This is a genomic window from Citrobacter sp. Awk 4 (assembly GCF_028069725.1).
In the GTDB taxonomy this organism is placed as follows: Bacteria; Pseudomonadota; Gammaproteobacteria; order Enterobacterales; family Enterobacteriaceae; genus Citrobacter_D.
This window is the reverse complement of record NZ_JANEWG010000010.1, coordinates 57,672-114,839: the sequence shown is the minus strand read 5'-3', so window position 1 is coordinate 114,839 and position 57,168 is coordinate 57,672. Positions and strand designations below refer to the sequence as shown.

General features: G+C 50.9%; 37 protein-coding genes and 1 tRNA gene (1 of these 38 cut by a window edge). 16 read left to right on the top strand and 22 right to left on the bottom strand.

Features of this window, described 5'->3' with window-relative positions; all coding sequences use genetic code 11:
• Both NNO04_RS06390 and NNO04_RS06385 read left to right on the top strand, forming a co-directional pair.
• Positions 1-567 (top strand): hypothetical protein (locus NNO04_RS06390; protein WP_271443961.1); only part of this gene is annotated, 567 nt, incomplete at its 5' end.
• A gap of 242 nt (positions 568-809) precedes the next feature.
• Positions 810-1,220 (top strand): hypothetical protein, encoded by a 411-nt coding sequence (locus NNO04_RS06385; protein WP_271443960.1) that lies wholly within the window; start codon positions 810-812, stop codon positions 1,218-1,220.
• Positions 1,221-1,503: 283 nt separating this feature from the next.
• Here the strand turns inward: NNO04_RS06385 and NNO04_RS06380 are convergent, their stop codons facing one another.
• Together NNO04_RS06380 and NNO04_RS06375 are read right to left on the bottom strand one after the other, a co-directional pair.
• Positions 1,504-2,682 (bottom strand): HlyD family type I secretion periplasmic adaptor subunit, encoded by a 1,179-nt coding sequence (locus NNO04_RS06380; protein WP_271443959.1) that lies wholly within the window; start codon positions 2,680-2,682, stop codon positions 1,504-1,506.
• Entirely contained in the window at positions 2,682-4,838 is a 2,157-nt protein-coding gene (locus tag NNO04_RS06375) for a type I secretion system permease/ATPase (RefSeq protein ID WP_271443958.1), read from the bottom strand. The genes NNO04_RS06380 and NNO04_RS06375 overlap by 1 nt, the downstream gene beginning before the upstream one ends.
• A 397-nt stretch (positions 4,839-5,235) precedes the next feature.
• On the opposite strand from NNO04_RS06375, the gene NNO04_RS06370 reads away from it, so the two are divergent.
• Entirely contained in the window at positions 5,236-6,600 is a 1,365-nt protein-coding gene (locus NNO04_RS06370; protein ID WP_271443957.1) for a TolC family outer membrane protein, read from the top strand.
• 44 nt (positions 6,601-6,644) lie between these two features.
• Positions 6,645-28,337 carry an Ig-like domain-containing protein gene (locus tag NNO04_RS06365; protein ID WP_271443956.1) on the top strand — a complete coding sequence of 7,231 codons (21,693 nt, stop codon included), beginning with the start codon at positions 6,645-6,647 and terminating at the stop codon, positions 28,335-28,337.
• Positions 28,338-28,576: 239 nt separating this feature from the next.
• Here the strand turns inward: NNO04_RS06365 and NNO04_RS06360 are convergent.
• Both NNO04_RS06360 and NNO04_RS06355 read right to left on the bottom strand, forming a co-directional pair.
• A tRNA-Phe gene (locus tag NNO04_RS06360) sits at positions 28,577-28,652 on the bottom strand.
• 105 nt (positions 28,653-28,757) lie between these two features.
• Positions 28,758-29,465, bottom strand: a complete 708-nt coding sequence (locus NNO04_RS06355) for a DUF554 domain-containing protein (RefSeq protein WP_271443955.1) — start codon at positions 29,463-29,465, stop codon at positions 28,758-28,760.
• A gap of 427 nt (positions 29,466-29,892) precedes the next feature.
• Here NNO04_RS06355 and NNO04_RS06350 point away from each other — a divergent pair, with 427 nt between their 5' ends.
• A complete protein-coding gene (locus NNO04_RS06350; RefSeq protein WP_271443954.1) occupies positions 29,893-32,028 on the top strand; it encodes an ornithine decarboxylase in 2,136 nt (711 codons plus the stop codon).
• 52 nt (positions 32,029-32,080) lie between these two features.
• Here the strand turns inward: NNO04_RS06350 and NNO04_RS06345 are convergent, their stop codons facing one another.
• From NNO04_RS06345 to mutY, 4 genes are all read right to left on the bottom strand, one after another.
• Positions 32,081-33,337, bottom strand: coding sequence for a nucleoside permease (locus NNO04_RS06345; RefSeq protein WP_271443953.1), 1,257 nt, complete (start codon positions 33,335-33,337; stop codon positions 32,081-32,083).
• Positions 33,338-33,554: 217 nt separating this feature from the next.
• Entirely contained in the window at positions 33,555-34,640 is a 1,086-nt protein-coding gene (mltC, locus tag NNO04_RS06340) for a membrane-bound lytic murein transglycosylase MltC (protein WP_271443952.1), read from the bottom strand.
• 53 nt (positions 34,641-34,693) lie between these two features.
• On the bottom strand, positions 34,694-34,969 hold the full coding sequence (locus tag NNO04_RS06335; RefSeq protein WP_192613456.1) for an oxidative damage protection protein: 276 nt from the start codon (positions 34,967-34,969) through the stop codon (positions 34,694-34,696).
• Positions 34,970-34,996: 27 nt separating this feature from the next.
• Positions 34,997-36,049 carry an A/G-specific adenine glycosylase gene (mutY, locus tag NNO04_RS06330; RefSeq protein ID WP_271443951.1) on the bottom strand — a complete coding sequence of 351 codons (1,053 nt, stop codon included), beginning with the start codon at positions 36,047-36,049 and terminating at the stop codon, positions 34,997-34,999.
• 162 nt (positions 36,050-36,211) lie between these two features.
• On the opposite strand from mutY, the gene trmB reads away from it, so the two are divergent.
• The 5 genes from trmB (at position 36,212) to NNO04_RS06305 (ending at position 40,406) form a co-directional block, all read left to right on the top strand.
• Complete coding sequence (gene trmB / locus NNO04_RS06325; RefSeq protein ID WP_271443950.1) at positions 36,212-36,931, top strand: tRNA (guanosine(46)-N7)-methyltransferase TrmB; 720 nt, start codon at positions 36,212-36,214, stop codon at positions 36,929-36,931.
• On the top strand, positions 36,931-37,257 hold the full coding sequence (locus tag NNO04_RS06320; RefSeq protein WP_061076322.1) for a YggL family protein: 327 nt from the start codon (positions 36,931-36,933) through the stop codon (positions 37,255-37,257). Before trmB ends, NNO04_RS06320 begins: the two co-directional genes overlap by 1 nt.
• Positions 37,258-37,309: 52 nt before the next feature.
• Positions 37,310-38,029, top strand: coding sequence for a DUF2884 domain-containing protein (locus NNO04_RS06315; RefSeq protein WP_271443949.1), 720 nt, complete (start codon positions 37,310-37,312; stop codon positions 38,027-38,029).
• A gap of 190 nt (positions 38,030-38,219) precedes the next feature.
• The gene (gene ansB / locus NNO04_RS06310) at positions 38,220-39,266 is read left to right on the top strand and encodes an L-asparaginase 2 (RefSeq protein WP_271443948.1); all 1,047 of its coding nucleotides are present in this window, start codon (positions 38,220-38,222) and stop codon (positions 39,264-39,266) included.
• Positions 39,267-39,398: 132 nt separating this feature from the next.
• Positions 39,399-40,406, top strand: a complete 1,008-nt coding sequence (locus NNO04_RS06305; protein ID WP_271443947.1) for a DUF1202 family protein — start codon at positions 39,399-39,401, stop codon at positions 40,404-40,406.
• A 32-nt stretch (positions 40,407-40,438) separates the two neighbouring features.
• Here NNO04_RS06305 and hemW read toward each other — a convergent pair whose 3' ends face one another.
• Genes hemW through NNO04_RS06280 form a run of 5 tightly spaced genes read right to left on the bottom strand, consistent with a single transcriptional unit; the run spans position 40,439 to position 43,746 of the window.
• The gene (hemW, locus tag NNO04_RS06300; RefSeq protein WP_271443946.1) at positions 40,439-41,575 is read right to left on the bottom strand and encodes a radical SAM family heme chaperone HemW; all 1,137 of its coding nucleotides are present in this window, start codon (positions 41,573-41,575) and stop codon (positions 40,439-40,441) included.
• Positions 41,568-42,161 carry an XTP/dITP diphosphatase gene (locus tag NNO04_RS06295; RefSeq protein WP_271443945.1) on the bottom strand — a complete coding sequence of 198 codons (594 nt, stop codon included), beginning with the start codon at positions 42,159-42,161 and terminating at the stop codon, positions 41,568-41,570. Before NNO04_RS06295 ends, hemW begins: the two co-directional genes overlap by 8 nt.
• 8 nt (positions 42,162-42,169) lie before the next feature.
• The gene (gene yggU / locus NNO04_RS06290; RefSeq protein ID WP_271443944.1) at positions 42,170-42,460 is read right to left on the bottom strand and encodes a DUF167 family protein YggU; all 291 of its coding nucleotides are present in this window, start codon (positions 42,458-42,460) and stop codon (positions 42,170-42,172) included.
• A complete protein-coding gene (locus NNO04_RS06285; RefSeq protein ID WP_271443943.1) occupies positions 42,457-43,023 on the bottom strand; it encodes a YggT family protein in 567 nt (188 codons plus the stop codon). The genes yggU and NNO04_RS06285 overlap by 4 nt, the downstream gene beginning before the upstream one ends.
• An 18-nt stretch (positions 43,024-43,041) precedes the next feature.
• Positions 43,042-43,746, bottom strand: coding sequence for a YggS family pyridoxal phosphate-dependent enzyme (locus NNO04_RS06280; protein WP_271443942.1), 705 nt, complete (start codon positions 43,744-43,746; stop codon positions 43,042-43,044).
• A 17-nt stretch (positions 43,747-43,763) separates the two neighbouring features.
• Here NNO04_RS06280 and NNO04_RS06275 point away from each other — a divergent pair, with 17 nt between their 5' ends.
• Positions 43,764-44,744, top strand: coding sequence for a type IV pilus twitching motility protein PilT (locus NNO04_RS06275; RefSeq protein ID WP_271443941.1), 981 nt, complete (start codon positions 43,764-43,766; stop codon positions 44,742-44,744).
• Positions 44,745-44,799: 55 nt separating this feature from the next.
• Here the strand turns inward: NNO04_RS06275 and ruvX are convergent, their stop codons facing one another.
• The 8 genes from ruvX to metK all read right to left on the bottom strand — a co-directional run bounded on the left by ruvX (position 44,800) and on the right by metK (position 52,099).
• On the bottom strand, positions 44,800-45,216 hold the full coding sequence (gene ruvX, locus NNO04_RS06270; RefSeq protein ID WP_271443940.1) for a Holliday junction resolvase RuvX: 417 nt from the start codon (positions 45,214-45,216) through the stop codon (positions 44,800-44,802).
• Positions 45,216-45,779, bottom strand: a complete 564-nt coding sequence (locus NNO04_RS06265) for a YqgE/AlgH family protein (protein WP_271443939.1) — start codon at positions 45,777-45,779, stop codon at positions 45,216-45,218. Before NNO04_RS06265 ends, ruvX begins: the two co-directional genes overlap by 1 nt.
• Positions 45,780-45,967: 188 nt before the next feature.
• Entirely contained in the window at positions 45,968-46,915 is a 948-nt protein-coding gene (gene gshB, locus NNO04_RS06260; RefSeq protein ID WP_271443938.1) for a glutathione synthase, read from the bottom strand.
• Between the two features lie 43 nt (positions 46,916-46,958).
• Positions 46,959-47,690, bottom strand: a complete 732-nt coding sequence (gene rsmE, locus NNO04_RS06255) for a 16S rRNA (uracil(1498)-N(3))-methyltransferase (protein ID WP_271443937.1) — start codon at positions 47,688-47,690, stop codon at positions 46,959-46,961.
• 77 nt (positions 47,691-47,767) lie between these two features.
• Complete coding sequence (endA, locus tag NNO04_RS06250; protein WP_271443936.1) at positions 47,768-48,475, bottom strand: deoxyribonuclease I; 708 nt, start codon at positions 48,473-48,475, stop codon at positions 47,768-47,770.
• A 94-nt stretch (positions 48,476-48,569) separates the two neighbouring features.
• Entirely contained in the window at positions 48,570-49,067 is a 498-nt protein-coding gene (locus tag NNO04_RS06245; RefSeq protein ID WP_271443935.1) for a SprT family zinc-dependent metalloprotease, read from the bottom strand.
• An 80-nt stretch (positions 49,068-49,147) separates the two neighbouring features.
• Positions 49,148-50,542 (bottom strand): galactose/proton symporter, encoded by a 1,395-nt coding sequence (galP, locus tag NNO04_RS06240; protein WP_271443934.1) that lies wholly within the window; start codon positions 50,540-50,542, stop codon positions 49,148-49,150.
• Between the two features lie 402 nt (positions 50,543-50,944).
• Positions 50,945-52,099, bottom strand: a complete 1,155-nt coding sequence (gene metK, locus NNO04_RS06235) for a methionine adenosyltransferase (protein WP_162380201.1) — start codon at positions 52,097-52,099, stop codon at positions 50,945-50,947.
• A gap of 478 nt (positions 52,100-52,577) precedes the next feature.
• Between metK and NNO04_RS06230 the strand changes: the two genes are divergently transcribed.
• The 4 genes from NNO04_RS06230 (at position 52,578) to speB (ending at position 55,996) form a co-directional block, all read left to right on the top strand.
• Positions 52,578-52,721 (top strand): hypothetical protein, encoded by a 144-nt coding sequence (locus NNO04_RS06230; RefSeq protein WP_271443933.1) that lies wholly within the window; start codon positions 52,578-52,580, stop codon positions 52,719-52,721.
• Positions 52,722-52,814: 93 nt separating this feature from the next.
• Positions 52,815-52,946: an acid stress response protein YqgB gene (gene yqgB / locus NNO04_RS06225; protein WP_162380248.1), complete on the top strand. Its 132-nt coding sequence runs from the start codon at positions 52,815-52,817 to the stop codon at positions 52,944-52,946.
• An 8-nt stretch (positions 52,947-52,954) separates the two neighbouring features.
• Entirely contained in the window at positions 52,955-54,931 is a 1,977-nt protein-coding gene (gene speA, locus NNO04_RS06220; RefSeq protein ID WP_271443932.1) for a biosynthetic arginine decarboxylase, read from the top strand.
• Positions 54,932-55,075: 144 nt separating this feature from the next.
• Entirely contained in the window at positions 55,076-55,996 is a 921-nt protein-coding gene (gene speB / locus NNO04_RS06215) for an agmatinase (protein ID WP_162380198.1), read from the top strand.
• A gap of 105 nt (positions 55,997-56,101) precedes the next feature.
• On the opposite strand, the gene NNO04_RS06210 is transcribed toward speB, so the two are convergent.
• Positions 56,102-56,860 carry a M48 family metallopeptidase gene (locus tag NNO04_RS06210; RefSeq protein ID WP_271443931.1) on the bottom strand — a complete coding sequence of 253 codons (759 nt, stop codon included), beginning with the start codon at positions 56,858-56,860 and terminating at the stop codon, positions 56,102-56,104.
• 281 nt (positions 56,861-57,141) lie between these two features.
• On the opposite strand from NNO04_RS06210, the gene tkt reads away from it, so the two are divergent.
• Positions 57,142-57,168, top strand: the 5' portion of a protein-coding gene (tkt, locus tag NNO04_RS06205) for a transketolase (protein WP_271443930.1). The gene runs 1,965 nt beyond the window's last position; 27 of the gene's 1,992 nt are visible here — the first part of the coding sequence; its start codon is at positions 57,142-57,144; its stop codon lies off the right edge, out of view.

The window sequence follows — 57,168 nt, the reverse complement described above, 5'->3', positions numbered from 1 at the left end:
AAACAATGTCACACACGAATAAATATCACTCTCTATTTATTAACAGTCAACAGACAGGTATTAGCAATGCATTTCATTAAACTGGTTGCAGCTTTTTTATTTGTTATTTCTGGCAGTGTTTTTGCAGCAGACTTTACGGTGGCGCCAGCAGTGGTTAAAACAACTAAAATTTATCAGAGTGGACCTGCTACCCATATGCAAAGCGCTTCTCGCCATATGGCGACTGTCGAGCAGGGGGGCATAAATAACCGTGTTTCGATTACTCAGGCAAATGCAGGGAATACGGCAGATATAAAGCAAAATGGTAATAATAATAGCCTGTCGATCTCCCAAAATGGTGGATATGATATGGCTGATGTGCAACAGGATATCGCAACCTCAAACAGTGATATTACCATTAATCAGGGGTCTATGGATTTAGGTACGGATTCTCGTGACGCAAGAACGGTTCACGTTCAGCAACTCGGCGCGACAGGCAGTTCTGTGAATATTACTCAAAATGCAGCGGCTTCAGCGTATGTGAGTCAAAGCGGTTCACAAAATAACGTCACTATTGTGCAACGCTGATTAGAGCTTTTCGAGTTTGCTGTTTAGCATACTGTGAGCAGCGATGGTGTGGTGGGGTTAAAAAATTATGATTTTTTTGAGAAACGGCGACTGTTAGTGTCTTTATGGCTGTGCGCTATACATCATGGCAATCCGATGTTTCACATACAGGTAGGGCATGCACTGGTTTATCTTGCTTGCCCTATTTTTCTTTTTAACTTACGATCAGACTAGTGTGGAGAAAAATATTTAAAAGGATTGCTATGAAAATTATAACTATCGCTTTTTTGCTGCTTTCATTTCCTGCCATAGCTAAAGATCAAATACTCACACAGTCAGAACTGCAAACTATATACGATAAATTAAATATCTCGACTTTTCGAAGTTCTCTGATGCCAAAGAGAACGAAAGATATAGTCTATTTAAGTCAAGTTGACCTTCCTGCTCCTGAGTATTTTAGCAATGGATTCTCGATAGAAAATAAAGACTGGGTCTATACCTTTAGCGTCATAGAGAAAAAAGACAAAAACAGAGACGGTGTTGTTGATTACACAATCTGTTTCTCGGATAAATCGAAAACAGGAACATATCATTCAGTCCAGCCAATGTTGATTTCGCCATTAGGTATCGACGGTCAATTCATCGCTCTGTCATACACCGTGGATGGATGTTGACCTCAGGAAGTGAACTGTTCGCATGAAAAGACCCGTCTGAATCGGTAACTGACGGAGCAGGTCAGGAATGCCTTCACGATAAACATGTTAGCTGTCGGCCAATAATGCGTACGACAATGTTTAATTATATTGAACGCGATTACCATCGGCTGAGACCGTCACAGTGTCAGTGGAGGTCTCAGCCGGAACAGTTTGAAAACGCAAGCCTTGCTTAGGATTGTGTCCACATTGCGTGGATGGGATCTCTCACCCAAACTTCTCCAGTGTGGACAGCAGTGTAATTTTAACGTTCCCTGAGAGCTTCTCCGACTTTATTCAGTGGCTTGATGAGATAATCCAGAACCGTTCTGTTGCCTGTCTTGATATCGACGGTTGCCACCATACCCGGGAATATAGGGAAATGTTCTTTATTGCGATTCTCAAGGTAATTCGCTTTCGTGCGGATATAGACACGATAATAATAAACATCGCGTCTAACGTCGTCCTGAATCGTATCGGGAGAAATCATCGTCACCTCCCCCGGTAATCCCCCATAAATTGAATAATCGTATGCGCTAATTTTCACGGTGGCCTGTTGTCCTGGATGAATAAATGCCACATCCCGTGGTGATATGCGGGCTTCAATCAGCATCTGGTCATTAATAGGGACTAATGTCAGTAACTTGCCGTTAGGTGGGAGGACGCCACCGACGGTGGTGACTTCTATATTTTTCACCACACCCCGAACCGGAGAGTATAACTTCAGCCGGGTCAGCGAGTCTTCACGACCTCGCATTACGGGCCTCAGTGCTTCCACTTCTTCATTCGCACGGGTTAGCTCTTCGCGGGCACGGACATAGAACTGGGATTTAAGATCTAAGGCTTTATTTTGCATATCGTTTAGCTGACTCTTAAGGCGCAGAACTTCAACACTGCTCGCGGCCCCCTGCCTGACTAATGGTTCCGTCATGTTCAGCTGTTGCCTGACCAGACTGATGCCTTCTTTTAATCCGCTAACCCCCTCTTCAAGCGCCGCTTTTCGCGTGCTATACAGGTCGGTCTCTGTCTTAATCAGCACGGCATCGTCAGCCACTTCAGGTGGAAAATGTAATGCGTGACCGTCTACTTCAGCCTCAAGACGCGCAGCGCGTGCGATAGCCGCCTTCAGGCGAGAAGCGCTCTCTTTAACACTGGACTCTGTTTTGGTTCTGTCCAGTTCAGCCAATAATTGCCCGCGTTCAACAATATCGCCTTCACGAATGTTCAGTTGATAAATAATCCCCCCTTCTAAAGATTGCACGACTTGTTCACGTGAAGAAGGGACAACTTTGCCACTTCCCGTGCTGACCTCATCCAGAGTGAAAAATTTTGCCCACAAAAGAAAACCGGCCAGCATGATGAAAATTGTCCATACCAGCAATGTTGAGCGTCCCAGCTTCGGCTGAGTCATCAAATCCTGAGAGACGGCAGAAGATTGCGCCATTATTTTTGTCCTCCCCGCAGGGCAACATTGTTGGCTGTCGCGGTAGACAACTGCGATTGATTCAGTACTTTTTCTTTACTGTCATTAATGATGACACGGCCATTATCGATGACAATAATGCGGTCAACCATGCGTAGAAGTGCCAGTCGATGTGTTGCGACAATGAGTGTGCGATGTCCTAGCCAATGTGTCAGTTGATCAATAACATGCTGCTCGCATACCTCATCCATGGCTGCCGTCGGTTCATCCAGTAGTAAGACTTCGGGCTGACAAAGCAGCGTTCTGGCCAGCAACAATGCCTGACGCTGGCCGCCGGATAATCCGTAACCGCCTTCCATAATCATGTAGTTCAAACCATTCTTTTGGCGTTGAACAAAAGGCAGAGCGCCACTTATCTGCAAAGCATGGTGAATTTCTTCATCTGTTGCTTGTGGACGTCCCATCGTCAGGTTTTCGTAAATCGACCCAAAAAAGAGATGGGCATTTTGGTTCAGGAAGCCAACGTCACGACGAACATCGGCGGGATCAAGGTGACGCATGGAAATACTGTCCATAAGCAGTTCACCCTGCTGAATCGTCTGCATACCCGATAGTATCTGCAGTAATGTGGATTTTCCCGCACCGTTTTTCCCAAGAATGGCGATACGTTCTCCCGCATTAATATTCAGCTTCGAAATGGCAATGTCAGGAATTTTGGTCTCTTCATCGTAATAAAATACGGCGTCCTGCAATTGATAGTGTCCCTGAAGCAGAGGCTTATGAACAAACTTATTACTTTCTTCCTGATCGACGGGTCGGCGCATCAACTCGTCCAGCCCTTTGCGCGCGACTTTTGCCTGCTGCCAGCGTGCAAGCACTCCCGAAATTTGCGCCAGGGGGGCAATCGTCCTTGAGGCCAGCATCGATGTGCCTACCAGCGCCCCTGTCGTCATGTCACCTTTCATGACCAGAAAGCTGCCGACCAGCAACACAACCGCATAGACAATGGACTGAACTTCCTGGGTCCAGGTCATCAAAAGACTGGTCAGAAAGCGTTGCCGCATCCCGATGGATGAAGAGACATTATTGGAGTGATTCCACTGGTTCTGAAAACGTTGTTCGGCGCGCAGAAGTTTAATATCTTCAATACATTGAACGGACTCAACAAGAACCGCGTTGCGAATAGCCGATTCACGCATCCCTTCACTGGATAACTTAGAAAGCGGAAACTGAATAATAATTCCAGGGATGATTAATAACGGAAGGGCAGTTAACACAACATAAGCAAGTGGACCGCCAATATTCCATATAATTGCAAAAAATAAAAAGAAGAAGGGGAGATCGGTAACGGTACTGATCGTTGTTGAAGTAATTAAATCACGTACGGATTCCAGTTCGCGGATTTGTGAAATAAATGATCCTGTTGATTTTGAACGTGCGCTATTTTTAATCCGTAATGCATGACCAAAAACCTGATCGGATATTCTTAAGTCTGCTCTCTTACCGATAATATCGGCAATATGAACGCGAATAATTCGCATCGTAAATTCGAAAGTCAGGGCTAATAAAACCCCGAAAAAGAGAACCCAGAGTGTCGGTTCCGATTGTGCAGGTACAACCCGATCATACACTTGCATGGAGAACAGCGTTCCAGCCAGTGCCAGGACGTTTGCTACCAGCGCTGCAACAACAATATCAAAATAGCGTGACCAGTCCTGCAATGCCAGTTTCCAGAACCAGTTACGGCGATAAGGCTTAATATAGTTATCAACGCGTGCATCAGGGATGGACGTCTGTGGGCGGAGAATGGCGACTCTTTTAATTCTGGACGAGATTTCCTCTGCGCTAAAAATACTTTCCAGACTATTGTCGTCATCAAAAACGATACTAACGTTTCCCTGATTATCCATTTTGGTCAGAACACCAACTTGCCCCTCTGAAAACTCAACCACAAGCGGCATACGCCAGGGATCAAGCATTTTGGGTTTGAAGGCTGTCAGATGGATAGCCAGACTTAACTGGCGCGCCATATTTTCCAGCGTGGAACCGATAGAGTGACTCTTATCCCACTGCATTGCCACTCTGGCATTTTCTTCTGAATAGTCCAGACGGTAATGTCTCGCGACAAAAACCATCGCGGCGAGCCAGGACTCGACCAGGCTTGTATTTTGTTTCATTGATGGAACCTTTTACTGTTTGAGGCAATTGGTGTTTCCTGTCCGGGACACTTTTTAAATCGGGGTGACGGTTTTTTAGAGATTGACAATATATATTGACACATATTAACTATGTGTGGTGGTGTTATATCCAAAAGCGCAATGTTATTTTATGTAAAAACTGAAAGGTATTTTTTTACGGTCTATTTTTGGACTCTGAAAGATGGTGTATTTTTGGACCCTCCATTGTTTGAGATTCGTCAACAGAGAATGTCTAATTAACGTTAATTAAAGTCGTGTTCAGTACGCCGACATTACATGCCATTTGCCCAGTGAAGTATTCAATAATGGCATCCATTTTTGGACGGTTGCATTAAAGGATTAATGTCGACAATAAATTTACTCTGGGAATTTTTTAGTGAAGAACATTAATGAACGAAATGAAGAAAACATCTTTAATTTTTTTAAAGATGTTTTCACATTTGCAACATTTTCATTTTGTCTGGCGCTGACAGGTAACGTACATGCAGCTTTAGTTTCCTTTGACGAATGTCCGTCTGACTGTCCTGCCTCAGCAAATCATCAGCCCAAATCCTCCGTTCTCTCCCTGCAGGACAGTATTCTTTCTGCCATCAGCATAAGCCCTGAAATGGCGGAAATCAGGGCAACCATGAATGTTGATAAGGCAAAGATAAGCGAGAGTAAAGGCGCATGGCTGCCGCAGGTGTTTGTGAATGGCGCCAGTCGCGATCTCGTGTCCAGCGACAACCAGGACGCTGAAAGTTATGGCATTAGTGTTTCTCAGCTACTTTATGATTTTGGCCGAACCACAAATACCATTAAACAAGCTGAAACGACTGCGGCCGCGGATGCCTTCAGATTACAGGCATCATTAAATACGATCGCCGAAAAAGTGACTCTGCTCTATGTAAGAGCAAACCGCTATCAGACGCTTATTCAGGTAGCGGAAGAAAATATTGCTTCATTACGAAGTGTTGAAAAACTGGCTACATTGCGTGCTGGCGCTGGTTTGAGTTCATCTTCCGATGTCCTTCAGGCCCAGACTCGAGCCATTGCCATGCAGACCTCGCTGGAAGAGTTTCGTTATCAACATGTGCTGGCTATGCGTCAGCTTGCCATCCTTACTGGCATCGATGCTGCAAGTCTTTCAACGATACCCGAGGCATTTAATGCCCCTCTTGCCCCTTTTAATACTGACGACTACGACACGTTACCGGCGGTAAAAGCGGCCCTGACAGATAAAAAATCTGCGGAATATAGCGTCAGCCGGGCCAAAGCGGGGCACATGCCCTCCATCTCACTTCGTGCCGATCACTCCTATGGTCAGAACGGTTCTTCTGCCGAGTCTTCCTGGGATGATCACATGACGGTCAACGTGAGCGTTCCTCTTTATCAAGGGGGGATTGTTTCTTCTCAGGTCGAGCAGGCGCAAGGTGATGTGTTGGGCGCACAAGCCCGGGTTAATCAGGAAAAAATGGATGCGCAACAACGCATTGACAGTTTTCATGATGACTGGGTTGGCGCCATCGCACGTAAAGCGAATGGCGAACATCAGTTAAAGGCTGCTCTGAAAACACGGGAAGTCTACCGTAACGAATACACCCTGAACGCACGCAGTCTGAACGATCTGCTTAGCGTAGAGCAGGACGTATTTCAGGCCGAACAGGCGGTGACATCAGCCACATTCGACGTGGAACAGGCGGCTGTTTCCTACTCAATCAGCACGAATACCCTACTCAAACAGCTTCGCATTGAGCCTTAAGGGCTCGCTCCGTTTGAACCCAGCACAGAATCCGGGAAATGAATATGATGAAGACCACACCTGCAATGGCTAAACACATCGTTGATGTTGTGCCGCGTAATGGCGAGAAAGTGACGCATTTCGAAGGGGCCACAGGCATTACGCTTGCCGTATCGCCTAATAGCATTGTGCTGGTTCATGCTTCATCCGGGGCAGTGCTGCGTTATGAGCGCCACGGCAACGATCTGCTTATCTATCTTGAGGATGGTTCCGTCATTGAGTGTCGTGACTACTTTGCATCTGAAGATAACCGGCTGGCTTTTGAATCACAGACGGCCGAGTTTGAGCAAATTATTTTCACGACGGATGCCCCTGACTCCACCGCAGAGATCCTCACTTTGCAGCCTGAAAAGGAGACCATTCGCGGATTAGCGCCCCTGATGGAAACAGAGCATAACGGTATTGATCCCATGTGGCTGTGGACTGGATTGGGCCTTCTGGCAGGCGGCGCGATCGGGGCGGTGGCTGGTGGCGGTAGTAGCGGCGGAAGCGGTCACAGCAGCGATGATCACCATGAAGAACCGGACAATGGCGGCGGTAGCACTCAAGCTGCGTTGATTACGATTAACCCGATTGAGCACGGCGGGATTATCAACGCTGAGCTTTCACTACAGCCGATGACGCTCAACGGCACCAGCGACCTGGCTGCGGGTACGTCGATTGTCGTGACGGTCAACGGTAAAGACTATCGTTGTGTGGCAGGTGCGGATGGATCGTGGTGTGTCACGCTTTCCGCTGCGGATGTCAGTGCGATCTCTGATGGTCTTTGTACCGTCAGCGTACATGCATTCGACGCGCAGAATTCCAGTACAGTGGTCGCACAAACGGGAACCTCTTTTGTGGTCGATACCTGTCTGCCTGTGATTACGTTCAAGGGAATTGGCGACAATATCTTAAACGCGCAAGAGCTCCACCAGGAGCAGACGCTTTCGGGCACCGTAGCTGGCGCGCGGCCAGGCGATACTCTGGTGCTTAAGCTAAATGGGCATACCTATCAAGCGGTGATTCAGGGCGACCTGAGTTGGAAGATTACGCTTCCCGCAGCGGACCTTGTTGCACTGACGGATGGTAGCCAGTCCTATACCGCCAGCGTAGTCAACTACTGCGGAAACTGTGGCGAAGGCGCAGGTTCCTTTATGATTGACACGTTGGCACCTTCCGTGGCGATTGACAGTATCACTGCGGATAACATCATCAACAAAAATGAACATCAGCAGGCGCAAGTCATCAGCGGTACAACTTCTGGTGCAATGGCTGGCGACAGTATTCGTGTCACGATTGGCGATAAAGTTTACACAACCACGGTAGAGGCCAGCGGCAAGTGGCAAGTGGGGGTCCCGGCTGAGGATATGCAGGCGTTAGCTGAGGGGAAAATCACCCTCAGCGCCACCGTGACGGATGCCGCAGGTAACACCCGAACGGCGACCCATGATGTACAGGTCGATTTGATGGGACCCATCATCACCATCGATCCCATGGCCACAGATGACATCATTGATGCTATTGAAAAACAGGAACCCTTGACCATCAGTGGTTCCTGCGGGACTGACGTCACTGGTGTTACGCTTCTGATCGGGGGGGCAGTCTATACCGCCACGGTAAGCGGAAATTCCTGGTCGGTTACCTTGAGCGCAGCCCAAACCGCCGCGCTGCCTTCCGGCGATCTGATCGTTGTTGCCACGGCAACCGACAGTACAGAGAACAGTACTGTCTCCTCCCGTTTGCTACATGTTGATAGTTTCATGACTCCAGCCATCAGTATTGATACCTTCGCTGGCGACAATATTTTGAACGCCTTCGAGGCCGGAGAGAGTCAGGTGCTGTCCGGTCAAGTATTCAACGCTAAGGCTGGCGATGTAGTGACGGTGAAAATCGGCGCGCGTGAGTACACCACTACAGTTACGGAAAGCGCGCAAGGTATGCTGGTCTGGAATATTTCCATTCCTTCCGTTGACCTGTCGGCGCTGGCCCAGGGTACTCAGATTATTCAGGCCACCATCACCAACAGCAGTTATGTTACTGCACAGAGTTCCCTCACGGTAACAGTAGACACCACGCGACCAACGGTCACCCTTAACACGGTAGCCAGCGATGACATCATCAACGCTACGGAACACGCAACTGCCCAGATTATCAGTGGTTCGTCGACGAATGCGCCAGCCGGTTCATTGGTGACAGTTAACCTGAACGGTAAAGATTACACCACCACCACCAAAGCCGACGGCACATGGAGCGTGGGTGTTCCTGCGAAAGACATTACCGCACTGGCGGATGGCATGCAGGCTATCACGGTGGATATCGTCAACCCTGTGGGTAATATTGGGCATGGTTCACATGACATCACCGTTGATTTGACCGGGCCGGCCATCACTATCAGCACGGTTTCCGGCGATGACGTGATTGATGCGGTGGAAAAAGAACAGGCACTGACGATTAATGGCACCTGCGAAGCGGGTACGGTCACCGTCAGGGTGATTATTGCGGGTATTTCACATGATGCTGTAGTGGATGGAACGACCTGGTCATTGGCGCTTAATTCGGGCGAAATCAGTTCATTACCGGCCGGGGATATCACAATTTTTGCAGTGGCGACTGATGCTGTTGGCAACAGCACAAATGCCATACCACATCCTGTGCGGGTGGATAATGACACCGCGCCGGCGATTGTTATCCACCCTGTTGCGACAGATAACTGTATTAATGCGACGGAAGTGGCCAGTGATTTGATTATCACGGGTCAGGTGCTTAATGCATCGCCGGGCAATACCGTTGAAGTCACTTTCAATGGCACGAAATATACCACGACGGTGAACGCTGATTTTACCTGGTCGGTTACGGTTCCGAAGGCTGATTTGTCCTCACTGACAGAGGGCAGTACCGTCAGTGTCAGTGCTAAGGTTACGGCCAGTAATGGTACGACCGGACAAAGCCAGCCGTGTGATGTTACGGTGGATATCAGTTCCCCGGTCATTACGATTGATAAATTTGCCAGCGATGATGTGATTAACAGCGCTGAACACGGTGTAGCGCAGATCATCAGCGGAAGTGCGACAGGCGCGACGACCGGTGCGATTGTTACGGTCACGCTGAATGGCAAGACATATACCACGACGCTGGATGCCAACGGGAACTGGCGTGTGGGCGTACCGGTTACGGATATAGCGCTGCTGACCGAAGGGGCGGCGACAATCACGGCGCGTGTCAGCGATGTGGCGGGGAACAGCGGCAGCGCAACCCACAACATCTCGTCAGACCTGACCGGCCCTTTGCTGACAGTCAGTACAGTCGCGCTGGATGATATCGTCAACGCGGCTGAGAAAGGTGCTGACCTGACGCTGAGCGGTACCTGCGGTACTGACGTCGCCAGCATCAGCGTGATGCTTAATGGCAAAGACTATACCGCGACCGTCAGCAACGGCAGCTGGTCCGTCACGGTTCCGGCGGCGGATGTGGCGAAACTGCCGGAAGGCAGCCTGGCGCTGACGGCTACGGCGACCGATGCGGCGGGTAACAGCACGACGGCAACGCATGCGTTCAGCGTGGACAGCCGGAGTCCGGCCATCACCATTGATGCGCTGGGCGATAACATTCTCAACGCGGCCGACGTGACAGCAGACCAGACCCTGAGCGGTCACGTGACCGGTGCCGTGGAAAGCGACAGCGTTACTGTGACGCTCAACGGCAAAACCTACACCACCACGGTGGCGGCAGACCTGAGCTGGGCGATAACAGTCCCTGCGGCAGACCTGGCTGCGCTGGGCAACGGCACGGCCACAATCTCGGCGGAAGTGACCACGGCCAGCGGCAACCAGGGTTCGGCGAGCCACAATATCACGGTGGATGTCAGTGCCCCGGCGGTGACCATCGATAACGTCACGACCGACGACATCCTGAACAGCAGTGAACATGACGTGGCGCAGATTATCAGCGGCACGGCGACCGGGGTGAGTGCGGGCACCCCCGTGACGGTGACCCTGAATGGTAAGACCTATACCACCACCACGGGAGCGGACGGCAGGTGGAGTGTGGGGGTGCCGGCTGCGGATGTCACTGCCCTGGCCGAAGGGGCGGCGACAATCACGGCGCGCGTCAGCGATGTGGCGGGGAACAGCGGCAGCGCAACCCACAACATCTCGTCAGACCTGACCGGCCCGGCGCTGACAGTCAGTACAGTCGCGCTGGATGATATCGTCAACGCGGCTGAGAAAGGTGCTGACCTGACGCTCAGCGGTACCTGCGGTACTGACGTCGCCAGCATCAGCGTGATGCTTAATGGTAAAGACTATACCGCGACCGTCAGCAACGGCAGCTGGTCCGTCACGGTTCCGGCGGCGGATGTGGCGAAACTGCCGGAAGGCAGCCTGGCGCTGACGGCCACGGCGACCGATGCGGCGGGTAACAGCACGACGGCAACGCATGCGTTCAGCGTGGACAGCCGGAGTCCGGCTATTACCATTGATGCGCTGGGCGATGACATGCTCAACGCGGCCGACGTGACAGCAGACCAGACCCTGAGCGGTCACGTGACCGGTGCGGCGGAAGGCGACAGTGTCACTGTGACGCTCAACGGCAAAACCTACACCACCACGGTGGCGGCAGACCTGAGCTGGGCGATAACAGTCCCTGCGGCAGACCTGGCGGCGCTGGGCAACGGCACGGCCACAATCTCGGCGGAAGTGACCACCGCCAGCGGCAACCAGGGTTCGGCGAGCCACAATATTACGGTGGACGTCAGTGCCCCGGCGGTGACCATCGATAACGTCACGACCGACGACATCCTGAACAGCAGTGAACATGGCGTGGCGCAGATTATCAGCGGCACGGCGACCGGGGTGAGTGCGGGCACCCCCGTGACGGTGACCCTGAACGGTAAGACCTATACCACCACAACCGGAGCGGACGGCAGGTGGAGTGTGGGGGTGCCGGCTGCGGATATAGCGCTGCTGACCGAAGGGGCGGCGACAATCACGGCGCGCGTCAGCGATGTGGCGGGGAACAGCGGCAGCGCAACCCACAACATCTCGTCAGACCTGACCGGCCCGGCGCTGACAGTCAGTACAGTCGCGCTGGATGATATCGTCAACGCGGCTGAGAAAGGTGCTGACCTGACGCTCAGCGGTACCTGCGGTACTGACGTCGCCAGCATCAGCGTGATGCTTAATGGTAAAGAATATACCGCAACGGCAGTTGATGGGGGGTGGATTATCTCCATTCCCAGGGTCGACGTAACGAAACTGCCGGAAGGAGATCTGACGGTTAGCGTGGTGGCGACGGATGCGGCGGGTAACAGCACGACTGCAACGCATGCGTTCAGCGTGGACAGCCGGAGTCCGGCTATTACCATTGATGCGCTGGGCGATGACATGCTCAACGCGGTCGATGTGACAGCAGACCAGACCCTCAGCGGTCACGTGACCGGTGCCGTGGAAGGCGACAGTGTCACTGTGACGCTCAACGGCAAAACCTACACCACCACGGTGGCGGCAGACCTGAGCTGGGCGATAACAGTCCCTGCGGCAGACCTGGCGGCACTGGGCAACGGCACGGCCACGGTGTCGGCAGAAGTGACCACCGCCAGCGGCAACCAGGGCACCTCGACTCACAGTATTACTGTCGATACAACTGCTCCGGTAGTGACCATTGAGGCAGTAACAGCAGATAACATCATTAACGACGCAGAGCATGGTGCGGCACAGATCATCAGCGGTACCGCCAGCGGGGTGAATACTGGAGCAACCGTCACTGTATCGCTGAACGGACACACATACAGCGCCACGGTGGAAGCGGGGGGGACATGGAGTATCGGTGTTCCAGAGGCGGATATCGCGGGTCTGACAGACGGTTCGGTCACGATCAAGGCAGACGTTTTTGACTCTGCAGGCAACAAGGGCTCCACCACACATGATTTCACTGTCGAGCTGACGGGGCCCGCCCTGACGATTAATGCCGTCGCAGTGGATGATATTGTCAATGCCGTAGAAAAAGGTGCTGATTTGGTGCTGAGTGGCACCTGTGGTAGCGACGTCGCCAGCGTGAAGGTGACATTAAACGGTAAAGTGTATACCGCGACGGCAATTAGCGGCGCCTGGGTTCTCACGGTGCCTGCGGAAGATGTGGCGAAACTGCCAGAAGGTGGTGTAAATGTCACGGTAACGGCCATTGATACGATTGGGAATATCACGACGGTCAGTCATGCTTTCAGCGTGGACAGTCACATACCTTCCATCTCCTTCAATGCTCTGGGCGATGACATGCTTAACGCCGTCGAGGTGGCGGCAGACCAGACCCTGAGCGGTCACGTGACCGGTGCGGCGGAAGGCGACAGCGTCACTGTGACGCTCAACGGCAAAACCTACACCGCCACGGTGGCGGCAGACCTGAGCTGGACAGTTACGGTGCCGGCAGCTGACCTGGCGGTGCTGGGCAATGGCACCGCCACGATTTCGGCGGAAGTGACCACTGCCAGCGGCAACAAAGGCTCGGCGACCCACGATATCACGGTGGATGTCAGCGTCCCGGTCGTGACCATCGATCCGATCACGGCGGATAATGTCATTAATGGCGCGGAACATAGTAACGCTCAGATTATCAGTGGTACTGCAAGTGACGTCAGCGCCGGAGCGGTCGTGACGGTTACTCTGAATGGCAAAACATACACCGCCATCACAGATGCAAACGGCAAATGGAGTATCGGCGTACCGGCAGCGGATATCGCCGCGCTGGAAACAGGAATGGCCACGGTCAAGGCCGAGGTTGGCGACACTGCGGGCAACAAAGGTTCCGCCACACATGATTTTACCATTGACCTGGTAGGTTCAGCGCTGACGATAAATACCGTCGCGGTGGACGACATCGTCAACGCCACCGAGAAAGGTGAAGACCTTGTGTTAAGTGGCTCCTGCGATGCGAGTGCCACCAGTGTGAAGGTGACGCTAAACGGTAAAGAATATACTGCGACGGTAACCGGCGGGACCTGGAGCCTGACCGTTTTGGCTGCTGATGTCAGTGCTTTGACGGAAGGGGTGAACACGATCTCTGCGAGCGCAAGCGATAATGCAGGCAACACTACGGCAGCAAGCAAATCTGTTACGGTCGATTCGACTGCTCCTGTGGTTGTGATTAGCGCTGTCGCAACGGATGACATTTTCAACAACATCGAACACGGTACCGCTCAGACTATCAGTGGTTTTGCCGCTGGTGTGAGTGCCGGTACGACTGTCACTGTCACACTCAATGGAAAAACCTACACTACTACCACCAATACGAATGGCACATGGAGTATAGATGTCCCGGCTATTGATATGGCGGCTATCGCGGAAGGGACAACCACCATCACCGCGCAGATCGTGGATATCGCGGGCAATACAGGCAGCGCGACCCGCGATGTGATCACTGATATCACCGGACCGGCAATTACCATTAATACTGTCGCGGGTGATGACATCGTTGATATTGAAGAGAAAAAAGGAACCTTAACCATCAGTGGTACCTGCAGTACGGATGCGGAATTCATCACCGTGGTTATTGATGGCAAAACATACAATGCCACCATTGATGGAACGACCTGGTCTGTTGAGCTGAACACTGCACAAACGGAAGCATTACCCGCAGGCGATCTGACGATCCTCGTGAAGGCAATGGACGGCATTGGCAATAGCACGACGGATACGCATGTCATTCATATCGATGGTGATATGGATCCGGTCATTCTGATTGATTCAGTGACGGTGGATAATCGCCTGAACCAGGCCGAAGTGGCCGTCAATCAGGAGATTACGGGTAAAGCGACGATGGCGTCGGCAGGTGACACTGTCGTCGTCACCCTAAATGGTAAAACGTACAACGCCACCGTCGCGTCTGACCTTACCTGGAAAGTGACGGTACCGGCTGCGGATTTGGCGGCGCTCGGTGAAGGGGCTGCTACGGTAACCGCAGAACTTATGCTGGATGGTAATGTCATCAGCAGTTGTACTCAAAGTTTTACGGTCGATACGATCGGACCGGTGCTGACCATCAACCCCGTCGCCACGGACGATATTATAAACAGTGCCGAGCATGGCATGACGCAGATAATCAGCGGTACTGCCGCTGGCGCTAGTGCTGGAGCCACCGTGACGGTCACCCTGAATGGTAAAACCTATACGGCTGCAGTAACGGCTGAGGGAAATTGGTTGATCAGTGTTCCGACATCAGACGTAGCGGCACTGAACTCCGGAACAGTGACTATCAAAGCGGAAGTTGCTGATGCAGCAGGCAATAAAGGTAGTGTGACACATGACGTTGTGATTGATGTGACCGGTCCGACACTGGCGATAGATACCGTCACAGCAGACGATATCGTCAATTCTGCAGAGAAAAACGCGGCTCTGTCCTTGTCAGGAACCTGCGGTACCGACGTCACTGCAGTGACAATTATCCTCAACGGTAAAGAATATACCGCCATTGTTACCGGCGCGACCTGGAGCGTTGAGATTCCAGCCGCTGATGTCAAAGCACTTCCGGTAGGTAACCTCAATGTGACGGCAACCGCCATTGATACGGCAGGTAACAGCACCACTGCAAATCACAGTTTTACAGTGGATAACCAGGCATCAATTATCACTATCGATGCCCTGGGTGATGATGTGTTGAACGCGGCGGAAGTTGCGGTCGCTCAGAATATCAGCGGTAAAGTGATGGGGGCTGCAGAGGGAGACTCGGTTGTCGTTACTCTGAACGGCAAAACGTACACCACCACCGTGAAGTCTGATCTGACCTGGACAGTCACCGTGGCGGCAACGGATCTGACCGCTCTGGCGCAAGGTCAGGCGACCATAACCGCAGAAGTCACCAACGCCAGCGGTAACCGTGGTAACAGTAGCCACACCGTACTTGTCGATACGCTTGCACCTGTGGTCACGATGAATACCGTGGCAACGGATGACATCATCAATATCGCCGAGCACAACGTTGCACAAATGATCAGTGGTACCGCCACAGGGGTTAACGCAGGTGCGACTGTCACTGTCACGCTGAATGGTCACGCCTGGACCACCACAGTGGGTAGCGATGGGACCTGGAGCATGACGGTGCCGGCCGCCGATATCGCTGCGCTGGCTGCAGGGACAGCAACCTTTAAAGCCGAAGTGACTGATGCCGCAGGCAACAAAGGAAGTACGACCCGCGATGTCACTGTTCACCTGAGCGCTCCGGCGTTGGACATCAACACTATCGCGGACGACGATATCATTAATGCGGTAGAAAAAGGAACGGCACTGGTACTGAGCGGTACCTGCGGAGAGGATGTTACACACATCAACGTAGTGCTGAATGGTAAAGAGTATACCGCGACGGTGCTTGACGGTAGTTGGGTCCTCACGATACCGGCAGTGGATGTGGCTAAATTGCCGGAAGGTAGCCAGGTAGTTACCGCAAGCACCACTGATGAATCAGGTAACACCACCACCGCAATCCATAACTTTAATGTGGACAGCCATCTACCGACAATCACTATCAATGCTCTGGGCGATGATATGTTAAGCGCGGCGGAGGTTGCAGAAAATCAGACCATTAGCGGTAAAGTGATTGATGCAGCCGTGGGTGACACCGTTGAGGTCACTCTGAATGGTAAAACGTACACCACAACGGTTGCGGTCGATCTCTCGTGGACGGTAACTGTACCGGCAGAAGATCTGTCTGCCCTGACGCAAGGTCAAACAGCGATTGTGGCAACGGTAACGTCGTCTGACGGCAACAGTGGTAGCGTCACGCGCAATATCATTGTCGATACGGCGGCGCCCGTAGTCTCCATTGATGCCGTGACAGGCGACGATATCATTAACAGCTCTGAGCACGGTACTACGCAGATTATCAGCGGTACAGCTACCGGAGTCAGTGCCGGGAGCGTAGTGACAGTAACCCTGAACGGTAAAAGCTACATTACCGCAACGGATGGAAGCGGTCACTGGAGAGTGGGCATTCCGGCTGAAGATATCTATCGACTTGATGACGGGATTGCGACATTCAAAGCGGAAATCACGGATTCGGCTGGCAATAAGGGCAGTGTTTCCCGTGATGTTACGGTTAATTTGGCCGATCCTATCATCACTATCAATACCGTAGCCGAGGACGATATTGTCAATAGCACCGAGAAAGGTGCTGACCTGATGTTTAGCGGGAATTGCGGGTTGAATGTCACTCACGTCAAAGTGACACTGAATGGCAAGGAATATACCGCAACGGTCGTCGACAATAACTGGGTGCTGACGATCCCCGCTGCTGATGTGGCCCTGCTTCCTGAAGGCAATTTGAGTGTCGCTGTGATCGCTATCGACAATAGTGGTAATAGCACCCTCATCTCCCACAATTTCATCGTGGACAGTCAGTCGCCAGTGGTCACGATTAATCCTCTGGGTGACGATATTTTGAATGTGTCCGAGGTGGCTGCTGAGCAGACCCTCAGCGGGACGGTAACCGGTGCTGATGAAGGCGACATCGTCACTGTCATCCTGAACGGCAAAACGTACACCACGACCGTGAAGGCCGATCTCACCTGGTCGGTTAAGGTTCCAGCCGTTGACCTGGCGGCGCTTGGGGAAGGTAACGTCACCATTACGGCGGAAGTGACCGCTGCAAACGGTAACAAAGGCTCGGCTACGCATGACATCACTGTCGATATGACTGTTCCGACAGTGACCATCGACAGCGTGACGGCTGATAATGTCATTAATGGTGCCGAGCACGCTACCGCGCAGATTATCACGGGTACCTCCACTGGCGTCAGTGCCGGGGCGACAGTGACCGTCACTCTGAACGGCAAAACATACACCACTACCACGGATGTGAACGGCAAGTGGAGTGTCGGCGTTCCAGCCTCGGACATCGCCGCACTGGAGGACGGTTCCGCTACGATCAAAGCAGAAATTTCCGATTCCGCAGGCAACAAAGGCACCGTCACACATGATTTCACCCTTGATCTGACGGGACCCACCTTAACGGTTGATAAAGTGGCTGGCGACGACATCGTTAACATCGCCGAAAAGTCAGGTTCATTAGCGATTACGGGCACAAGCGATCTGGAAGGTGGGACAATCACCGTTGTTCTGAATGGAAAAACCTATACAGCCATAGTCTCTGACGGAAAATGGAATATCACGCTAGCTGCGGCGGAGGTGCAAACTCTTGCCCAGGGCGAAATCACCTTTACGGCATCGGTGAGTGACAGTAGCGGTAATACAACATCAGTTCCGCATACCTTTGCAATTGATACCACTGTACCCACGGTGATAATCAATGCGGTTTGCGTCGATAACATCATTACCGCCAATGAACTTAACAGTAACCCCAGCATTACGGGGAGTGTCATTGGCGCTAAACCCGGTGATATTGTCACTGTGCATATTGGTGCTCACGATTACATGGCAACGGTTAACAGCGACTTGAGCTGGAGCGTGGTGGTTCAATCTGCCGACCTGAAAGCGTTAGGCAATGGCTTAAGTACGATTACCGCTGAAGTGACAAACGCGCAAGGAAATACAGGTAAAGGCGAGCGCGATATTAATATTGATGCCAATCTGTCAGAAATTTACATCAACCCGGTATCGGGTGATGACGTCGTTAACTTTATTGAGCATTCTGGCAATATTTATATTACCGGTAGCAGCAGTGGTTTTGCACCGGGAGCCATTCTAACCATAGAGATCAATGGCAAAACTTACCAGGCGGAAGTTAAGGCCGGAGGGTTATGGCAAGCCAATGTGCTTTCAGCAGATGTTGCTCTCTGGGATGGAACAGAAACAATCAAAATATCAGGAGATGATGTTAACGGAAACACTATCACTAAACTTCATGATTTCACGATTAATACATCTCTCCCTGCTATTACCGTCGATCCCATCACTGCAGACGATGTGATTAATGCTGATGAACAATCTCAGTCATTAATTATCAGTGGTTCTACTGCCGGTATGGAAGAAGGTCAATTAGTCACTATCACGTTTGCGAATAAAATGTATACCGCAACCGTAGATGCAAACGGGCACTGGGAAACAACAGTCACCGCAACCGACATGGCTGCCCTACAGAACGGTTTGATCACCGTTCAGGTTCATGTCACAAATACAAATGGCGAAAGCGCGAGCGCAGCCAGAGCGGTACTTGTCGACCAGGATGTTCCCGTTATTGTCATTACTTCAATGGCCGGCGGCGACAACGTTATTAACGCCGAAGAGAGCACGAAATCCGTCGTTATTAGCGGTGTTGCTGGCGTGCCGACAGGGACAAGCATCGAGATAACGTTAAACGGTAAATCTTACACCACGGTAGTGGAAACCGGTGGCACATGGTCTGTTACCCTTCCCGGAACAGACGTCACTGGGCTGACGAACAGTGACTACACCGTGACGGCCAGCGTGACCGATCGTTATGGCAATAAAGGCAGTACAGAAGAGGTATTAAACATTGATGTCACTTTGCCAACGGTCAAGTTTGATGACCCTATTACTGACGATAACGTCATCAATAACGCTGAACATAATTCGGCGATACTGATAACGGGTACCAGTACGAATTCAGACATCGGGGATACCGTTGTTGTAAAAATTGGAACAAAAACCTATACCACACAGGTCGATGAAAACGGTAACTGGAGTATTGGTGTTCCGGCAAGCGTGGTAAAAACCTTACCTGAAGGTGAAAATACTTTCTTCGTCACCATTACGGATAGCGTGGGGAATAGTTCAAACGACAGTAAAGTCATCAATGTTATTACGGCATTGCCAACTATTACGATGGATACCGTCGCGCTGGATAATATCATCAATGCTCAGGAGGCAGGCACTGCACTGACTTTAAGCGGAACCAGTAATGCGGCAGATGGTGCGCAGGTCGTCGTGAATTTTGGCACGAAGAGTTATATCGCAACCGTTAATTCAGGTGTGTGGAGTCTGACGGTATCCTCGGCAGATTTACAGTTATTGAGTAATGGCAATTATGCTATTACCGCCAGCGTGACAGATCAATATCATAATGGGCAGTCAACAACACATAATGTCACGGTTGATACACGTGTTCCAGTTATTACTTTTAACAGTTTTGCTGTGGATGATATTGTCGATGCCGCAGAAGCCGCTACCGCTCAGGTGCTTTCCGGTCATGTGACAAATGCACAGCCTGGCGAAAAAGTGATTATTCACTTCGGAAGTCATACGTACGAAACTGTGGTGAAAAGTGATTTAAGCTGGAGCATCAACATCTCAGCAGCTGATGTTCAGTCACTTGGCGATGGTAAGACGACGATAACTGCAGAGATCACCACGGATTCCGGAAATCATGCACAAACCCGGCATGACATTACCGTCGATGCAAACCTTCCGACGCTGATAGTCAATGAGGTTTCTGGTGACGATATTATTAATGTCATTGAACATGATGCGCCGGTGGTGATTACCGGTTCGAGTAAAAATGTCGAATCTGGCGCTATTGTTACCATCACGGTTAATGGTATAGAGCACGAAGCCGTTGTTAAAACCGATGGCACATGGCAAGTGGGGTTCACGAAAGAAGAAGTGAGCGCGTGGCCTGCCGGTGAACTTGATGTGAAAGCCAGTGTAAATAATGGCATGGGTAATGCGACGATTACGGTTAATCCGGTTCAGGTTAATCTTAATGGTCCGGCGATCAGTATTGATGCTATTGCGACAGATAACATTATCAACGCAGTTGAAAAATCGGTGAGTTTGATTATTACCGGGAAAACCCTGGGCGTTGAAGCCAATTGTACGGTCATGCTTAAATTAGGCGGTAAAAATTACACCGCGAAAGTTAATGCTGACGGTACCTGGTCAATCCAGATCCCTTCTGCGGATATGGCGACATTGCCTAACGGGACACTGGATGCTACGGCTATCGTTTTAAATAAAGCTGGCAATAAAGCTGAATGTTCTCAGGGGGTTCTGGTGGACAGTATATCGTCTGTACTGACGATTGATACCATTGCCCAGGATAATATTATTAATCGTGCTGAACATGCCGATTCTGTTCAAATCAGTGGTTTCAGTGATGCAGGTGAAGGGAAAAAAGTTCAGGTCACTCTTAACGGTAAAACTTATGACACGTTAATTGATTCAGATGGAAAGTGGAGCGTGATTGTTAGTGTCAGTGACGTAAATACACTGACGGACGGCACAAAATCTGTTGTCGTCAGTGTGAGTGACGATGCTGGTAACCAGACGACAAAAACCGTTAATATTCTTGTCGATCTCACCGAGCCGACGCTGTCTTTTGACAGCAAACAGGCGATCGACAATGTGATAAATGCCACCGAACATGAACAGGCTCAGGTCATAACGGGGACGTCCACTGGGCTCGCTGAAGGCGCGACCGTCGTGGTTAAGATTACGAATGCCAATGGTGTCATCAAATCATTTACAACGGCGGTCGATGTAGAGGGTAAGTGGAGTATCGGTATTAGTGCAGATATTGTTCGCGGCCTTGCGGATGGAACTTATACACTCACAGCCGATGCTAAAGATTCGTCGGGTAACCCGGCAAGCCAGGCAACGCATGATATTGATGTAAAAACGATAAGCCCTGAATTATCGATCACTACGACCTCTGCGGGTAACGATAATATATTAAATAAAACAGAGAAAGCTGATGGTTTTTCTATTTCAGGTGATGCAAATTTACCGGATGGAAGCATATTGACCGTCACATTTAATGGTAAAATTTATCACCCGGAAATATCAGGTGGACATTGGGTTATCAATATCTCTCCTGCGGATATTGCATCTGTAAATGATGGTTCATATATCATCTATGCGCAAGCAAAAGATGTGAATGGAAATATCACGACGATCAGTAAAAATATTATCGTCGATACTGTTGCACCCATCGCAATTATTAATGTTGTTGCGGGTGATGATATTGTTAACTCTGCTGAAGCAGAAACCGGGCAGATCATCAATGGCAAGGTGATCAATGGTGTCGCTGGCGATATTGTAAAAGTGACTTTAGGGAGTAAAACGTACACCACAACTGTGGGTAGCGATCTTACCTGGAGCGTAACTGCTCCTGCTGAGGATTTAAAAGCGTTGAATAACGGTGCTAATACCATTAACGTGATCGTGGTGGATGGCGCAGGTAACGAAAGTGTAAACTATCCGCATGAAATTGGTATTGCGATTAAAATGCCAGAATTAACAATTGATGATATCTCTGGCGATAAGGTCATCAATAAGATTGAACATGGCCAGCCCCTTATTATTACAGGAAGTGCAACGAATTTATCCAGTGGGGATGTTGTTCAAATTATTATCAGCGATGGTATTACCAGTAAAACATATTCTGGTACCGTCGGAGCCGACGGACATACCTGGGTTGTACTGGTACCAAAAGACGATGTTGCAGCCTGGGGCGATAATACTGACTTGACGTTTACGGCTACGGCAACAGATGCCTATGGTAATAAATCTGCGGAAATAACCACGACTGCTACCGTAAACTTAGACAGTGTTGCCATTTCACTGGATTCTGTTGCGGGCGATAATATTATTAATGAGGCAGAAGCCAGTAATGAGAATGGTCTGGTTCTTTCAGGCCAAACAAGTAATGCGAAAGATGGTGATACTGTCACGGTTACTTTTGCTGGCAAGACGTATACAACAGTCGTTTCTAACCCGGAAAACGATGAATCGGGCACCTGGACCTTGACGATCCCCAAAGAAGATCTGGAAGGGTTGACTATCGGCAACAATAACGAAGTAAAAGTGAGAGTCACTAATGATCTTGGCATCAGTGCGGAAGAACATCGGTTTATTACCTATGAACCTGTTCCGCCAACGATCACTATTTCTGTTATCAGCGGCGATAATATTCTGAGCGCATCAGAAATGGGTCAGCCTTTGCAAATTAAAGGCACCTCATCGAGTGACACCCTGGGGCAAACATTAACGGTCACATTTAATGGAAAAACCTATACCACTATAGTGACTTCAGACGGCTCCTGGTCTGTCTCTGTTCCCGCCTCCGATTTGACCAATATGCAAAATGGTCTGTATGACGTCAAAGCTGAAGTCAACGATCTGGCAGGTAACCATGGCACGATGTTGGCAGACCCACCATTACAGGTATCACTGAAGGTACCGCAAATTGTTATTGATCCGATAACCGGTGACAACTTTATCAATGCGGCGGAGCATAGCAGCAGCACGAATCTGGCCATCACGGGTACTACCATTGATGCTGAACCAGGGGCTACGGTTAGGGTGACGCTCGGTGGCGTAAATTATAATACTACCGTGAAGGCTGATGGTTCGTGGAGCCTGATTATCAATGCGGCGGTTATTCAAGGTTTAGCTGAAGGGACTGTGTTGGTTGATGCCATGGTCCAGGACAGCCATGGTAACTCCGGTTACGCACCTCAAGTTAAAGTTACGGTTGACACCATTGCTCCGGTGATTTCTATCGATACTGTTGCAACAGATAACATTCTGAATACGGATGAACTCACTGCACTTAATGGACAAACAATTTCAGGGACTGCATCCGTTTCTGAGGCAGGGCGTACTCTCTATGTGGTTATTTCAGGTAATGGCGTAAACCAGAGCTATACCGCTGTAGTTGGTGTGGATGGGAAATGGTGCATCAATATCCCGACAGGAGAATTGGCTGATTTTACAAACGGCAATTATGATATTACGGCTACGCTAAAAGATGCCGCAGGTAACGAAGAGACAAAAACGAAGAAAATAAGAGTTGATGATACTAAACCTGTTATTACGATCGATCTCTTCTCGGGTGATGACCGCATAAATAACAGTGAATATACTAAATCACAAATTATTAGCGGTACGACAGATGCGGCAGCAGGCAGAACAGTCACAGTTATTTTTGGTGACGGCACCGCGAATGCCAAAACGTACACCACGACCGTAAGCAGTGATGGAAAATGGAGCGTTACGATCGGTGCGGAAGATATGGCGCTGTTGAGTGATGGCAGCTACGTTATCAAGGCATCGGTCGATAATGTCATTGGCAATCATGGTTCATCAACTCGCCCGATAGTCATTGATGCCACTCCTCCGGTCATTGCTTTTGATACCAATATTGCGGGTCAGGACAATGTTGTGAATATCACTGAACAGGTCGATGGTATTCGGGTCTCAGGCACAACGACCGCTGATCCAGGCCAGACGGTCACCGTCACGTTTAATAACAGCAGTAATTATTCCGCGACGGTTGCCGCAGACGGTTCATGGTATGTCGATCTCTCAGGAAACGACTTCACTGCATTGGCAGACGGCGATTATACCGTTACCGCTGTGGTGACAGACAAAGCAGGTAATACCTCTTCAACAGCCAGTAAAACGATTACATTGAGTGACGAGAAATTCACGTTAACGATAGATGACTTTACTGGCGATGTCTGGCTTAACAATGCAGAAGCTTCGACCGTACAAAAAGTTACCGGGACATCATCGGCGTCGGATGGGACCGTCGTCACGATCACGATAAATAACAAAACTTACACCACAGTAGTGTTAAGTGGAAAATGGAGCTGCGATGTTAGTGTCGCCGATTTATCGTTGTTCACTGACGGGGCGCAGTATGCGATAGAGGCAAGTATCTCGAATACCATTGGTAACGTGACAAATGCTTCTAAGCATTTTACCGTAGATAAATCAGTACCAACGTCACTGATTAGCGTTGATTCTATTACTGATGATTCAGGTCTGAGTTCGAATGATTTTATTACCAACGACCGATCTCTCACCATTAAGGGGTCGTTAGATAAAGCACTGGGTGTGAATGAAAAAGCACAGATCAGTATCGATGGTGGCATGACCTGGACGTCCCTTAACGTCACAGGAACAGACTGGAGTTATATTGATGGACGTTCACTGAGTGAGGGGAAACAGATTTATCAGGTTCGTGTTATTGATGAGGCAGGAAATATAGGTAATACCGTCTCCCGGGATGTGGTAATTGATACAACAAAACCCTCTGAGGCGATAACACTCACCATAGACAGTATTACAACGGACAGCGGGATATCTGGCAGCGATTTTATTACCAACGATACAATGCTGACTATTAAAGGCAAAATTGGCGCGGCTTTAGGTAATGGTGAACATGTCCAGATTAGCCTTGATAATGGTATTACATGGTCAAACGTCTCTTTAAACGGTCTTGACTGGACATACGATTGCGGTGAATTGACGGGAACGGTGGCCTGCAAAGTTCGCGTTATTGATGATGCTGGAAATATAGGGTCCACAGCCAGTCGCGATATTGTGATTGATACTACGATCTCCGATACGGTCGTTGCCATTACCAGTATAAGCGACGATACCGGCACGCTGGGAGATTCCAAAACTAACGATACAACATTGACGATTAATGGTTCGCTAAATCAGGCGCTGTTAGTCGATGAAATGGTTCAAATCAGTGTGGATGGCGGAGCCTGGAAAACGGTGATGGTGACCGGGACGTCATGGCAATATGCAGACTCGACTGTTCTGACAGAAGGTTCTCACTCCTGGTCAGTAAGGATTATTGATAAAGCGGGAAATATAGGTTCAACAGCGCAGAAAGACGTTGTTATTGATACCACCCTCTCGGGGGCGACAATTGCTGTCACATCAATAGACACCGACACGGGCAAGAGCAATGTCGATTTTATTACCGCGAATAATACGCCAACATTAAAAGGTTCGGTGAGTCAGGTACTGGCGGCAGATGAAAGACTTGAGATCTGTATCGATGACGGAACCTGGCAAAGCGTAACGCTGGATGGAGTCAATTGGAGTTACGCTACTGCAGTATTAGCCGATGGCGAGCATACTTATTCCTTACGAATTATTGATGATGCCGATAACGCCAGTACTATTACAACGCAAAAAGTTGTCATCGATACCGTTGCGCCGCTCGCCATGCCAGAAATTGTCAGTTATACGGACAATAACGGTAAGAAGCAGGGGACTTTCGATTCTGTCATCTCCAGTGATGATAAAACCCCATGCCTGAATGGCACATTGACCAAAGCTCTCGGAAGCGGTGAGGTTGTCGAAATTTACCGAAATGGTGTAGTCGTGGGCCAGGCCGCCGTCACAGGGTTGACCTGGACCTGGACTGACAATTTGACAAGTTTGTCCGATGGTACTTACACCTATAGCGCCAAAGTTGTCGATGTCGCGGGGAATTCCAGTGCCTCCAGCAATTTTGATTATGTTCTGAACACAGTACTGCCGACCTTAACCGCTGTAATGTCGGCATTTACGACAACAGATACAACACCTGTATTGAGCGGCACCTTCAACGGTACTGGTGATTTCTTATCCACGTATATTCTGGAAGTGACCGTTAATGGAAAAACGTATTCCTCCGCTGATGGTTCTGTAGTCATCGATATCCTAAATAAGACCTGGTATCTACAGATACCCGACCAGAATATTTTGACAGTCTCAGGTACTGCCTATTCTGTAAACATGCAGGTATCAACGTTAACCGGAAATGGTGGAGATATAACAAATTCAGCCGTGACAATCGGTGCAGAAACGGCCATGGTGGGGCCCGCAATCAATAGCGAAAACTATAACCCGGCGCTTGCAGGAGGGGTGACGTTAGATGCTAACGGGATGTGGATGTTTACTGCAAATGATACCTTAAGTGCGTCTATAGACAGAAATACTTATACCAAAACAGTATTGCCAATCACGGGTTATTACAATGCTTCAAGCTTCCTCGACTATAATCGTGATGGCTATATGGATATCGTGGCAGAATCTACGGGATATGATAATTTCTATTTGTATACAAATAGTGGTGTTAACACGTTTACCCGCAAAGATACACGTATTGGTGGTGGCGGTATTGATGGTGGTGACTCTGGCACTATTGTCACAGCCGACTTTAATGGCGATGGCTATGCCGATTTTATATTCGGTGATAATAACCTCAACTCAAGTGCGTATTTCATCAATAGCAAAGATGGTTCATTTGCACAAAAACTATCCCGAAGTTCGGCTACTGGGGTTACTAAAGGTAAAACGGTTTCTGGTTGGATTTCTGGTGCAGAGTTATCAATTGTAGATTTGAATAATGACGGGAAATCTGATGTTGTCATGCACACAACGAATAACTCAAACAACTACGAGTTATCCTCCATGCTTGGTAATGGTGACGGCACGTTTATCTGGCAGCAAGAAATAGCAAATGCCTTTTATTCTACTTCTGACTCGAATTACAATACATCATTAACATGGGCCGATTTTAATAATGATGGGTACATGGACCTTTATATGTCTATGTGGCGAAATAATGGATTTAATGGAAAATTGTTGCTAAATGATGGCAGTGGAAATCTGAATGAACCCACTGCAGTTGATTCTGAAGGGGTACGTAGCGGATACTCCCTGGCTATCGACTGGAACCATGATGGTTACATGGATATAGTAAAAACTGGAAACGCCGGTTGGAACAGTAACTATAAATCATACATTTATTTAAATGATGGCACAGCGAAATTCACTAAACAGGTTTTTGGTACTAGAATAAATTCTGTGGTAACCGCTGTTGCAACCATGGATTTCGACTGGGATGGCTCTAAAGATGTACTTATAAGTTATCAGAATGGCCAGACAGAACTTGTCAGAAATACAAATGTTGTCGATAACGGTTCGTCCCTACATTTTAAAATAGTCGACCAAAATGGTATTAACTGTTATTTTGGTAATACCGTTAATCTTTATGACTCAAAAGGTAAGCGAGTTGCCAGCCAAATATTGAATACTCAATCAGGTATGGGGGTTAACGATTCTTCAGCAATTGTTGATTTCTATGGCCTAAATTCGAGAGAAACCTACCGAGTTGAATTGGTGTATCAGGAAAACGGTATTTCTAAAACCATGACTGACAGCATCAATGTTGCATGGGGTGGGCTTAAAGCTGGCGTTGCCAATGAGAATATCTGTTTGAGCGTTGAGAGTGACTCAGCGATGAATAACGGTAAATTTGTCGGTACCGGTTATAACGACACTTTTACTGCTACTACGGGAACAGACGTTTATGATGGCTCCGGTGGCTGGACAACAGCCTCACAGCACAACACCTGGTCTTCAACTGGTGGGGTAGATACCATCGACTTTGCGCAAGCGACGACGGGTGTCACGGTTGACCTGTCTAAAACAGGTGCGCAAAGCACAGGGTTTAACACCATAACGCTCAAAAATATAGAAGGTATTGCGGGTTCTGCCTTTAACGATACGTTGACAGGAAATGCCGGTGATAATGTGTTTGAAGGCCGCGGCGGAAACGATACGATTAATCTCGGCAATTCAGGGCACGATACGCTGTTATATAAACTGATATCAAACACCAGTGACGGTGGTGTGGGCCACGATGTGATCAATGGCTTTAAGGTGGGCACCTGGGAGGGAACGGAAAATACCAGTCGTATTGATATCAGTGACTTGCTTAAAGACAGCGGATATACCGGGACGGCCAGCGCTCATTATGTTAATAACGTCGCAAAGCTTGATAATCCTGCGGACGATATCGATAAATTTGTTCATGTGGTACAGAACGGTGAAAATGTGGATATTCAGATAGATCGTGACGGGACGGGAGAGACGAATGACTTCCAGACAGTGGCGACGCTCGATAATACGCACACTGATTTATTAACCTTACTGGCAAACCATCAGCTGATTGTTGTTTAATCGGTATCATTAAAAACGAAAAGGGCGATCAACAGGCTGTCGCCCTTTATTATTTTAATATCATACCCTCAATTGTATCTTAATATACGGCTGATAGCTCAGGGTAGGGAGTCGCTAAAGGGTAATGCTCTGGCTGAGTAGAAGAGGCAGAGACTCGGTATCTGCTGTCAATACGACCAGAAATCCACTGGAACGCCAAATAGCAAAAACCCGCCTTGTGGGCGGGTTCTTTAGAATAGTGGTGCCCGGACTCGGAATCGAACCAAGGACACGGGGATTTTCAATCCCCTGCTCTACCGACTGAGCTATCCGGGCAACGGGGCGCATTAAAACCGATCCGCCTCGTTTCGTCAACGAAATTTCTTCAAATCAATGCAGACTGCACAATCTATCACCACTTTGCTGTTATTGCACGCATCTTCAGGCAAAAAACGCGGTCCAGGCGGCGGAGATCGGCATTGCCAACAGCAGGGCAGGAAGCATATTCACCACAGCAAACATCTTAATCCCGCAGATACGTAAACCGGTCGCCAGCAGGAGCAGTCCGCCCACGGCGCTAAAATCCGCCATCATCGCAGGGGTGGTGAGCGGCAGGAGTAACGCAGCGCTGGCGGCCAGAATTAACTGGATAACGAGCATTGGCGCAGAGATGGCGGAAACCGCGATCCCCAACGAGCAGGCAAAAATCATCGCGGTAAAGAAATCGAGAAAAGACTTGGCGATTAAGATGCTCGGATCGCCCGTCATTCCCTCATGCATCGAGCCGAAAATACCGGTGCCGCTTGCGCAAAAGAGCACAATGATAGCCACGTAATTCTGGATAAAGGTGTCGTGGACAGCCGTTTTTCCCTGCTTCTTAAACAGTTGCTGCGCTTTTGCGACTGCTGAGTTAATCCCTCTTTCCAGGAAACAGATTTCGCCAATCAGCGCGCCAATAAGAGTCGCCAACACCATCACGGGCAGGTTGGCGCATTTGATGATCAGTAAAATACCGATACCCAGTGAGGCCAGACCGAATATTGAGGTCATTGAGACGCGAAGACGTTCCGGTAAACGCTGGCTGAGAAGTGAACCGGCAACACCGCCAATCAACACGGCGCTGGCATTAATAAAAGGACCAATAACCATATTAGCTTCCATAACTATACTGTCGGATTGCATTATTATGCCCTGATTATCGCGTTTAATGGCGGTTTCTTAGCAAAGTGAATGCATACGGATTTTATCTTGCAGCCCCTGGGGAAAGGTGCCATGATTGCGCGAATTTTCTCCTGTCTGAATGGGGTTGCCTGGGATGAATGTATTCCCCTCACATCACCTTCAACATCGCCATTTCGCGCGAATCTTGTCTTTGCCTGTGACCTCCCGACATTCGTTCGCCATGCGGTGAGGGAAGCGTACGCTCACTGCAGGACAACAGTAAAATCAGATAGTGTCTGCTTTTACTGATGTCTGGCGGTCGGAGCTGGTGACCAGTTTGACCCGACAAATCGTTCGGCAAGGCCATTGTGCTTTGTCCGGGGCTTTTACACTCCCGAAACGGGTTTTTGTGCTTATGAAATCAATGAATATTGCCGCCAGCGGTGAGCTGGTAACCTGCTTGTCTACTCATCGTCATGTGGTGGCGCTGGACAATACCGATTTTACCGACGTCGCGGCAGTCGTCATTACCGTTGCGGACAGCCGTAGCGGCATTCTTTCCCTGCTCAAACGTACCGGTTTTCATTTGCCGGTATTTATGTTCTCAGAAGAGATGACAGATGCGCCTGCGGGCGTCGAGGCGGTCATTGCGGGTAGCGCGCAGGACTGGCTGGAGCTGGAGTCTGCCGCCTGTCGCTATGAAGAGGATCTGTTGCCGCCATTTTATGACACGCTGACCCAGTACGTTGAGATGGGCAACAGTACCTTTGCGTGCCCCGGGCATCAGCATGGCGAGTTTTTTAAAAAACATCCTGCGGGACGCCATTTTTATGACTTTTTCGGTGAAAACCTGTTTCGTGCAGACATGTGCAACGCCGATGTGAAGTTAGGCGATCTGCTGATCCACGAAGGTTCAGCGAAACACGCGCAGAAATTTGCCGCCAAAGTATTCCATGCGGATAAAACCTATTTTGTGCTCAACGGGACGTCAGCGGCGAATAAAGTGGTTACCAATGCGCTGCTGACACGCGGCGATTTGGTATTGTTCGATCGTAACAACCATAAGTCGAATCATCATGGTGCGCTGATTCAGGCGGGCGCTACGCCGGTTTACCTTGAGGCGGCACGTAACCCGTTTGGTTTTATCGGCGGCATTGATGAACATTGTTTTGACGAGGCGTATCTGCGCGAGCAAATTCGCAATGTCGCGCCGGAAAAGGCAGATAAAGCGCGGCCCTTTCGTCTGGCCATTATTCAGCTTGGCACCTATGACGGCACTATCTACAACGCGCGTCAGGTGATCGATAAGATAGGTCACCTTTGCGACTACATCTTGTTTGACTCGGCCTGGGTGGGTTATGAGCAATTTATCTCAATGATGGCGGATGGCTCTCCGCTGTTGCTGGAGCTGAATGAAAACGATCCGGGCATTTTTGTCACCCAGTCTGTCCATAAACAACAGGCCGGTTTTTCGCAAACTTCGCAGATCCACAAGAAAGATAACCACATTCGTGGCCAGGCGCGTTTCTGCCCGCATAAGCGGCTGAATAATGCCTTCATGCTCCATGCGTCGACCAGTCCATTCTATCCGTTGTTTGCGGCGCTGGATGTTAACGCCAAAATTCATGAAGGAGAGAGCGGTCGTCGTTTGTGGGCTGAATGTGTCGCGCTGGGCATTGAAGCGCGTAAAGCCATTCTCGCCAGCTGTAAGATGCTTCTGCCTTTTATTCCTCCCGTTGTCGACGGCAAACCGTGGCAGGAAAATCCCACGGCGGTAATTGCCAGTGAGCGTCGCTTCTTCAGTTTTGAACCCGGCGCGAAATGGCATGGCTTTGAAGGGTATGCCGACGATCAGTATTTTGTCGACCCCTGCAAGCTACTGCTGACGACGCCTGGCATTGATGCTGAAACCGGGCGTTATACCGATTTTGGGATTCCCGCCACCATTCTGGCGCACTATCTGCGCGAAAACGGCATCGTGCCGGAGAAATGCGATCTCAACTCGATTTTGTTCCTCCTGACGCCTGCGGAAAGTGCCGGGAAAATGGCGCAACTGGTGGCGATGCTGGCGCAGTTTGAACAGCATATTGAAGACGATACGCCACTTTCAGAAGTGTTGCCGACCATCTTCAATAAATACCCGGTGCGCTATCGCGACTATACCCTGCGCGAACTGTGTCAGGAAATGCATGATCTGTATGTCAGTTTTGATGTTAAAGATCTGCAAAAAGCGATGTTCCGTCAGGAGAGTTTGCCAAAAGTGGCGATGAATCCTCAGGATGCCAACAGCGCGTTTATCCGCGGTGATGTCGAGCTGGTGCGTATTTGCGATGCAGAAGGTCGTATCGCGGCGGAAGGGGCGTTGCCTTACCCTCCTGGCGTTCTGTGCGTGGTTCCCGGTGAAGTGTGGGGCGGCGCGGTCCAGCGTTACTTCCTGGCGCTGGAAGAGGGTGTAAACCTGTTACCCGGTTTCTCGCCAGAGCTACAGGGCGTGTACAGCGAAACAGACGCAGACGGCATTAAGCGTCTGTATGGCTACGTGCTGAAGTAAGCATGAAAAAAAACGGGTCACCTAAAGGCGACCCGTTTTTGCCAGAGAAGAATTAATGTGCCACTGGCTGAGAGCCTGCTGGCGTGCGAACGTGTTTGTATTTGAACAGGGCGACGAACGCGAAGGCCAGAACCAGAGAGTAGCCCGCGAAAATCAGCCACACGGTTTGCCAGTCGGTAATACCGTTCAGTGTGTAATGCTCAACCACTTTCCCGCTGACCACACCCCCAAGGATGCACCCGAAGCCGTTGGTCATCATCAGGAACATACCCTGCGCACTGGCGCGGATTTCAGGGCGGACTTCTTTTTCAACAAACACCGAGCCGGAGATGTTGAAGAAGTCGAAGGCGCAGCCGTAAACAATCATCGACAGAACCAGCAGCACGGTACCGAACGGTGTCGGATCGCCATATGCGAACAGACCGAAGCGCAGCATCCACGCCACGATACTGATAAGCATAACGTTCTTAATGCCGTAGCGACCCAGGAAGAACGGGATTGTCAGGATAAACAGGGTTTCGGAGATCTGCGAAATCGACATCATCACCGAGGCGTGCTGCACGATAAAGCTGCTGGCAAATAGCGGGTCTTTATCGAAGCTGTGCAGGAAGGTGTTCCCGAACATATTGGTGATTTGCAGTTCAGCGCCCAGCATCATTGAGAAGATGAAGAAGATCGCCATACGCTTGTTTTTAAACAGCGCGAAGGCATCCAGACCCAACATTGAGGTCCAGCTCTGGTTTTTCTGCTGGTTGGCGACCGGAATATGCGGCAGCGTCAGGGTGAACAGCGTCAGAACAACGGAGAGGACAGCACCGATGTACAGCTGCATATGGCTCAATTCGAAGCCGGAGAAGCTCACGCCCCACATGGCAAAAATAAAGCCGATGGTGCCCCAAATACGGATTGGCGGGAAGTCAGTCACAATGTCCATTCCCGCAGATTGCAAACGGTAGTAGGAGATGGTGTTGATCAGGCCCAACGTCGGCATATAAGCCAACGAGTTAAGGAGGATCACGAAGAACATTGCGCCCGGCGTGGTCACCTCTGCTGCCATAAACAGCGTTGCGGCGCCAACTGCGTGGCAAATGGCATATACCCATTTCGCACTTAACCATTTGTCCGCCACAATCCCTAACAGCGTAGGCATCAGGACGGCGGCGATCCCCAGAGAGCTATAAACAGCGCCGATGGAGGCACCGTCAAACTTAAGGGTGACAAACATATACGAGCCGAGGGTGGTGAGCCAGCTTCCCCATAGGCAGAACTGCAGAAAGGAGAGGACTTTCAGCTGCAGCTTAAGATTCATGTTAATTTCCTCACACCGTAATGCGGATGAATGTTCTAAAAGGCACATTTGCCGTTGCAATATGATGTGATTCTATCAACGACAGACCTTTGTTTTTTGTTACCTGTGACAAATATTTGCAAACATTTTCCTATTGCAAGGCAAAAGGGTGATGGACTTAACACTTTTATGCCCCCGCCCTCGTGGTTTCAGGAGGGCGGGAGGGGATGTAGAGAGGCTATTTACGGCGATACGATTTTTGCGCCGAATTAACCTTATACAAATAACGACGCGATTCTGCAGAAGGGTGTCGAGTGGTCAGCGTCTGGTAAACATCTCCCGGCGACATGCTGTTAATAATAGCAGCAGCCTGGATCTTATCGTTGGAGAATACGCGCAGCACGCTGCCCGCGCCGCCGTTGTAGGCGGTGATCACCGCATAGCGTCGTGATGTCGGGTTATCGATTCCCCCTAAATACACATTGTTGAGCATCGCCAGATAGGCGGTGCCAGTATCAATGTTACTGGCAGGATCGAACAGGAAGCTGCGGCTTGGAGTACCCGAACGTCCTTGCGAACGGAAAACGTCTTTCCCGGCGCTATGCTGAACCACCTGCATCAGACCCAGCGCGTCGGCATGACTGACCGCGTACGGGTTAAATGAAGATTCCGTCTGCATAATCGCCAGAATGAGTGATTCGTCGACGTCATATTTCCGTGATGCCTGACGCACCATACCGAGGTATTTATGCGCGCGTTTATCAAGGTGATTTGGGACAAGGTTGATGGTGACGCTGTAAATGATGCGCAGGCCGTTGCTGCGGCTTTTAAGCCGGGTTTTCAGCAGGTAATCGGCGAAGTTTGTTGCACGCCCCTCCCAGCGAATGGGTTGGCCTGTATGATCCACCACCTGACCGTACAGGAATGGTTCTTTGGAGATCTGAATATCATCGACGTCAGAATAGAGATCGACGGTCGTCGGATCGTCACCCATTAACAGCGTCTTGATAATGGCCCGACGCAGATGCCCGGCGGGATCGGTTCCGGCAATGGTTTCAACGGTGATGGTACCGGCATCAAAGTTGATATGGCTGCGGGTTTGAAACTGATCGGTGTACTTCACATAGTCTTTTGGACCGGCGATCAGAACTTCCTTGAACCCCCACAGATTTTCAATGTTATGGGCAAATTGCCCCATCAAAATATCAAAACCGTTGGTATCCTTGACCCAGGCTTCATTGTACGTATCGCCTTTGTTGGTCGAACTGGAACAGGAGATGAGCAACGGCGCAACAAGTGCAAGCGCGAAAAATTTTTTCATCATTCCGGGAGTGCGTGTTGTGTTGTTATGAGATGTGAAAAAGGGCGGTTAAGCCCTTATTTTTTGTCTTCCGGCGTATAGCCTTCAATGTGTACATCTTTGCCTTCAAACAGGAAGTTAATCATCTCCTGTTCCAGCAATTTACGATGCTCAATATTCATCATGTTGAGTTTCTTTTCGTTGATCAGCATCGTTTGTTTATGCTGCCACTGCGCCCAGGCTTCTTTGGAGATTTCGTTATAGATGCGTTTTCCCAGTTCGCCTGGGTACAGCTGAAAATCCTGACCTTCAGCATCACGTTGCAGGAAAGTACAAAAAATCGTTCTGCTCATAAATTATCCTCTTTATCGACCGACGGCTTAAACCAAAGCGCCGGTGCGTAACTGCTGTAACAAACGCTCCACGGGTGCCGCCAGTCCGACCGACGGCGGTTGCGCTAAGTTATACCAGAGCGCGTTGCCTTCATCCATGCATGAGGTGAAGGAAGACACGGGAAGCCACATGGGCACAATATCCAGATGGAAATGGCTGAAGGTATGGCGAAACGCATTCAGTTGGCTGAGATTATCAGCTTTAATATGCCTCTGCGCCAGCCACTTACGCAGGCCATCCTCATCGTCAAACTGAGGAAAACAGTACAATCCCCCCCACAATCCGCTGGGAGGCCGCTGCGCCAGCAGCACGGTGTCTTCATTCTGCATCAGCAAAAAATAGCCGGTACGTTCCGGTAGCGTCTGTTTCGTTTTTTTGCCGGGGTAGAGCGACCAACTGTCGTTGGCGGTCGCGATGCAACCGTTTTGTAATGGGCAAAGGGAACATTTTGGTTTTGAGCGCGTACACACCATCGCGCCTAAATCCATCATCGCCTGGTTAAAACGCTCAACACCGTTGGCGGGCGTCACCTGTTCGCTCAGATCCCACAGCGTTTTCTCGACCTCTTTTTTTCCCGGCCAGCCGCTCACCGCATAGCAGCGCGCCAACACGCGTTTGACGTTGCCGTCGAGAATCGGGAAATGTTTGCCCAGTGAGAGAGAGAGTACGGCGCCCGCGGTAGAACGCCCGACGCCAGGCAGTGCCGCCACTTCATCAAAGGTTTCAGGAAACTGACCGCCATGTAGTGTGACAACCTGTTGGGCCGCTTTGTGCAGATTTCGCGCTCGCGCGTAGTAACCTAAACCGGTCCATAAATGAAGCACTTCATCCAGCGGCGCATTGGCTAAATCCGTCACCGTGGGGAAGCGCGACATAAAGCGTTCAAAATAGGGAATGACCGTGGCAACCTGGGTTTGTTGTAACATGACTTCTGAGAGCCATACTTTGTAAGGCGTCTTGTCAATTTGCCAGGGCAGCGTTTTCCGCCCGTATTTATCGTACCAACCCAATACCTGGGTTGAAAATTGAGACGCTTGCATGGTCACCGCTTAATATTGGCTGGGGGGGCAGATTGCAGCACAGAGGCAACAGGGTGTAAACCGGAACTTTCCGGTGCTGACTTTCTTCCTTTACTTGCATCCGCCAACTAACTTTGGATAATGCCCGTTTTCGCAACTCAATCACAAGCAGACTTAACTTTTATGAAGAACGACGTCATTTCACCGGAATTTGATGAAAACGGCCGCCCGTTGCGCCGTATTCGTAGTTTTGTTCGTCGCCAGGGGCGACTGACGAAAGGGCAGGAACACGCGCTGGAAAACTACTGGCCGGTGATGGGCGTTGAATTCAGCGAAGATCCTGTGGATTTTGCCGCGCTGTTTGGCCGTGAAGCGCCGATCACGCTGGAGATTGGCTTTGGGATGGGCGCATCGCTGGTGGCGATGGCAAAAGAACGTCCGGAACAGAATTTCCTCGGCATTGAAGTACATTCACCGGGGGTGGGTGCGTGCCTGGCCTCTGCCCATGAGGAAGGGGTTGAGAACCTGCGAGTGATGTGCCATGACGCGGTCGAAGTGCTGCATAAAATGATTCCTGACAATTCTTTAACCATGGTTCAGCTCTTTTTCCCTGACCCGTGGCATAAAGCGCGTCATAATAAGCGCCGTATCGTTCAGGTACCGTTTGCTGAACTTGTGAAGAGCAAGCTGAAGCTGGGCGGTGTTTTCCATATGGCGACCGACTGGGAAGCCTATGCAGAACACATGCTTGAGGTGATGACTTCTATAGACGGGTATAAAAACCAGTCTGAAACCAACGATTATGTACCGCGCCCGCAATCGCGCCCGGTAACCAAATTTGAACAGCGTGGTCATCGTCTTGGCCACGGCGTATGGGACTTAATGTTCGAGAGGGTGAAATAATGGCAAAGAACCGTAGCCGTCGTTTGCGTAAAAAAATGCACATCGACGAATTCCAGGAATTAGGATTTTCGGTTGCATGGCGTTTTCCGGAAGGTACATCTGAAGAGCAGGTTGATAAAATCGTTGATGATTTTATTAATGACGTCATTGAACCGAACAAACTGGCCTTTGACGGCAGCGGTTATCTGGCCTGGGAAGGTCTGATCTGCATGCAGGAAATCGGTAAATGCACTGAGGAACATCAGGCGATAGTCCGTAAATGGCTGGAAGAACACAAACTTGAAGAAGTGCGCACCAGCGAACTTTTCGATGTTTGGTGGGACTAACAAAACATACGGGGCCAGCATTTGCTGGCCCGATTTGTCTTGAGGGAAAGTTATGATGCGCAAAACGCTGCTGGCGGCAGTCCTAACGTTCACGGCGATGGCCGCACACGCAGATTACAAATGCAGCGTCACGCCGCGTGACGATGTTATTTTGAGTCCGCAAACAGTGCAGGTGAAAGGCGAAAATGGCAACCTGGTCATTACGCCGGACGGCAACGTGACATTCAACGATAAGCCGTACACCCTGAGTGCTGCACAACGTGAACAGGCGAAAGATTACCAGTCTGAATTACGCAGCGCGTTACCGTGGATCGATGAAGGCGCCAGAGACCGGGTAGAGAAAAGCCGTGTGGCGCTGGACAAAATCATCGCCAAAGAAGTGGGTGAAAGCAGCAGTATGCGCGGGCGTCTGACCAAACTGGATGCGCAACTGAAAGAGCAGATGAACCGTATTATCGAACATCGTACGGACGGCCTGACCTTCCACTACAAGGCGATTGAGCAGGTGCGTGCGGATGGCCAGCAACTGGTGAATCAGGCGATGGGCGGCATTCTGCAGGACAGCATCAATGAGATGGGCGCAAAAGCGGTGCTCAAAGGTGGTGGTAATCCGCTGCAGGGCGTACTGGGAAGCCTGGGAGGGTTGCAAACATCGATTCAAAACGAATGGAAGAATCAGGAAAAAGACTTCCAGCAGTTTGGCAAAGATGTCTGTAGCCGCGTCGTGACGCTGGAAGATAATCGCAAAGCGTTGGTCAGTAGCCTGAAATAATCCTCTCTGTTTTTTTAAGCAACGGCACGCTTTTGTGCCGTTTTGTTTCGTCTCTTTCCCTCATTTTGATATCCATCTCTAAAATCAATACATCGGATGACATATTTATCTGTTTAATTGGAAGACGTCACATTATTCATCTCCTGGCTTGCGATAATGCGTCAACTTTTTACGTAACTGGAGAAATAACATGGAGTTTTTCAAGAAAACGGCACTTGCCGCACTGGTTATGGGTTTCAGCGGTGCCGCGCTCGCTTTACCAAATGTCACGATTTTAGCCACCGGAGGGACGATTGCCGGGGGCGGTGACTCAGCAACAAAATCGAACTACACAGCCGGTAAAGTTGGCGTTGAAAATCTGGTGAATGCCGTGCCTCAGCTCAAGGATATTGCTGTGGTGAAAGGCGAACAGGTCGTGAATATCGGTTCGCAGGATATGAACGATGAAGTCTGGTTAACGCTGGCGAAGAAGATCAATACCGAGTGCGATAAAACCGATGGTTTCGTCATTACTCATGGCACAGATACCATGGAAGAAACTGCTTACTTCCTCGATCTGACCGTGAAGTGCAACAAACCGGTCGTGCTGGTAGGGGCAATGCGTCCCTCTACGGGGATGAGCGCAGACGGTCCGTTCAACCTCTATAATGCTGTGGTAACAGCGGCTGATAAAGCCTCTGCCAACCGTGGCGTGCTGGTGGTGATGAACGACACCGTTTTGGATGGTCGTGATGTCACGAAAACCAATACCACAGATGTCGCTACCTTCAAATCCGTTAACTACGGACCGCTGGGTTACATCCACAACGGCAAAATCGACTATCAACGCACACCGGCGCGTAAACACACTTCCGCCACGCCGTTCGATGTCTCTAAGTTGAACGAATTGCCGAAAGTAGGGATTATCTATAACTATGCGAATGCGTCTGACCTGCCGGCAAAAGCGCTGGTCGATGCTGGTTATGAAGGGATTGTGAGTGCGGGTGTGGGTAACGGCAACCTGTACAAAACGATCTTCGATACCCTGGCGACGGCTGCGCATAAAGGGACGGTCGTTGTTCGTTCTTCCCGCGTACCGACCGGTGCTACGACTCAGGATGCAGAAATCGATGATGCGAAGTACGGTTTTGTCGCATCTGGTTCGCTGAACCCGCAGAAAGCGCGTGTGCTGTTGCAACTGGCACTCACGCAAACCAAAGATCCAAAACAGATCCAGACGATGTTTAACCAGTACTAATCGTTTATGCCCCGGCCTGCTGGCTGGGGCAATTTCTGAAAAATCTCCCGAACACCTAAATTATTCATTTTCTAATTATCAACAGGATTATGATTATTGCGGTTAGCGTTATTCTGGACGGGAGGTCCGCGAGTGTTTCGACAATGGATAGCAGGTGCCGCGCTTTTAACGTTGGTTTCGGGTTATAGCCGGGCGGAGGTTGCTCAACCCACCGATCACATCTTAAAAGAGCAGTTTAGTAAGCAGTATCATGGCGTGCTGAAACTGAATTCTGTCACCTTAAAAAATCTTGATGCCACAGGCAACCAGGCCACATGGTCTGCCGAGGGCGATGTTTCTTCCAGTGATGATCTCTATACCGGTGTCGGTATGGCTGCAGATTATTATTTTGTGGAAAGAACCTGGACAAGAGATCGTCCCGTTAAATTTTCCGCGATGTTAACCAGCAAAGGAACGCCAGCCTCCGGTTGGACTGTTAACTATTACTCATTCCAGGCAGCTGCCAGTAATGAAGGAAGGGTTATTGCTGATATTAAAACCAGCGATAAATATCTGGTCGTTAATGACGATGATTTTAACTACCGATTCAGTCAAATCGATGCGGCGTATCTCATGCAGAAAAAGTCGATCGGAAGCCTCGAAGAACACATAAAATCACTGGATAAACAAATTGCTGTCGCTAAAAAAGAGGCCGATGCTTATTGGGGTAAAGGTCCTGACGGTCAAAAACTGACCCGGGAAGATGCGTTCCATAAGATGTTTAAAGAGCGCGATGATTTTGTAAAAGCGAACGACAGTAATACGTTTGCCGAGAAATATGAAAAAGACGTTTATCAGCCCGCGTTAGCCGCATGTCATAAACAGAGTGACACGTGTTATGAGACGCCTATTCAACAGAAAAGAGATTTCGATATTCAGGAGCAGAGACGGCAGGTATTTCTGAAATCGCAAGAACTCAGTCGTAAAGCGCAAAACGACTGGATCGCGTATGAAAAAGGGCAGTATCCGCTGACGATGGCCGTCGCTAAACTGCAAATGCAGCAAACGGATCTACATATTAAGATTGACGATATCAATGAAGGCTATGATCGCTGGAAAAAAGAGACTGATGAATTGCGACGTAATGGAGTCATCAAGTAGCGGAAAGGATGCGCCCACAGGCGCATCCAGAATCACTCGGCAAGAAACAGCTCAAGAAGGGAGTTTAAGAACAGCTTGCCGTGCTGGGTAATTTGCCAGTCATCCTCGCACTCGGTCAGATACCCCTGGGCAATAGCTTCATCGATCTGCTTACGAATAGTATCTTCAGTCAACCCGGTGTACTGCGTAAATTCAGTGCGCGGCGCAGCTTCCAGCAGACGGAAGCGGTTCATAAAGAACTCAAACGGCTTATCAGCCTCTTCGACATCGCGCTGACTTTCGAGATAACGCCCCTGCATATAGCCACGTGGATGACGTGTTTTGGTGGTGCGCAGAATGCGCCCATCCGGGAACGTCACTTTACCGTGCGCACCACAGCCAATGCCTATGTAATCGCCAAAGCGCCAGTAGTTCAGGTTGTGCTGACACTGATATCCGGGTTTCGCATACGCTGAGGTTTCATACTGTTGATAACCTGCTGCGGTTAATAACCGATGTCCCTGCTCGAAGATATCCCACAGGGCATCGTCATCGGGTAACACCGGTGGGCGCGAGCCGAACAGCGTATTGGGTTCGATGGTGAGCTGATACCAGGAAAGATGCGGCGGATTAAGCGCAATGGCTTGCTGTAAGTCGCCCAGCGCTTCTTCCAGCGTTTGATCCGGCAGACCGTGCATCAGATCGAGATTGAAGCTACGCAGCCCCAGTCCGCTTGCCAGTTTTGCAGCGCGTTTGGCTTCTTGCGGACCATGAATGCGCCCCAGACGCTGTAGCTTGGGTTCACTAAAACTCTGCACGCCAATCGAGATACGGTTCACCCCGGCGCGCTGATAGTCAACAAAGCGATCCGCTTCGACCGTGCCCGGATTCGCTTCCATGGTAATCTCAGCATCCGCCGCCAGATTCAGGCGCGCCCGCACGCCATCCAACAACGTTTGCATCGCCGGGCCGGAAAGCAGGCTTGGCGTACCGCCGCCGATAAAAAGGGTCTTTACTTCACGTCCTTGCGCGTAAGCCACTTCAGTATCCAAATCGCTCAGCAGATGCTGCACATAGTCGTCGTGCGGCACCTCGCCTTTTAGCGCATGCGAGTTGAAATCGCAGTACGGACATTTCTGCACGCACCACGGGATGTGAATATAGAGACTCAGCGGCGGCAACTTAACCATGTCGTAAGGCGTCCAGCAACAGCTTCAATGCTTGTCCACGATGCGAAATCGCGCTTTTCTCTTCACGGCTCAGTTCGGCAGCGGTTTTACCTTCAGACGGCACAAAGAAGATTGGATCGTAGCCAAAACCGCCGTTGCCAGACGCCTCACGGGTAATGACGCCCTGCCAGCTACCGTGACACACAAGCGGCGTAGGGTCTTCTGCATGGCGCATATAGACCAGTACGCAGTGAAAGCGAGCCTGGCGTTTATCGTCCGGTATATCCTGCAGAGCATCCAGCAGTTTTTCCAGGTTCTGCTGGTCGGTCGCATCTTCACCGGAATAACGTGCGGAATAGATACCCGGCGCGCCGCCCAGCACGTCAACGGCCAGGCCGGAGTCGTCGGCAATGGCGGGCAGACCTGTCACCTGCGCGGCATGGCGAGCCTTCAGAATCGCATTCTCGATAAAGGTCAGGCCGGTCTCTTCGGCTGAGTCGACGCCCAACTCCGTCTGCGCCACGACATCAAGCCCGAAATCGCTCAAAAGCGAAGCCAGCTCACGCACTTTACCGGCATTGCCGGTAGCGAGGACTACTTTTTGCATAGGGATACCTAATCAGTTAACGCCGCAATTTCTGGCGGGATCTGTTGCGGATGAATGATTTTAACCTGTTTGTGGCGGCCGAGTTCGCCCTTTTCAATAAGGACCTGGCTTTTGGCCACGCGGAACTGTTTGCTGAGAAACTTCACCAGATGGCTGTTCGCCTGACCATCGACTGGTGGTGCGGTAATGGCGACTTTTACTTCGTCGCCATGTAAACCCACAATACTGTCACGGCTGGCTTTCGGCTGAATATAGAGCCGTAACACCAGACCGTCATCGCAGGGTGTAACGGCACTCATAGCGCCATCCACAGCCCCGGCAGCAGCATGTTACCTGTCGCCTGTAAGATCTCCGCGATGCCCATGTTGATGACATACAGCAACAGCACGAGGATCATCGGAGAGAAATCAATGCCGCCCATAGAAGGCAGTAATCGGCGAATCGGGCGCAGCAACGGATCGGCAAGCTGGATGAGCACATATTCGACCGGGCTGCGGCCCTGGCTTACCCAACTCATGATCGCCATCAGCAACAGAACCCAGAAAATCAGCAAGCCGATAGTTTTCAGTACGATAAGTACGGCGGCAATCCAGATGATCGGCTGGAATGTGACCACTTTAAACAGCACTATTGCCTTGATAAAGCTGATAATGAATGCGACCACGACCGATGCGCTGTCAATTGGACCCATCGGCGGAATGACACGGCGCAGCGGCCCGATAACAGGCTGAGTAACTTTCACCACAAACTGCGAAAACGGGTTATAAAAATCACAGCGAGCCCACTGCATCCACACGCGCAGCAACAGCACCATGGTATACAGCTCAATAACGGTCGAGAGCAGGAAGGTCAACGTGTTCATGGCGTTCCTTAGTTTTCCTTAATTTTTTGTGTAATCACGTGCACCAAAAATAGCAGTGCCGATGCGCACCATCGTACTACCTGCCGCAATCGCGGCATCCATATCGTCTGACATACCCAGAGACAGCGTATCGACATCAGGGTAATGGGTCTTGAGACCGGCAAATGCTACAGCCATTTGACGGGCAACTTCAAACTGCCTTACATAATCTGACTCAGGCGCCGGGATCGCCATCAGTCCACGTAGGCGAAGATTCGGCATTCCCGCCACCTCTGCTGCGAGCGCATCCAGTTCCGTCAGCGGAATTCCTGACTTGCTGTTCTCATCGCTGATATTGATTTGAATGAGTACGTTCAGCGGCGGCAGCGTTGCCGGGCGTTGTTCGTTCAGACGGGCAGCAATACGCAGACGGTCAATCGTGTGACACCAGTCGAAATGCTCGGCGACCAGGCGGCTTTTGTTGGACTGCAACGGGCCAATAAAGTGCCATTGCAACCCATCGACGCCACTCTCCTGGAAATGGCGAATTTTTTCCACACCTTCCTGAACGTAATTTTCGCCAAATGCGCGTTGCCCAGCGGTAATCGCTTCTGCGATGGCGCTCGCAGGCTTGGTTTTACTCACTGCAAGCAATGTAACGTCTTCTGAAGACCGCCCGCAACGCGTCGCGGCGGCTGAGATTTTGTCCCGGATCTGTGCCAGGTTATGCGCGATATCGTTCATTTTCCGAGGATGTTCATATGAATATGGAAGAAATTGTGGCCCTTAGTGTAAAGCATAACGTCTCGGATCTACACCTGTGTAATGCCTGGTCTGCGCGTTGGCGAAAACGGGGGCGGGTGGAGATGGCTCCTTTTACGTCGCCGGATATTCAGGTGCTCTTAGCGCAGTGGCTTAATGACGCTCAGCAGGAACAACTGCGGATAAACGGTCAGCTTGATTTTGCCGTGTCGCTGGCGGGCAATTTGCGGCTGCGCGCCAGCGCGTTTGCTCACCAGCAGGGGACATCGCTGGCGCTGCGGTTACTGCCAGCCAACTGCCCAATACTGGCGGAACTTCAGGCACCACCCGTTTTAACGAGTCTCCTGAGTGTCGAGAATGGGCTCATTCTGGTGACCGGGGCCACCGGTAGCGGGAAATCGACCACGCTGGCAGCAATGGTTGAGTATCTCAACCAGCATACAGAAGCGCATATTCTGACCCTCGAAGACCCCATTGAGTATTGCTACGCCAGCCAGCATTGTTTGATTCAGCAGCGTGAGGTCGGCGTACATTGCAGTTCGTTTGCTTCCGGGTTGCGTGCGGCATTGCGGGAAGATCCTGACGTCATTTTACTGGGGGAGTTGCGGGACAGCGAAACGATTCGTCTGGCGTTGACTGCGGCGGAAACGGGGCATCTGGTTCTGGCGACGCTGCACACGCGTGGCGCGGCGCAAGCCATTGAGCGACTGATCGACTCTTTTCCGGCACAGGAGAAAGATCCGGTACGCAGTCAACTGGCGGGAAGTTTACGTGCGGTATTGTCGCAAAAACTGGAAAAAGACAAACAGGACGGGCGTGTGGCGCTGTTTGAGTTACTCATCAATACACCTGCGGCGGGAAATCTGATCCGGGAGGGGAAGAGCCACCAGTTGCCCGGCGTCATCCAAACCGGGCAGCAGATGGGAATGCAAACCTTTGCCCAAAGCCTGCAGCAACGACAAGCGCAAGGGCGGCTTTAGGACTGGTCAACTGGTCAGGGCGATGCGCACAGCCATGACAACGGGGTGAAGGAGGTTAGTACCCTTGCTCGAAATAACTTTCGAGAATGATGACGGCAGAGGCGGAGTCGATCTTGCCCTTGTTTAGCGCCCGGTATCCGCCTTGTTCGAACAGGCCGGAACGCGCTTCAACTGTGCTCAGCCGTTCGTCATGCAGGGTCACCGTCACGCCAAATCGACCATGAATACGGTTGGCAAATTTACGTGCCCGGGAGGTCAGAGGTTGCTCGGTGCCATCCATGTTGAGCGGCAGTCCCACAATCACCTCATCGGGTTGCCACTCCTTGAGCAGGCGTTCAATGAGGTTCCAGTCAGGGGTTCCATCCTGCGCTTTAATCGCAGGCAGCGGGCGGGCAGTTCCGGTGATCCGCTGGCCAATCGCGACGCCAATACTTTTTGTGCCAAAATCGAAGGCCAGTAAGGTTTCGCTCATCAGGCGTGCCCCGCCACACCAGGCATGGTGAGGATATCAATCCCAATCAGTCTGGCTGCTTCGCGCCAGCGATCGGCAATCGGGGTTTTAAATAAAATATTGAGATCCGCAGGCGCTGTCAGCCAGGCGTTATCCAGTAACTCTTGTTCCAGCTGGCCTTTTTCCCACGAGGAGTATCCCAGGGCGACCAGTACTTCGGAGGGTTGTTCTTGTGTGCCCAGGGTTTCCAGCACATCGCGGGATGTGGTGATCACGGTGTTATCTGAAATCCGAATACTGGACGAAAAACGCGACGGCGGGGTATGCAGAATAAACCCACGATCTTCGGCCAGCGGGCCGCCGAGCATCACGGCTTTATCCAGGCGAATGGCGGGATCACGGGGTTCCGGCACTATCTTCAGCTTTTCCAAAATCCCTTCAATCTGCAGATTTTCCAGAGGCTTATTGATGATGATCCCCATTGCGCCATCTTCATTATGTTCGCAAATATAGACCACAGAACGGCGGAAAATGGGATCCTGAAGAGCAGGCATGGCAATAAGAAAGTGATGCTGTAAATTCATTGTCAGAGGTTCTGTTCCTGGTTTAAAAAGCAACAGGGGTCAGTATGTGGGTAAAGAGCACGGATGTCACTACCGTAGGCCGGATAAGACGCTCGTGTCGCCATCCGGCATCGGTGTTTTAATGCCTGATGGTGCTGCGCTTATCAGGCCTACAAAGACATTCTGGATGTCGTCATCCTGCAGACGGCTTACTTCTGCAGGCGCGCTTCAATCGCGTCCATCAGCATACCGGTAATTGAGACCGGGAATTCAGCTTCAATCTCGCGAATGCAGGTTGGACTGGTGACGTTAATTTCTGTCAGACGATCGCCAATGATGTCCAGACCGACGAAAATAAGCCCTTTCGCTTTCAGCGTTGGCCCAATGCGACGGGCAATATCCCAGTCGCTTTCCGTTAACGGACGCGGTTCGCCACGGCCGCCAGCGGCCAGGTTACCGCGAGTTTCACCACCCTGCGGAATACGCGCGAGGCAGTACGGCACCGGTTCGCCATCTACCACCAGGACGCGCTTATCACCGTCTTTAATGGCTGGCAGATAGTTCTGCGCCATACAGTAGCGGGTGCCGTGTTCGGTAAGCGTTTCGGCAATCACGCCAAGGTTGGGATCGCCTTCCTTCACGCGGAAGATCGATGCGCCGCCCATACCGTCCAGCGGTTTGAGAATGATATCGCTGTGTTTTTGCCAGAAGGCTTTCAGTTGCGCTTTGTTGCGGGTGACCAACGTTTCTGGCGTCAGATCGGAGAACCAGGCGGTGAACAGCTTTTCATTACAGTCGCGCAGGCTCTGCGGCTTGTTCACAATCAGCGTACCTTGCTCTTCTGCGCGCTCCAGAATATAGGTGGCGTAGATAAACTCAGTGTCAAACGGTGGATCTTTACGCATCAGAATGACGTCCAGATCCGCCAGCGGCAGATCCTGTTCGCCAGTAAAGTCGTACCATTTGTCGTAATTCTGCTCGACGCTCAGAGTACGCGTACGGGCGCGGGCTTCACCGTTTACCAGATAAAGATCGGCCATCTCCATATAATGAAGTTCGTAACCGCGGCGTTGTGCTTCCAGCAGCATAGCGAAGCTGGAATCTTTCTTGATGTTGATGCTTGCGATGGGGTCCATCACGATGCCGAGCTTGATCATTGTTCTTCTCCGTTAAAAGCCTGACTCATTAGGCTTTGTCGCTTCAACCTAAGTCGCCAAATCGCACCTGGAGCGCGGTAATGGCGGTGAGCGCAGTTGTCTCAGTACGCAGAACGCGAGGTCCTAACAGGATATCAGTAAACTGATAGCGTGCGGTCATGGCAATTTCGTCAGTCGACAGTCCGCCTTCCGGACCAATCAACAAACGAATACGTTCAACCGGCAGTGGTAACGTGTTGATACTGGCGTTGGCGCGCGGGTGAAGATTCAGCTTCAGCCCTTCATCCTGCTCTGCGCACCAGGCTTCCAGATCCATAGCCGGGCGAATCTCCGGCACCCGGTTACGACCGCACTGTTCACAGGCGGCAATGGCGATTTTTTGCCACTGCTGGAGCTTCTTATTCAGACGTTCGCTGTCCAGTTTAACGCCGCAGCGTTCAGAAAAAAGTGGCGTAATGAGGCTTACACCCAGTTCTATTGATTTTTGGATAGTGAATTCCATTTTTTCACCGCGCGACATCACTTGTCCGAGGTGAATATGCAGCGGGGACTCACGGTCGTCGAATTCACCGCTAAGTATCTTCACTTCCACGCTTTTTTTGCTGGCGCTGGTGATCTCGGCATCAAAGACCTGGTTGCTGCCGTCAAACAGTTGCAAGGCTTGACCTGGCCCCATGCGTAACACGCGGCCGATATGGTTGGCGGCATCTTCGCACAGTGAAATCTGACGACCAGAAGAGAGAGGTTCAGGGTGGTAAATGCGGGGAATGCGCATGGTTTAAAATCCGCGTATCTTCCCACGCGAGCGAGTCGCGTGGGGTATGGGTTAACAATTATTCCCGCTAGTGTAGGTTAGCTCTTTTGCGCCTGGCAAGCGCGTTGCACGTACGGGTTATGGTTCCCTTGTACCCTGGCTATGCGTTCGTCGCGCTCGCATTCCCAGTCAGTGACCGGATATTGCTTATCCCAGGCGTTGAAAAGTTGTGTCTGCTGGCGGGAGAGGTTCAGGTTGTATTGATCGCGCATATAAAAGTAGGTACGGGCAATCGAACCCCGTGCACGCGCAGGCGGTTCAGCCACTTTCTCTTTGAAATCGACCTTCATCGCGCACTGTCCATACTGGCCTTCGCCGCCGTTCCACTGGCTATACATGAAGTTACCGCGATCGCCGTTAACTTCACCGACCGCCGGTTGCAGGTTATGCATGTCGCTTTCCATCTTGCGGTATTCCGGGTCTTTGGCGCAGTTTTTACGCCCCCCTTCTTGCCAGCACTGCCGCTGGTGGCCAAATTGCCAGGCGGGTACCACGTGTTCCCATTCGATTCTGCTGGCGCGGTTTTCATTTTTGCGCACTTTATAACCGCAGGAGTTCAGGTCTACGACACCTTTTTTACCCTGCCAGTCAATCTTGCATCCACAGTAGAAATCACCAGGCACGTCAGCATTGACCTTGACGCCAGCGGCTTTTGCCTGAGAAAAACTGTTAATGCCCTCGGCCAGCGCCGGGCCTGAGAGAACAGTGGTTAGAAACGCCAGTGCAAAAGTGAGATTACGGTACATCACGAACTCCGTGTTAAATCGAGCTCGCAACGTAACGAAAGTTGTTCCTGTATGCAATCAGGCAGATCAGAAAAGTTCCTGATAATTCTGAATGTTATTGTGCGACGAGTGGTTCGCCGCAATGGACGCAGCGGTAAGTCGCTTCGCCGCGCACAATTCGGTTATGGCGACGCACGGTGAGTTGATGTTCCTGGCATTTGCAGCGGTAGGCAAAGGTGTTGCGACGAACGGATTGCAGCTCAAATTGGTGAGTGCGTCTGGCGGGCACGCCAAGTACGTTTTCCATCATCCACTTCCACTCTTTTCCGTGCGGCGCAACACGGCCAAAGTGCTTCCACACCAGTAAATGCGCCAGTTCGTGCGGGACCACTTCGTCCACAAACGCATCGACATTTTCGGCTAATAGTACCGGGTTAAGGCGGATTTCATAACTTTCCAGCCAGGCGGTTCCGGCTGCGGTACCGCGCTGCTGATAGACCAGTTTAGGTTCCGGGTAGTCACGACCCAGTTTTAGGTTAGCCTGGGCGAGCTTTTCCCGCAGGCTGCGCATGACGGCTTGCTGGATGGCGATAGGGAGACGGACGGTTTTCATAACGGCAGAGAATAGTGCGAGGGGGCGGGGACTGCAAGGGGGGAAGCTTCCTCCCGATGTTGGGAGGAAGCTAGAGAGGATTAATCGTGAGCGCCGATTTCGCGCAGTCGACGACCTTTCATCAGGTTACGTTCGATGTGTTCCAGGGAGACGTGTTTGGTTTCCGGAACCAGCCAGAGGGTCAGCACGATAAAGAACAGGTTCAGACCGGCATATACCCAGAACGTGTTTGCGTTGCCCAGCGTGTTGAGCATGGTCAGGAATGTCGCGCCAACAATCATGTTGGCAATCCAGTTGGTTGCCGTAGAGCAGGTGATCCCAAAATCACGCCCTTTCAGCGGCTGAATTTCAGAGCACAGCACCCAAATCAGCGGACCGGCGCTCATCGCGAACCCGATGATAAACATCAACAGCATGGCAATGGCAAAGTATTGCGCGGAGGCCGAATGGATACCGATATGCATCATGGTGCCCAGTATGCCCATCCCGACAGCCATCACCAAAAATCCCAGCGTCAGCGTAGGTTTACGACCCCAGCGGTCTACCAGACCGATGGCGATAAAGGTTGCCAGAACGTTGGTCAGACCGACGATAACGGTTCCCCACATTTGCTCAGTGGTGTTGGTGTAGCCCGCCAGTTCAAAGATTTTTGGCGCGTAGTACATGATGACGTTCATGCCGGTGAACTGCTGCATCACCTGTAACAGCACACCCAGGAAGACGGCACGGCGGAAGTTACTGTTTTCTTTAAACAGCGCCCAGCCGCTCTGTTTCACCTGCAGGCTTTCGCGGATTTCGTCCAGCTCGCGTTTGGCTTCTGCGCTGGTATCACGCAGACGCAGCAAGACGCGTTCAGCATCCACGAAGCGACGTTTGGCGGCAAACCAGCGTGGGCTATCCGGCAGGAAGAACACGCCAATCAACAGCAGAATGGCGGGAATTATGATCACGCCTAACATCCAGCGCCACGCACCGCTGTAACTGAAGGCGGTATCAGAAAGATACGCACCCAGAATGCCAATGGTGATCATCAGCTGATACATCGAGATCATGCTGCCGCGAATTTTCTCCGGCGCAATTTCGGATAAGTACAGCGGCGCGGTATAGGAGGCGACGCCGACAGCCAGACCCAACAGCACGCGGGAGATGATCAGCACATCAACGTTCGGTGCTGCGGCAGAACACAACGAACCTGCCACAAATAGAATCGCCCCGATCATCAGGCTTTTCTTGCGACCCAGTTTGAAAGAGAGCCAACCGCTGCCGACGGCACCGACAGCGGCGCCGAACATCATCGAGCTGACCACCCATTCCTGAGTGTGCGGGCTTATCTGGAATTCGTCAGTGATGAAGGGTAATGCACCGGCGATAACACCGATATCCAGGCCAAAAAGTAATCCAGCCAGGGCGGCAAGAAAGCAGACAAAAAATGTCATCGTCTTGTTAGAACGCCCCTGTTTTTTATTGTCAGGCATAAAGCCCTCCGATTGGGTTGCCAATTTTGTTGATGGTAAGGGTAGGGGAGTACGCCGTAAAAATATGTGAAATTAATCACATTAGTGTAATCGGTTACACTGGTATTCATGCGGTGTATTGTTTAATTATATGAAAAACAATGAATTTAATAATCATGCAACATGAAATCTTGCCTGGAATTGAGATAATGCCGAAAAGTAATGTAACAACAATGCTTGTTTGACTACGGTGAAGTGTTATTCCAGTTTTAATAACGTAAAACGGAATGTAATCGTTTCCATTATTTTATCTGTGGAAGGGTAAATACGGATAACTGGATTGGGTAACAGCGGAGGGAAGGCGGTATGAGAAAAGCAAAAGGCCAGCACGAGGCTGGCCTTTGAACGCGTTCAGTCAGAGGTTTATTTCAGACCGGCTGCATCACGCAACAGCTGCGCTTTGTCGGTTTTTTCCCATGGGAAATGTTCGCGACCAAAGTGACCATAGGCTGCGGTTTCTTTGTAGATCGGGTGCAGCAGATCCAGCATCTGAATCAGGCCATACGGACGCAGGTCAAAGAATTCGCGTACCAGCAGAGTCAGTTGCTCTGAAGGGACTTTCTCAGTACCGAACGTCTCAACCATGATGGAGGTCGGTTCCGCCACGCCGATAGCGTAGGAGACCTGAATTTCACAACGGTCAGCCAGGCCCGCAGCCACGATGTTTTTCGCTACATAACGTGCCGCGTAGGCTGCAGAACGGTCAACTTTAGACGGATCTTTACCGGAGAAAGCGCCGCCGCCGTGACGTGCCATGCCGCCGTAGGTATCAACGATGATTTTACGCCCGGTCAGACCGCAGTCGCCCATTGGGCCGCCGATAACGAAACGGCCGGTTGGGTTGATGAAGAATTTGGTGGATGCGCTCAGCCATTCAGTCGGCAGAACCGGTTTGATGATCTCTTCCATCACCGCTTCTTGCAGGGATTTCTGGTCGATATCTTCGGAATGCTGAGTGGACAGAACCACGGCATCAATGCCGACGATTTTGCCGTCGTCATACTGGAAGGTTACCTGGCTTTTCGCGTCCGGACGTAACCACGGCAGCGTGCCGTTTTTACGCACTTCAGCCTGGCGCTGTACCAGACGGTGCGCGTAGGTGATCGGCGCTGGCATCAGCACTTCAGTTTCATTGGTGGCGTAGCCAAACATCAGGCCCTGGTCGCCAGCACCCTGTTCCAGCGGGTCGGCGCGGTCAACGCCCTGATTGATATCCGGGGATTGTTTACCGATAGCGCTCAGCACTGCGCAGGAGTTTGCGTCGAAACCCATGTCGGAATGCACATAGCCAATTTCGCGTACCGTATTACGGGTGATCTCTTCGATATCAACCCAGGCGCTGGTTGTGATCTCACCGCCAACTAAAACCATACCGGTTTTAACGTAGGTTTCACATGCGACACGTGCTTTGGGATCCTGTTCCAGGATGGCGTCCAGCACTGCATCAGAGATTTGGTCAGCGATTTTGTCAGGATGCCCTTCTGAAACGGACTCAGACGTAAAAAGGTGTTTTGCCATGTTTAATTTCACCTAAGGAGAATTTGTTTAGCTCAAACTGTTGTGTAGGGTAGGCATAGCCGAAGGATCTACCAAGGCCTGCAGGTTAGTGACACTGGCAGTCTGAGTGTTAATCAGTATGGATGGATTAACATCTGGATGGCTATTTTAGGTTACTTGTTCACCTGATTTCCAGCTTTTTTTGAGTAAAGCCTCATTGTGTTGAAAACACAGCTGGAAATTTTTCCTGACGGTGATGGCAATGTGTGCATTTATGTTTTGCTTTTTACCTCTCATGTCGGTATAAAACGCGGCGCGCGGCTCATATCCGTCATACTTCACGTTGCATGTGCGTTCGTTTCCTGCAACTCGAATGATTGAGGATAGACAAACAGCACACGACGTTTTTATCGTGTCGCCACTTCCAGCCGGGCTAAAACGTTTGCTTTGGCTTGTGGGTTCGTTCCGTGCGGAGCGGCCGTGGAGGTGATACGAGATAATGAACCGTTGTATTCTGCTGAATCAGTCGCACCGTTCTGGTGTACGAATGTCCCCCGCATACTGCATCTCTGCTTTGCATACCTGCCGATGTTATACCCATCTCGGCGCTTCTCAGGACTCCAGGGCCGGTTACGGCAACTAAGGACTGAACAAGGGCGCTCTTGGTTAAACAAGAGTTTTCTCGTGGTTTCGCCGAACCGTCATGCTTAAGTTCGGTTACGTGTTTTACAATGATATGAAAAAGAAACCGGTCGCGCAGTCGGAGCGTCAGCACTATCCGCTGGAAAATCCGCCTGTTTATGGGTTGTTATCGCGTCTTCGGACTGCGATAGTAGTCAACTGTTTTACACTTGTTAATAAAATCTGAGGTTCGCTATGTCTGACGACATGTCTATGGGTTCGCCTTCGTCAGCAGGCGGACAGGGTGTACTACGCTCCATGCAGGAGGTTGCAATGAGTTCCCAGGAAGCCAGCAAGATGCTGCGTACTTACAATATTGCCTGGTGGGGCAATAACTACTACGACGTCAATGAACTGGGACACATTAGCGTGTGCCCGGATCCGGACGTACCCGAAGCGCGCGTCGATCTTGCCAAACTGGTAAAAGCGCGTGAAGCGCAAGGCCAGCGTCTGCCTGCATTGTTCTGCTTCCCGCAGATCCTGCAACACCGTCTGCGTTCGATTAACGCTGCGTTCAAACGTGCGCGTGAATCCTACGGTTACAACGGCGACTACTTCCTCGTTTACCCGATCAAAGTTAACCAGCACCGTCGCGTGATTGAATCGCTGATCCATTCCGGCGAGCCGCTGGGGCTGGAAGCGGGTTCTAAAGCGGAGCTGATGGCGGTTCTGGCGCATGCCGGAATGACCCGCAGCGTGATCGTCTGTAACGGCTACAAAGACCGTGAATATATCCGTCTGGCGTTGATCGGCGAGAAGTTGGGCCATAAGGTCTATCTGGTCATTGAGAAAATGTCAGAAATCGCCATTGTTCTGGATGAAGCCGAGCGTCTGAACGTGATCCCGCGTCTGGGCGTGCGTGCGCGTCTGGCGTCACAAGGCTCCGGCAAATGGCAGTCCTCTGGCGGTGAAAAATCCAAGTTCGGTCTGGCGGCGACCCAGGTATTGCAGCTGGTTGAAACCCTGCGTGAGGCCGGGCGTCTGGACAGTCTGCAACTGCTGCACTTCCATCTTGGTTCCCAGATGGCGAACATCCGCGACATCGCGACCGGAGTACGCGAATCCGCGCGATTCTACGTTGAACTGCACAAGTTGGGCGTCAATATTCAGTGCTTCGACGTCGGCGGCGGTCTGGGCGTGGATTACGAAGGAACTCGCTCGCAGTCTGACTGTTCCGTTAACTATGGCCTGAATGAATACGCCAATAACATCATCTGGGCGATTGGCGATGCGTGTGAAGAGAACGGCCTGCCGCACCCGACGGTGATCACCGAATCCGGGCGTGCGGTAACGGCACACCACACCGTGCTGGTTTCCAACATCATCGGCGTTGAGCGTAACGAATATACCGAACCTACGGCACCTGGCGAAGATGCTCAGCGCGCGCTGCAAAGCATGTGGGAAACCTGGCAGGAGATGCACGAGCCGGGCACCCGTCGCTCATTGCGTGAATGGCTGCACGACAGCCAGATGGACCTGCACGATATCCACGTCGGTTACTCTTCAGGCACCTTTAGCCTGCAAGAGCGCGCGTGGGCGGAACAGCTTTACCTCAGCATGTGTCACGAAGTGCAGAAACAGCTGGACCCGCAGAACCGCGCACATCGCCCGATCATCGACGAACTGCAAGAACGTATGGCGGACAAAATGTACGTCAACTTCTCGCTGTTCCAGTCAATGCCGGATGCCTGGGGGATCGACCAGCTGTTCCCGGTTCTGCCGCTGGAAGGGCTGGATCAGGTTCCAGAACGTCGTGCGGTGTTGCTGGACATTACCTGTGATTCCGACGGTGCGATCGATCACTACATCGACGGTGACGGTATTGCCACCACTATGCCGATGCCGGAATACGATCCTGAGAATCCGCCAATGCTTGGCTTCTTTATGGTCGGTGCGTATCAGGAGATCCTCGGCAATATGCATAACCTGTTCGGCGATACCGAAGCGGTTGATGTGTTTGTCTTCCCGGACGGCAGCGTTGAAGTTGAACTGTCTGATGAAGGCGATACCGTGGCGGACATGCTGCAATATGTACAACTGGATCCGAACACGTTGCTGACGCATTTCCGCGATCAGGTAAAACAGACCGATCTGGATGATGGATTGCAACAGCAGTTCCTTGAAGAGTTCGAAGCAGGACTCTACGGATATACTTACCTCGAAGACGAGTAAGGCTGCTGTCAGGTTAACTTGAACCTGAGCAATTTAACGGCGATAATTACGCCCAATACGTGATATGCAAATCAATCCCTTCCTCGTCGGGCCTAACGACGCGGAGGGGATTTTTTTTACAGTGATTTTATAAGAGGTCAGGACATGAGCACTTTAGGTCATCAGTACGATAACTCTCTGGTATCTAACGCGTTTGGTTTTTTACGCCTTCCGATGAACTTCCAGCCGTACGACAGCGATGCCGACTGGGTGATTACCGGTGTACCGTTTGATATGGCAACGTCTGGTCGTGCTGGCGGTCGTCACGGTCCGGCGGCGATCCGTCAGGTATCGACCAACCTGGCCTGGGAGCACAACCGCTTCCCGTGGAACTTCGACATGCGCGAACGTCTGAACGTCGTAGATTGCGGCGATCTGGTGTATGCGTTTGGCGATGCCCGCGAAATGAGTGAGAAATTACAGGCGCACGCAGAAAAGCTGCTTTCCGCCGGTAAACGTATGCTCTCCTTCGGTGGCGACCACTTCGTGACGCTGCCGCTGCTGCGCGCGCACGCGAAGCACTTCGGTAAAATGGCGCTGGTGCATTTTGATGCGCATACCGACACCTACGCTAACGGCTGCGAATTTGATCACGGCACCATGTTCTTTACCGCGCCGAACGAAGGTCTGATCGATCCGAACCACTCCGTGCAGATCGGCATTCGTACCGAGTTCGACAAAGACAATGGTTTTACCGTGCTGGATGCCTGCCAGGTCAACGATCGTGGCGTGGACGACATCATTGCCCAAGTGAAACAGATTGTGGGTGATATGCCGGTTTATCTGACTTTCGATATCGATGCGCTGGATCCGGCATTTGCGCCGGGTACCGGCACTCCGGTGATCGGCGGTCTGACCACCGATCGCGCGATTAAGCTGGTGCGCGGTCTGAAAGATCTGAATATCGTCGGTATGGACGTGGTCGAAGTGGCTCCGGCCTACGATCAGTCTGAAATCACCGCGCTGGCTGCGGCGACCCTGGCGTTAGAGATGCTCTATATTCAGGCGGCGAAGAAAGGCGAGTAATCGCTTGTAGCGCCGGATGGCGCTGACGCTAATCCGGCCTACAGACAGTGTGTTTTGTAGGCCGGATAAGGCGTTATTACGGCGCCATCCGGCATAGTTCAGGAGTTACTTAATCCCGTCCGTCGACATGCGATCGCGAATGTGTTGCGCACGTTCGGCAGACGCAGGGTGATCGTCGAACATTGAGCTTTGACGGCCCGCTTCTAACTTCGCCAGTTTCTCAAAGCTGGTGGCCAGCCCCAATGGATTAATCCCGCGTTTACGCAACAGATCGTATGAATAGTCATCCGCTTCGGACTCCTGGCGCTGGGAGAACTGCGAGTTCACCAGTTTTTCGCCAAGATCGCCCAACTGCGATTGTGACAGGCTACCGACGATCCCGCCCGCCGATGCGGCGGCGACGCGCACGGCGTTAGTGCCCAGCGCAACCTGCATCCCTTTCTTCACGTGGCCGAGCGCAACGTGCCCCATTTCGTGCCCGATCACCGCCTCGACTTCGTTGTCGGTCATCATATCCATCAGCCCGCTATAGACACGAATACAGCCGTTGGCCATCGCAAACGCATTCACGTCTTTCGCCATGTACACTTTGTAGTTCACTGGCTGCCCGTTGATGTTGTCACCGAGCGCGGAAGCAATTTTGCTCAGACGTTTAGCGTATTCACTGCTGGCCGGCGCGATGGTGGCTTTACCGTCCATCTCCTGACATGCCTGGTCGCTCAGTGTTTTGATCTGCGCATCACTCAGGCTATAAGCCTGTAAGGCTTCACTACCAGACGTCATCAGCCCGCCTGAATCCATGTTCTGACAACCGGTCAGAGCGAATGCAATTCCACAGGCTAGTAATGCAGAACGAATTTTCATTGTGATTATTCCACGTTAATGATTATTGCCATCATCTAAAATTACCCGCGATTGAAGAGCAGGGAATTTAGACAAAGTATAAAGAGAATTCATATAAATGAGCGAGCAGATTGCGCAACTTACGCGCGTGTTCAGGAGATTTCCGAAGCGGCAAAAGGATGCTCCATGTACATGGCACGCGGCTTGGGTTACATTGTTGGCACTTTTTTCCGGCGTAGCCCAAAACGCGCGGTCGTCAAGTCGTTAAGGGTATGGCCTTCATCATCCGATCTGGAGTCAAAATGTCCTCACGTAAAGAGCTTGCCAAT

Coding starts and splice junctions, on each gene's coding strand:
- NNO04_RS06385 (WP_271443960.1), top strand. CDS start 810: ATGAAAATTATAACTATCGCTTTTTTGCTGCTTTCATTTCCTGCCATA.
- NNO04_RS06380 (WP_271443959.1), bottom strand. CDS start 2,682: ATGGCGCAATCTTCTGCCGTCTCTCAGGATTTGATGACTCAGCCGAAG.
- NNO04_RS06375 (WP_271443958.1), bottom strand. CDS start 4,838: ATGAAACAAAATACAAGCCTGGTCGAGTCCTGGCTCGCCGCGATGGTT.
- NNO04_RS06365 (WP_271443956.1), top strand. CDS start 6,645: ATGATGAAGACCACACCTGCAATGGCTAAACACATCGTTGATGTTGTG.
- NNO04_RS06355 (WP_271443955.1), bottom strand. CDS start 29,465: ATGGTTATTGGTCCTTTTATTAATGCCAGCGCCGTGTTGATTGGCGGT.
- NNO04_RS06350 (WP_271443954.1), top strand. CDS start 29,893: ATGAAATCAATGAATATTGCCGCCAGCGGTGAGCTGGTAACCTGCTTG.
- NNO04_RS06345 (WP_271443953.1), bottom strand. CDS start 33,337: ATGAATCTTAAGCTGCAGCTGAAAGTCCTCTCCTTTCTGCAGTTCTGC.
- mltC (WP_271443952.1), bottom strand. CDS start 34,640: ATGATGAAAAAATTTTTCGCGCTTGCACTTGTTGCGCCGTTGCTCATC.
- NNO04_RS06335 (WP_192613456.1), bottom strand. CDS start 34,969: ATGAGCAGAACGATTTTTTGTACTTTCCTGCAACGTGATGCTGAAGGT.
- mutY (WP_271443951.1), bottom strand. CDS start 36,049: ATGCAAGCGTCTCAATTTTCAACCCAGGTATTGGGTTGGTACGATAAA.
- trmB (WP_271443950.1), top strand. CDS start 36,212: ATGAAGAACGACGTCATTTCACCGGAATTTGATGAAAACGGCCGCCCG.
- NNO04_RS06320 (WP_061076322.1), top strand. CDS start 36,931: ATGGCAAAGAACCGTAGCCGTCGTTTGCGTAAAAAAATGCACATCGAC.
- NNO04_RS06315 (WP_271443949.1), top strand. CDS start 37,310: ATGATGCGCAAAACGCTGCTGGCGGCAGTCCTAACGTTCACGGCGATG.
- ansB (WP_271443948.1), top strand. CDS start 38,220: ATGGAGTTTTTCAAGAAAACGGCACTTGCCGCACTGGTTATGGGTTTC.
- hemW (WP_271443946.1), bottom strand. CDS start 41,575: ATGGTTAAGTTGCCGCCGCTGAGTCTCTATATTCACATCCCGTGGTGC.
- NNO04_RS06295 (WP_271443945.1), bottom strand. CDS start 42,161: ATGCAAAAAGTAGTCCTCGCTACCGGCAATGCCGGTAAAGTGCGTGAG.
- yggU (WP_271443944.1), bottom strand. CDS start 42,460: ATGAGTGCCGTTACACCCTGCGATGACGGTCTGGTGTTACGGCTCTAT.
- NNO04_RS06285 (WP_271443943.1), bottom strand. CDS start 43,023: ATGAACACGTTGACCTTCCTGCTCTCGACCGTTATTGAGCTGTATACC.
- NNO04_RS06280 (WP_271443942.1), bottom strand. CDS start 43,746: ATGAACGATATCGCGCATAACCTGGCACAGATCCGGGACAAAATCTCA.
- NNO04_RS06275 (WP_271443941.1), top strand. CDS start 43,764: ATGAATATGGAAGAAATTGTGGCCCTTAGTGTAAAGCATAACGTCTCG.
- ruvX (WP_271443940.1), bottom strand. CDS start 45,216: ATGAGCGAAACCTTACTGGCCTTCGATTTTGGCACAAAAAGTATTGGC.
- NNO04_RS06265 (WP_271443939.1), bottom strand. CDS start 45,779: ATGAATTTACAGCATCACTTTCTTATTGCCATGCCTGCTCTTCAGGAT.
- gshB (WP_271443938.1), bottom strand. CDS start 46,915: ATGATCAAGCTCGGCATCGTGATGGACCCCATCGCAAGCATCAACATC.
- rsmE (WP_271443937.1), bottom strand. CDS start 47,690: ATGCGCATTCCCCGCATTTACCACCCTGAACCTCTCTCTTCTGGTCGT.
- endA (WP_271443936.1), bottom strand. CDS start 48,475: ATGTACCGTAATCTCACTTTTGCACTGGCGTTTCTAACCACTGTTCTC.
- NNO04_RS06245 (WP_271443935.1), bottom strand. CDS start 49,067: ATGAAAACCGTCCGTCTCCCTATCGCCATCCAGCAAGCCGTCATGCGC.
- galP (WP_271443934.1), bottom strand. CDS start 50,542: ATGCCTGACAATAAAAAACAGGGGCGTTCTAACAAGACGATGACATTT.
- metK (WP_162380201.1), bottom strand. CDS start 52,099: ATGGCAAAACACCTTTTTACGTCTGAGTCCGTTTCAGAAGGGCATCCT.
- NNO04_RS06230 (WP_271443933.1), top strand. CDS start 52,578: ATGAACCGTTGTATTCTGCTGAATCAGTCGCACCGTTCTGGTGTACGA.
- yqgB (WP_162380248.1), top strand. CDS start 52,815: ATGAAAAAGAAACCGGTCGCGCAGTCGGAGCGTCAGCACTATCCGCTG.
- speA (WP_271443932.1), top strand. CDS start 52,955: ATGTCTGACGACATGTCTATGGGTTCGCCTTCGTCAGCAGGCGGACAG.
- speB (WP_162380198.1), top strand. CDS start 55,076: ATGAGCACTTTAGGTCATCAGTACGATAACTCTCTGGTATCTAACGCG.
- NNO04_RS06210 (WP_271443931.1), bottom strand. CDS start 56,860: ATGAAAATTCGTTCTGCATTACTAGCCTGTGGAATTGCATTCGCTCTG.